Origin of the sequence: Sphingobacterium bambusae (genome assembly GCF_033955345.1) — a bacterium.
Taxonomy (GTDB): Bacteria; Bacteroidota; Bacteroidia; order Sphingobacteriales; family Sphingobacteriaceae; genus Sphingobacterium; species Sphingobacterium bambusae.
Window position 1 is genome coordinate 3574585 of the sequence record NZ_CP138332.1, and the last position, 57671, is coordinate 3632255.

General features: G+C 43.4%; 60 protein-coding genes (2 of these 60 only partly in view). 34 read left to right on the forward strand and 26 right to left on the reverse strand.

Annotated elements, in window-relative coordinates:
• The 14 genes from secY to SCB77_RS14870 all read left to right on the forward strand — a co-directional run.
• On the forward strand, positions 1-757 hold the 3' portion of the coding sequence (gene secY, locus SCB77_RS14805) for a preprotein translocase subunit SecY (RefSeq protein ID WP_320182780.1). 587 nt of this gene lie to the left of the window's left edge; only the last 757 of its 1344 coding nucleotides appear in the window; its start codon lies beyond the left edge, outside the window; its stop codon occupies positions 755-757.
• Between the two features lie 3 nt (positions 758-760).
• Positions 761-1543: a type I methionyl aminopeptidase gene (gene map, locus SCB77_RS14810; RefSeq protein ID WP_320182781.1), complete on the forward strand. Its 783-nt coding sequence runs from the start codon at positions 761-763 to the stop codon at positions 1541-1543.
• 73 nt (positions 1544-1616) lie between these two features.
• A complete protein-coding gene (gene infA, locus SCB77_RS14815; RefSeq protein ID WP_002997456.1) occupies positions 1617-1835 on the forward strand; it encodes a translation initiation factor IF-1 in 219 nt (72 codons plus the stop codon).
• A 47-nt stretch (positions 1836-1882) separates the two neighbouring features.
• Positions 1883-1999: a type B 50S ribosomal protein L36 gene (gene ykgO, locus SCB77_RS14820; protein ID WP_013665024.1), complete on the forward strand. Its 117-nt coding sequence runs from the start codon at positions 1883-1885 to the stop codon at positions 1997-1999.
• A 30-nt stretch (positions 2000-2029) separates the two neighbouring features.
• The gene (rpsM, locus tag SCB77_RS14825; protein WP_320182782.1) at positions 2030-2407 is read left to right on the forward strand and encodes a 30S ribosomal protein S13; all 378 of its coding nucleotides are present in this window, start codon (positions 2030-2032) and stop codon (positions 2405-2407) included.
• A gap of 10 nt (positions 2408-2417) precedes the next feature.
• On the forward strand, positions 2418-2807 hold the full coding sequence (gene rpsK, locus SCB77_RS14830) for a 30S ribosomal protein S11 (RefSeq protein WP_037498983.1): 390 nt from the start codon (positions 2418-2420) through the stop codon (positions 2805-2807).
• A 67-nt stretch (positions 2808-2874) separates the two neighbouring features.
• Positions 2875-3483, forward strand: a complete 609-nt coding sequence (gene rpsD, locus SCB77_RS14835) for a 30S ribosomal protein S4 (RefSeq protein WP_320182783.1) — start codon at positions 2875-2877, stop codon at positions 3481-3483.
• A 91-nt stretch (positions 3484-3574) separates the two neighbouring features.
• Positions 3575-4567: a DNA-directed RNA polymerase subunit alpha gene (locus SCB77_RS14840; RefSeq protein ID WP_320182784.1), complete on the forward strand. Its 993-nt coding sequence runs from the start codon at positions 3575-3577 to the stop codon at positions 4565-4567.
• Between the two features lie 152 nt (positions 4568-4719).
• Positions 4720-5256 (forward strand): 50S ribosomal protein L17, encoded by a 537-nt coding sequence (gene rplQ / locus SCB77_RS14845; RefSeq protein WP_320182785.1) that lies wholly within the window; start codon positions 4720-4722, stop codon positions 5254-5256.
• Between the two features lie 173 nt (positions 5257-5429).
• The gene (locus SCB77_RS14850; protein WP_320182786.1) at positions 5430-6563 is read left to right on the forward strand and encodes an aspartate aminotransferase family protein; all 1134 of its coding nucleotides are present in this window, start codon (positions 5430-5432) and stop codon (positions 6561-6563) included.
• A 12-nt stretch (positions 6564-6575) separates the two neighbouring features.
• On the forward strand, positions 6576-7538 hold the full coding sequence (locus SCB77_RS14855; RefSeq protein WP_320182787.1) for a Rossmann-fold NAD(P)-binding domain-containing protein: 963 nt from the start codon (positions 6576-6578) through the stop codon (positions 7536-7538).
• A 21-nt stretch (positions 7539-7559) separates the two neighbouring features.
• On the forward strand, positions 7560-8354 hold the full coding sequence (gene argB / locus SCB77_RS14860; RefSeq protein WP_320182788.1) for an acetylglutamate kinase: 795 nt from the start codon (positions 7560-7562) through the stop codon (positions 8352-8354).
• Between the two features lie 4 nt (positions 8355-8358).
• Positions 8359-9159, forward strand: coding sequence for a pyrroline-5-carboxylate reductase (gene proC / locus SCB77_RS14865; RefSeq protein WP_320182789.1), 801 nt, complete (start codon positions 8359-8361; stop codon positions 9157-9159).
• A complete protein-coding gene (locus SCB77_RS14870) occupies positions 9152-10222 on the forward strand; it encodes a M20 family metallo-hydrolase (protein WP_320182790.1) in 1071 nt (356 codons plus the stop codon). Before proC ends, SCB77_RS14870 begins: the two co-directional genes overlap by 8 nt.
• A gap of 42 nt (positions 10223-10264) precedes the next feature.
• Here the strand turns inward: SCB77_RS14870 and SCB77_RS14875 are convergent, their stop codons facing one another.
• The gene (locus tag SCB77_RS14875) at positions 10265-10735 is read right to left on the reverse strand and encodes an Lrp/AsnC ligand binding domain-containing protein (protein ID WP_189626685.1); all 471 of its coding nucleotides are present in this window, start codon (positions 10733-10735) and stop codon (positions 10265-10267) included.
• Between the two features lie 477 nt (positions 10736-11212).
• On the opposite strand from SCB77_RS14875, the gene SCB77_RS14880 reads away from it, so the two are divergent.
• A complete protein-coding gene (locus SCB77_RS14880) occupies positions 11213-12256 on the forward strand; it encodes a hypothetical protein (protein ID WP_320182791.1) in 1044 nt (347 codons plus the stop codon).
• Here the strand turns inward: SCB77_RS14880 and ruvC are convergent.
• Positions 12253-12816, reverse strand: coding sequence for a crossover junction endodeoxyribonuclease RuvC (gene ruvC, locus SCB77_RS14885; protein ID WP_320182792.1), 564 nt, complete (start codon positions 12814-12816; stop codon positions 12253-12255). The genes SCB77_RS14880 and ruvC overlap by 4 nt on opposite strands.
• Before the next feature lie 173 nt (positions 12817-12989).
• Between ruvC and SCB77_RS14890 the strand changes: the two genes are divergently transcribed.
• Both SCB77_RS14890 and SCB77_RS14895 read left to right on the forward strand, forming a co-directional pair.
• A complete protein-coding gene (locus SCB77_RS14890; RefSeq protein WP_320182793.1) occupies positions 12990-13940 on the forward strand; it encodes a lysylphosphatidylglycerol synthase domain-containing protein in 951 nt (316 codons plus the stop codon).
• A complete protein-coding gene (locus SCB77_RS14895) occupies positions 13918-15063 on the forward strand; it encodes a glycosyltransferase family 2 protein (protein WP_320182794.1) in 1146 nt (381 codons plus the stop codon). The genes SCB77_RS14890 and SCB77_RS14895 overlap by 23 nt, the downstream gene beginning before the upstream one ends.
• Here SCB77_RS14895 and SCB77_RS14900 read toward each other — a convergent pair whose 3' ends face one another.
• Entirely contained in the window at positions 15064-15801 is a 738-nt protein-coding gene (locus SCB77_RS14900; RefSeq protein ID WP_320182795.1) for a lysophospholipid acyltransferase family protein, read from the reverse strand.
• Between the two features lie 127 nt (positions 15802-15928).
• Here SCB77_RS14900 and SCB77_RS14905 point away from each other — a divergent pair, with 127 nt between their 5' ends.
• Entirely contained in the window at positions 15929-17281 is a 1353-nt protein-coding gene (locus tag SCB77_RS14905) for an alpha/beta hydrolase family protein (RefSeq protein WP_320182796.1), read from the forward strand.
• 17 nt (positions 17282-17298) lie between these two features.
• Here SCB77_RS14905 and SCB77_RS14910 read toward each other — a convergent pair whose 3' ends face one another.
• Genes SCB77_RS14910 through SCB77_RS14920 form a run of 3 tightly spaced genes read right to left on the reverse strand, consistent with a single transcriptional unit; the run spans position 17299 to position 19272 of the window.
• A complete protein-coding gene (locus SCB77_RS14910; RefSeq protein WP_320182797.1) occupies positions 17299-18009 on the reverse strand; it encodes an SDR family NAD(P)-dependent oxidoreductase in 711 nt (236 codons plus the stop codon).
• Positions 18010-18013: 4 nt separating this feature from the next.
• Positions 18014-18928: a lysylphosphatidylglycerol synthase transmembrane domain-containing protein gene (locus tag SCB77_RS14915; RefSeq protein ID WP_320182798.1), complete on the reverse strand. Its 915-nt coding sequence runs from the start codon at positions 18926-18928 to the stop codon at positions 18014-18016.
• A gap of 26 nt (positions 18929-18954) precedes the next feature.
• The gene (locus SCB77_RS14920) at positions 18955-19272 is read right to left on the reverse strand and encodes a hypothetical protein (protein WP_320182799.1); all 318 of its coding nucleotides are present in this window, start codon (positions 19270-19272) and stop codon (positions 18955-18957) included.
• A 58-nt stretch (positions 19273-19330) separates the two neighbouring features.
• Between SCB77_RS14920 and SCB77_RS14925 the strand changes: the two genes are divergently transcribed.
• The 3 genes from SCB77_RS14925 to SCB77_RS14935 all read left to right on the forward strand — a co-directional run bounded on the left by SCB77_RS14925 (position 19331) and on the right by SCB77_RS14935 (position 22219).
• On the forward strand, positions 19331-19894 hold the full coding sequence (locus SCB77_RS14925) for a hypothetical protein (RefSeq protein ID WP_320182800.1): 564 nt from the start codon (positions 19331-19333) through the stop codon (positions 19892-19894).
• 115 nt (positions 19895-20009) lie between these two features.
• Complete coding sequence (gene gmd, locus SCB77_RS14930) at positions 20010-21161, forward strand: GDP-mannose 4,6-dehydratase (RefSeq protein WP_320182801.1); 1152 nt, start codon at positions 20010-20012, stop codon at positions 21159-21161.
• Between the two features lie 101 nt (positions 21162-21262).
• Complete coding sequence (locus tag SCB77_RS14935; RefSeq protein ID WP_320182802.1) at positions 21263-22219, forward strand: hypothetical protein; 957 nt, start codon at positions 21263-21265, stop codon at positions 22217-22219.
• A gap of 304 nt (positions 22220-22523) precedes the next feature.
• On the opposite strand, the gene SCB77_RS14940 is transcribed toward SCB77_RS14935, so the two are convergent.
• From SCB77_RS14940 to SCB77_RS14960, 5 genes are all read right to left on the reverse strand, one after another.
• On the reverse strand, positions 22524-26267 hold the full coding sequence (locus SCB77_RS14940; protein WP_320182803.1) for an ATP-binding protein: 3744 nt from the start codon (positions 26265-26267) through the stop codon (positions 22524-22526).
• 89 nt (positions 26268-26356) lie between these two features.
• Positions 26357-27136, reverse strand: coding sequence for a succinate dehydrogenase/fumarate reductase iron-sulfur subunit (locus tag SCB77_RS14945; protein ID WP_320182804.1), 780 nt, complete (start codon positions 27134-27136; stop codon positions 26357-26359).
• A 53-nt stretch (positions 27137-27189) separates the two neighbouring features.
• Positions 27190-29124, reverse strand: coding sequence for a fumarate reductase/succinate dehydrogenase flavoprotein subunit (locus SCB77_RS14950; protein ID WP_320182805.1), 1935 nt, complete (start codon positions 29122-29124; stop codon positions 27190-27192).
• Between the two features lie 47 nt (positions 29125-29171).
• Positions 29172-29945, reverse strand: coding sequence for a succinate dehydrogenase cytochrome b subunit (locus SCB77_RS14955; RefSeq protein ID WP_320182806.1), 774 nt, complete (start codon positions 29943-29945; stop codon positions 29172-29174).
• 159 nt (positions 29946-30104) lie between these two features.
• Positions 30105-30692 (reverse strand): porin family protein, encoded by a 588-nt coding sequence (locus SCB77_RS14960; protein ID WP_320182807.1) that lies wholly within the window; start codon positions 30690-30692, stop codon positions 30105-30107.
• Between the two features lie 61 nt (positions 30693-30753).
• Between SCB77_RS14960 and SCB77_RS14965 the strand changes: the two genes are divergently transcribed.
• From SCB77_RS14965 to msrA, 5 genes are all read left to right on the forward strand, one after another.
• Complete coding sequence (locus SCB77_RS14965) at positions 30754-30969, forward strand: hypothetical protein (RefSeq protein ID WP_320182808.1); 216 nt, start codon at positions 30754-30756, stop codon at positions 30967-30969.
• Positions 30970-30972: 3 nt separating this feature from the next.
• Positions 30973-31314 (forward strand): tRNA-binding protein, encoded by a 342-nt coding sequence (locus tag SCB77_RS14970; protein WP_320182809.1) that lies wholly within the window; start codon positions 30973-30975, stop codon positions 31312-31314.
• A 2-nt stretch (positions 31315-31316) separates the two neighbouring features.
• Complete coding sequence (locus tag SCB77_RS14975; protein WP_320182810.1) at positions 31317-31787, forward strand: nucleoside deaminase; 471 nt, start codon at positions 31317-31319, stop codon at positions 31785-31787.
• Between the two features lie 96 nt (positions 31788-31883).
• Complete coding sequence (locus tag SCB77_RS14980) at positions 31884-32492, forward strand: superoxide dismutase (protein ID WP_320182811.1); 609 nt, start codon at positions 31884-31886, stop codon at positions 32490-32492.
• 141 nt (positions 32493-32633) lie between these two features.
• Positions 32634-33314 carry a peptide-methionine (S)-S-oxide reductase MsrA gene (gene msrA / locus SCB77_RS14985; protein WP_320182812.1) on the forward strand — a complete coding sequence of 227 codons (681 nt, stop codon included), beginning with the start codon at positions 32634-32636 and terminating at the stop codon, positions 33312-33314.
• A 59-nt stretch (positions 33315-33373) separates the two neighbouring features.
• Here the strand turns inward: msrA and recA are convergent, their stop codons facing one another.
• The 4 genes from recA to SCB77_RS15005 form a co-directional block, all read right to left on the reverse strand.
• Complete coding sequence (gene recA, locus SCB77_RS14990) at positions 33374-34396, reverse strand: recombinase RecA (RefSeq protein WP_320182813.1); 1023 nt, start codon at positions 34394-34396, stop codon at positions 33374-33376.
• Between the two features lie 84 nt (positions 34397-34480).
• Positions 34481-35134, reverse strand: a complete 654-nt coding sequence (nth, locus tag SCB77_RS14995) for an endonuclease III (protein ID WP_320182814.1) — start codon at positions 35132-35134, stop codon at positions 34481-34483.
• 66 nt (positions 35135-35200) lie between these two features.
• Positions 35201-35386 (reverse strand): hypothetical protein, encoded by a 186-nt coding sequence (locus SCB77_RS15000; RefSeq protein ID WP_320182815.1) that lies wholly within the window; start codon positions 35384-35386, stop codon positions 35201-35203.
• A gap of 73 nt (positions 35387-35459) precedes the next feature.
• On the reverse strand, positions 35460-37070 hold the full coding sequence (locus SCB77_RS15005) for a S8 family peptidase (RefSeq protein WP_320182816.1): 1611 nt from the start codon (positions 37068-37070) through the stop codon (positions 35460-35462).
• 123 nt (positions 37071-37193) lie between these two features.
• Here SCB77_RS15005 and SCB77_RS15010 point away from each other — a divergent pair, with 123 nt between their 5' ends.
• The gene (locus SCB77_RS15010; protein WP_320182817.1) at positions 37194-39344 is read left to right on the forward strand and encodes a S9 family peptidase; all 2151 of its coding nucleotides are present in this window, start codon (positions 37194-37196) and stop codon (positions 39342-39344) included.
• A 68-nt stretch (positions 39345-39412) separates the two neighbouring features.
• On the opposite strand, the gene SCB77_RS15015 is transcribed toward SCB77_RS15010, so the two are convergent.
• Positions 39413-39664, reverse strand: a complete 252-nt coding sequence (locus SCB77_RS15015) for a hypothetical protein (protein ID WP_320182818.1) — start codon at positions 39662-39664, stop codon at positions 39413-39415.
• 492 nt (positions 39665-40156) lie between these two features.
• Between SCB77_RS15015 and SCB77_RS15020 the strand changes: the two genes are divergently transcribed.
• From SCB77_RS15020 to argC, 4 genes are all read left to right on the forward strand, one after another.
• Complete coding sequence (locus tag SCB77_RS15020; protein ID WP_320182819.1) at positions 40157-40873, forward strand: GNAT family N-acetyltransferase; 717 nt, start codon at positions 40157-40159, stop codon at positions 40871-40873.
• A gap of 48 nt (positions 40874-40921) precedes the next feature.
• Positions 40922-42106: an argininosuccinate synthase gene (gene argG / locus SCB77_RS15025; protein ID WP_320182820.1), complete on the forward strand. Its 1185-nt coding sequence runs from the start codon at positions 40922-40924 to the stop codon at positions 42104-42106.
• Between the two features lie 2 nt (positions 42107-42108).
• A complete protein-coding gene (locus SCB77_RS15030; RefSeq protein ID WP_320182821.1) occupies positions 42109-42558 on the forward strand; it encodes a GNAT family N-acetyltransferase in 450 nt (149 codons plus the stop codon).
• 83 nt (positions 42559-42641) lie between these two features.
• Positions 42642-43661, forward strand: a complete 1020-nt coding sequence (gene argC, locus SCB77_RS15035) for an N-acetyl-gamma-glutamyl-phosphate reductase (RefSeq protein WP_320186630.1) — start codon at positions 42642-42644, stop codon at positions 43659-43661.
• A gap of 75 nt (positions 43662-43736) precedes the next feature.
• Here the strand turns inward: argC and SCB77_RS15040 are convergent, their stop codons facing one another.
• The 5 genes from SCB77_RS15040 to hemA form a co-directional block, all read right to left on the reverse strand.
• On the reverse strand, positions 43737-44549 hold the full coding sequence (locus SCB77_RS15040; RefSeq protein WP_320182822.1) for a hypothetical protein: 813 nt from the start codon (positions 44547-44549) through the stop codon (positions 43737-43739).
• 74 nt (positions 44550-44623) lie between these two features.
• Positions 44624-45937: a glutamate-1-semialdehyde 2,1-aminomutase gene (hemL, locus tag SCB77_RS15045; protein WP_320182823.1), complete on the reverse strand. Its 1314-nt coding sequence runs from the start codon at positions 45935-45937 to the stop codon at positions 44624-44626.
• 193 nt (positions 45938-46130) lie between these two features.
• Positions 46131-47108, reverse strand: a complete 978-nt coding sequence (hemB, locus tag SCB77_RS15050) for a porphobilinogen synthase (RefSeq protein WP_320186631.1) — start codon at positions 47106-47108, stop codon at positions 46131-46133.
• 54 nt (positions 47109-47162) lie between these two features.
• Entirely contained in the window at positions 47163-48752 is a 1590-nt protein-coding gene (gene hemC, locus SCB77_RS15055; protein WP_320182824.1) for a hydroxymethylbilane synthase, read from the reverse strand.
• 104 nt (positions 48753-48856) lie between these two features.
• Complete coding sequence (gene hemA / locus SCB77_RS15060) at positions 48857-50098, reverse strand: glutamyl-tRNA reductase (protein WP_320182825.1); 1242 nt, start codon at positions 50096-50098, stop codon at positions 48857-48859.
• A gap of 268 nt (positions 50099-50366) precedes the next feature.
• On the opposite strand from hemA, the gene SCB77_RS15065 reads away from it, so the two are divergent.
• Positions 50367-50816, forward strand: coding sequence for a hypothetical protein (locus tag SCB77_RS15065; RefSeq protein WP_320182826.1), 450 nt, complete (start codon positions 50367-50369; stop codon positions 50814-50816).
• 82 nt (positions 50817-50898) lie between these two features.
• Here the strand turns inward: SCB77_RS15065 and SCB77_RS15070 are convergent, their stop codons facing one another.
• The 4 genes from SCB77_RS15070 to rbfA are packed head-to-tail and all read right to left on the reverse strand — an operon-like array spanning position 50899 to position 53693.
• Positions 50899-51549, reverse strand: a complete 651-nt coding sequence (locus SCB77_RS15070; protein ID WP_320182827.1) for a hypothetical protein — start codon at positions 51547-51549, stop codon at positions 50899-50901.
• Between the two features lie 22 nt (positions 51550-51571).
• Positions 51572-52648 carry an aminotransferase class V-fold PLP-dependent enzyme gene (locus SCB77_RS15075; protein ID WP_320182828.1) on the reverse strand — a complete coding sequence of 359 codons (1077 nt, stop codon included), beginning with the start codon at positions 52646-52648 and terminating at the stop codon, positions 51572-51574.
• On the reverse strand, positions 52638-53294 hold the full coding sequence (gene aat, locus SCB77_RS15080; RefSeq protein WP_320182829.1) for a leucyl/phenylalanyl-tRNA--protein transferase: 657 nt from the start codon (positions 53292-53294) through the stop codon (positions 52638-52640). The genes SCB77_RS15075 and aat overlap by 11 nt, the downstream gene beginning before the upstream one ends.
• A 27-nt stretch (positions 53295-53321) precedes the next feature.
• Positions 53322-53693, reverse strand: a complete 372-nt coding sequence (gene rbfA / locus SCB77_RS15085) for a 30S ribosome-binding factor RbfA (RefSeq protein ID WP_320182830.1) — start codon at positions 53691-53693, stop codon at positions 53322-53324.
• A 588-nt stretch (positions 53694-54281) separates the two neighbouring features.
• Here rbfA and argH point away from each other — a divergent pair.
• Positions 54282-55613: an argininosuccinate lyase gene (gene argH / locus SCB77_RS15090; RefSeq protein WP_320182831.1), complete on the forward strand. Its 1332-nt coding sequence runs from the start codon at positions 54282-54284 to the stop codon at positions 55611-55613.
• Between the two features lie 12 nt (positions 55614-55625).
• Here argH and SCB77_RS15095 read toward each other — a convergent pair whose 3' ends face one another.
• Complete coding sequence (locus SCB77_RS15095) at positions 55626-56690, reverse strand: aldose epimerase family protein (protein WP_320182832.1); 1065 nt, start codon at positions 56688-56690, stop codon at positions 55626-55628.
• A gap of 246 nt (positions 56691-56936) precedes the next feature.
• On the opposite strand from SCB77_RS15095, the gene SCB77_RS15100 reads away from it, so the two are divergent.
• On the forward strand, positions 56937-57671 hold the 5' portion of the coding sequence (locus SCB77_RS15100; protein WP_320182833.1) for a deoxyguanosinetriphosphate triphosphohydrolase. The gene runs 612 nt beyond the window's last position; only the first 735 of its 1347 coding nucleotides appear in the window; it begins with the start codon at positions 56937-56939; its stop codon lies off the right edge, out of view.

A 57671-nucleotide genomic window follows, 5' to 3' on the forward strand; every position in this document is an offset into this window, starting at 1 on the left:
CATCGCTGAATGGGCATCTCGTATGAGCCCAAGTGGTGGTGGTCCTATTCCGTTGCTATTGGAGTTTGTGGCGTTGTTCTTCGTCGTGATCTTTGCTATTCTCGTGGTGCAGGGTATCCGTAAGGTGCCAGTACAGTATGCAAAGAAAATCGTTGGAAACAAGCAAGTGGGCGGTGTTCGTCAGTATATCCCTTTAAAGGTGAATGCTGCCGGCGTTATGCCGATCATTTTTGCGCAGGCAATTATGTTCTTGCCAATGGCTTTATCGCAGTTTTTTCCAAATTTACAGTCTGACTTTTTGCTTGCGTTGAGAGATTTCACGTCGGTGGCCTATAACGTTACTTTTGCTTTGTTGATCATCGCATTTACGTTCTTCTACACGGCGATCATGGTCAATCCGCAACAGATGTCGGAAGATATGAAGAAAAATGGTGGTTTCATCCCCGGTATCAAGCCCGGTTTCGACACCAATACATTTATTGACAATGTTATTTCTAGGATTACTTTCCCGGGTGCTATTTTTATCGCGTTGATCGCTATCATGCCTGCATTGGCTGGTAAGTTTGGCGTGAACAATCAGTTTGCCCATTTCTTCGGAGGTACTTCATTGTTGATTTTAGTAGGGGTGGTGTTGGATACCTTGCAGCAGATCGAAAGTCATCTATTGATGCGTCATTACGACGGATTGATGAAGACGGGTCGCGTTAAGGGTCGTTCAACGGCTACAGTGGAAGGGATCGATCAATCAGCAATTTAATAAATGTCTAAAGTTTATTATAAAACAGAAGATCAAATCGAGCAAATACGAGAGTCGGCTAACGTACTCTCGTTATTGCTTGCTGAGATAGCAAAGGAAATCAAACCGGGTATTACCACCTTGTCCTTGGATAAGCTAGCCTATGATTATATCCATGATCATGGCGGTACCCCCGCTTTTCTAAATTACCATGGCTTTCCGTATTCGCTCTGTATTTCCGTGAACGATCAAATCGTGCATGGATTTCCCAGTGATTATGTGATCAAAGATGGCGATTTAGTTTCCGTGGACGGAGGCGTGAATCTGAACGGTTTTATAAGCGATTCGGCCTATACCTTTGGGGTAGGCGAAGTATCTGCTGAAGCGCAGCAACTACTTGATGTAACCAAAGCATCCCTTTTTGCGGGTGTTGAGCAAGCAGTAGTGGGCAAGCGTGTTGGCGATATCTCTGCGGCAGTTCAAGAACATGTTGCTCCATACAATTATGGTATCGTGCGGGAATTGGTGGGACATGGTGTAGGCTTACATTTGCATGAAAAGCCCGAAGTACCAAACTATGGCAAACGTGGTGCTGGTCCGAAATTGGAAGCAGGTTTGGTGATATGTATCGAGCCGATGATCAACCAAGGAAAAGCGGGTGTCAAGTTTTGGGACGACGGATGGACGGTGAGTACGATCGATGGTAAACTTTCTGCACACTTTGAGCAGATGGTAGCCATTCGAAAAGGACAACCCGACGTGCTCCTTACCTTCGAACACGTAGAGAAAGTTTTGGATAAAAAGTAATTGGTTTTCAATATTTTTATTTATCTTTGCACTCCTGTTTGTGCAGGCTAAAATGTAAATTAAGTTAGAGCATATGGCTAAGCAAGCCTCAATAGAACAAGACGGTATAATAAGGGAAGCACTTTCTAACGCGATGTTTCGGGTAGAATTGGAGAATGGGCACGAGATTATCGCGCACATTTCTGGTAAAATGCGTATGCACTATATCAAGATTCTTCCAGGAGACAAAGTGAAATTGGAGATGTCTCCCTACGATTTAACAAAGGGACGAATTACATACCGTTACAAATAGACGGATTGTTTTTTGTCGCTATTTTTAGCTTTTAAAATATTATTACAATGAAAGTAAGAGCATCTATAAAAAAACGCAGCGCGGACTGTAAAATTATCCGTCGCAAAGGAAAAGTTTTTGTAATCAACAAAAAGAACCCTAAGTTCAAGCAACGTCAGGGCTAGTAAAAATCACATAATCGCTTAAAGTATACTATGGCAAGGATATCAGGTATAGATTTACCTAAAAACAAAAGAGGCGTAATAGGCCTTACCTACATCTTCGGTGTTGGTCGTTCTACTGCTGCTTACATCTTGGAAAAAGCAGGTATCAGTGAGGACGTTAAAGTTTCCGAGTGGAACGATGATCAATTAGCAGCTATCCGTACTATCATCAACGATGAAATCAAGGTAGAAGGTGCATTGCGTTCAGAAGTTCAATTGAACATTAAACGCTTAATGGATATTGGTTGTTACCGTGGTCTACGTCACCGTAAACATTTACCAGTCCGTGGTCAACGTACAAAAAACAACTCACGTACACGTAAAGGTAAACGTAAAACAGTTGCAAACAAGAAAAAAGCTACTAAATAATAATTAAGAAATGGCTAAGAGTAAAAAGGTTACTAAAAAGCGTATCGTCGTTATCGAGCCTGTTGGTCAAGCTCATATCAACGCTACCTTTAACAACATCATCATTACGTTAACAAACAATCAGGGACAAACTATTTCATGGTCTTCAGCTGGTAAAATGGGCTTCAGAGGTTCTAAAAAGAACACGCCTTACGCAGCAGGTCAAGCAGCAAACGACTGTGGTAAAGTAGCTCATGATTTGGGTTTGCGCAAAGTAGAGGTTTTCGTAAAAGGTCCGGGTGCTGGACGTGAGTCGGCTATCCGTACATTACAAACTGTTGGGATCGATGTGACTACCATTAAGGATATCACTCCACTTCCGCACAACGGTTGTCGTCCTCCAAAACGCAGAAGAGTTTAATTAGTTGATTGTTTAAGATAAGATTCTCCAGCTATAGGCTGACAGATACTTCAAACAGAAAGAAAAAATGGCAAGATATACAGGACCTAAGTCCAAAATAGCTCGTAAATTCAGAGAACCAATTTTTGGACCTGATAAGGCATTAGAAAAAAAGAATTACCCTCCAGGACAACACGGTCCTTCAAAAAGAAGAGGTAAGCAATCTGAATACGCAATTCAGTTGTTAGAAAAACAAAAAGCGAAATATACTTACGGTGTATTAGAGCGTCAATTCCGCACATTGTTCGGAAAAGCATCTGCAAAACAAGGTATTACCGGTGAGAACTTCCTAAGATTATTGGAAGCTCGTTTGGATAACGTTGTTTACCGTTTAGGTATCGCGCCAACACGTTCAGCAGCACGTCAGTTGGTATCCCACAAGCATATTACCGTTAACGGCGAAGTTGTTAACATTCCATCATATAGCCTACGTCCAGGTGACGTAATCGCTGTTCGCGAACGTTCTAAATCTTTGGAAGCTATTTCTACTTCCGTAGAGGGCAGAAAAATCAACAAATTCAGTTGGTTAGAGTGGAACGCTAACGATTTGCAAGGTACATTTGTATCTTTCCCTGAAAGATCAGATATTCCTGAAAATATCAAAGAGAATTTAATCGTAGAGTTGTACTCTAAATAATAAATAATTGAAGTAAGCGGAATTCTTAACAGAATTGCGCTTACTTCGGTTATATTTTACGTTATTAATAAAAACTTTTAAAAAGAAATAAATGGCAATTTTAGCATTTCAAAGACCGGATAAAGTTATCATGCAAAAATCAACGGATTTTGATGGTACTTTCGAATTTCGTCCATTAGAGCCAGGTTTTGGTGTAACTATTGGTAATGCTTTGCGCCGTATTTTATTGTCCTCCTTAGAAGGATATGCAATTACGTCGGTAAGGTTTTCAGGCGTTTCCCACGAATTCTCTACTATTAAAGGTGTTGTTGAAGATGTTACCGAAATCATTTTGAACTTGAAACAAGTACGTTTCAAGAAATCAGGCGAGCAAGGTGACAACGAGAAGATTTTTGTAGTGATCAATGGTCAGGAACAATTTAAAGCCGGTGACATTACGAAGTTCTCCAATAATTTTACGGTGTTGAATCCTGACTTGGTGATCTGCAACATGGATAGTGCTGTTACTATCGAAGTGGAGCTGTCAGTATCTAAGGGGCGTGGTTATGTAAATGCTGAAGAAAATAAAGTTACTGATGGTCCTGTAGGTTTGATCGCTGTAGATTCAATCTATACACCAATTAAGAATGTAAAATATACGATAGAGAACTACCGTGTAGAACAAAAAACTGACTACGAGAAATTGTTGTTGGATATCTCTACAGATGGTTCTATTCACCCTGAGGAGGCTTTGAAAGAAGCTGCCAAGATCTTGATCCAGCACTTCATGTTGTTCTCTGACGAAAATATGTTGTTGGAATCGCAAACAAAAGAAGAAACTAAAGTTGTTGACGAGGAAATCTTGCACATGCGTAAGATCTTGAAAACAGAATTAGTTGATTTAGATCTTTCTGTACGCGCGTTGAACTGCTTGAAAGCAGCTGATATCCGTACACTAGCTGAGCTGGTTACCTATGATGTAGCGGATATGTTGAAGTTCCGTAACTTCGGTAAGAAATCATTGAGCGAGATTCAGGAACTGGTTAAATCGAAAGGTTTATCATTCGGGATGAATCTGTCTAAATACAAATTGGACGAAGAATAATAAGTAATTAATAAATAAGCGACCTGTTGCGTAATTCCCTAGAGAATTAAAAGTTAAAAATTAAAAATTAGGAAAACTTTATAGGTTTTTTACTTTTTTACTTTTACCTTTTTAATTTCTGCAGACGGTACGCACAAAACAACACAATTAAAATGAGACACGGAAAAAAAGTAAACCACTTAGGCCGCACTGACAGTCACCGTAAGGCGATGTTAGCTAACATGGCGACTTCATTGATCAAGCACAAACGTATCACCACAACTTTGGCTAAAGCTAAAGCATTGCGTACTTACGTAGAGCCATTGATCACTAAATCAAAAAACGATACAACGCATTCACGTCGTACAGTATTCGCTTACTTGAAAGACAAAGAAGCGGTAACTATCTTGTTCCGCGAAATTTCGGAGAAAGTAGCTACGCGTCCGGGTGGATATACACGTATCATCAAGTTGGAAAACCGTTTGGGTGACAACGCTGAAATGGCGTTTGTTGAATTGGTTGACTATAACGAAGTTTACGGTCAAACAGCTAAAGCGGAAAAGAAAACTACACGCCGTCGCGGATCTGCTAAAAAGAAAGCAGCTGAACAAACAGAAGAAGCTCCTGTAGAAGTAGTGGAAGATGTTAAAGCTGAAGAAGCAGCACCTGCTGAGGAAGCTCCTGCAACGGAAGAGAAGAAAGAAGACTAAATCTTCGAAGGAGAAATCCTTCTTCATGTATAGCAAATCCCCAACTGTGTGCAGTTGGGGATTTTGTTGTTTTTGCCCTGCTTAGATTTTCTTGTTTTTTCTTGACTTTTTCCACGGTGTCTTACCTATATTTGCCTACGGGAGTTTTTTCGCCTCCTAATATTTTATCGTAAATGGACTTATTTAATGTTTATCCTATTAATCCCATTAATATTGTAAAAGCTAAAGGCTCTACAATTTGGGATGCCGAAGGTAATGAATACCTCGATCTGTATGGTGGACATGCGGTGATATCGATTGGTCACACGCACCCACACTATGTTGAAACATTGACTACCCAATTGAATCGTATCGGATTCTACTCCAATTCAATTGAAATCCCTATCCAAAAGCAATTGGCCCGACAGTTGGGCGAGCTTTCGGGTAAGGAAGATTATACCTTATTTCTTTGTAATTCTGGTGCTGAGGCCAATGAGAACGCATTGAAATTAGCCTCCTTCCATAATAAGAAAAAGAAGATTATCGCCTTTTCGAAATCGTTTCATGGACGTACTTCCCTAGCGGTGGCTGCTACAGACAACCCTGCTATTGTGGCTCCCGTAAATGAAACAGACAATGTGGTATTCCTGCCTTTTAATGATGAAGAGGCCCTGTCAAATGCTTTTAGCACTTACGGCGACGAGATCTCATCGGTCATTATTGAAGGTATTCAGGGTGTAGGCGGCATACGCGAGGCCTCCATACCTTTTCTGAAGTTGATCCGTAGCTTATGCGATCAGCACGACGCTGTTTTTATTGCCGATTCTGTTCAATGTGGTTATGGCCGTACGGGCGATTTCTTTTCGCATGACTACGCAGGCATTTCCGCCGATATTTACACGATGGCGAAAGGAATGGGCAATGGTTTCCCGATAGGGGCGGTGGCCATAGCGCCTAAGTTTCAGGCTTCTTTTGGTTTGCTGGGCACAACCTTCGGTGGAAACCATTTGGCATGCGCTGCGGCAGTAGCGGTGTTGGACGTGATTAAATCTGAGCAGTTGCTGAATAATGCGCGTACTGTTGGTGATTATTTGATCGATGAGCTGAAGAAATTCGATAAAGTGAAGGAGGTTCGCGGTAGGGGATTAATGATCGGTATCGAACTGCCCGAAGAGCTTAGCCAAGTAAAGAAAGATCTGCTTTTAAAGAACCGTATATTTACCGGCGAGGCAAAACCCAATGTGATCCGGATATTGCCTGCATTAAATATTGATAAGAGTATTGCTGATCGGTTTTTAACGGCTTTCGACGAACGATTGAAAGCGTAATCAAAGATAAAGATGAATAAATTTTTCTCGGTAGCAGACGTTGATGATCTGTCCAAAGTAGTTCAGGATGCATTGGCTTTGAAAGCAAGCCCCTACGACAATAAGGCGTTGGGCGAGAACAGAACCTTAGGCTTGGTATTTTTGAATCCTAGCCTGCGCACGCGCATGAGCACCCAGAAGGCTGCCATGAACTTGGGCATGAACGTCATGGTGATGAATATGGATAAGGACGGTTGGGCGTTGGAAACGCAGGACGGCATTGTTATGAACGGCAACACGGTAGAACATATACGTGAAGCCGCCGCCGTGATGGGGGAATATTGCGATATTCTAGGCTTGCGATCGTTTCCCAGCCTAAAAGATAAAGAAGCCGACTATACGGAAGATCTTTTCAATAAATTCGTGAAGTTCTGTGGCGTGCCGGTGGTATCACTAGAGAGTGCCACTAGACACCCGCTACAGAGTTTGACGGATTTGATTACCATCACAGAACATAAAAAGGTGGAAAAGCCGAAAGTGGTGCTTGCTTGGGCTCCCCACGTGAAAGCATTGCCACAGGCGGTGCCCAACTCCTTTGCGGAGTGGATGTGCAAAGCGCAAGAGCAGGGATTGGTTGATTTTACCATCGCGCACCCCATGGGATATGATCTTTGCGAAGATTTTACCAGAGGAGCCACCATATCGGACGATTTGGAGGAGAGCCTGAAAGGTGCTGATTTTGTTTACGTAAAAAATTGGTCCTCCTACCAAGAGTATGGCGAAGTATATCCCGTCGCACAGAATTGGATGATGGACAATGATAAACTGAAGCTGACGAATGATGCGAAGATTATGCACTGCCTTCCGGTTCGTCGTGATCTGGAATTGTCGTCCGAGATATTAGATGGTCCCAATTCATTGGTGATCAAAGAAGCAAGTAATCGCGTATGGGCAGCACAGGTGGTGCTAAAGCGAATGTTGGAAAATTTGAAATAAAAAAAGATTATATTCGATTAGATGGGTAGTGTGTTGAATGTTATAAAAATAGGGGGGAATGTAATTGACGATGAAGAGCAATTACAGAGCTTTCTAGAGAAATTTGCAGCCTTGCAAGGTAAGAAAATCCTCGTTCATGGAGGTGGTAAAGTAGCAACGCGCACGGCGGCTGGACTCGGTATCGAGGCCAAAATGGTCGACGGTCGCCGTGTTACAGATGCGCCGATGCTCGACATTGTGACTATGGTGTATGCTGGGCTTACCAATAAGAAAATTGTATCCGCGCTCCAAAAATTTGGTTGTGATGCACTTGGACTTAGTGGAGCCGACGGAAATACCATAAAGGCTGTAAAACGCCCGGTCCGTGAGATAGACTATGGTTATGTGGGCGATATTTTGGTCGATAGCGTCAATACTTTGAGTGTAAAGAAGTTTTTGGAAGCGGGCTTTACGCCGGTTTTTTCGGCTATAACGCACAATGGCTTGGGACAGTTGCTGAACACCAATGCGGATACCATTGCTTCTTCACTTGCTGTTTCCCTATCGAAGATCTATGATACTAGGCTGATATACTGTTTTGAAAAAGATGGTGTGCTGAGGGATGTTAACGATGATAAGTCGGTTATCAAAACAATCAAAGCAGACGATTTTGACGAATTGAAATCGGCCGGGATCATCTACGAAGGAATGATTCCTAAGCTCGAGAATGCTTTTCACGCTATTGGTAAAGGGGTGAAAAATGTATATATTGGCAATGCCTTGAACCTCCACTTGTATCAACAAGGGGAATTCGGTACCTGTTTATTAGCAAAATAATATCATGAGTAAGATAACGATAGTTGGCAGTGGGAACATTGGTTTCTCTCTGGCGAAAGGTTTAGTGAAATCGGGGCAGTACCAGGCTGCTGATATCACCTTGACAAGACGAAATATTGCTGCCTTAAAGGAGGAAGCCGAGTTAGGGTTTGGAACCAGCGACCAAAATGCGGAAGCCGTAGCCCAAGCGGATATCGTTGTCCTTGCCATCCTCCCTCAACAATTGAGAAAGGTGATGGAGGAAATTCAACCTGTTGTCAGACCTGATCAGATTATCGTGTCTGTGGTTTCCGGCGTGAGCTGTGCCGATGTGAAAGCCGTTTTGGGTGCGGATTCGGTTGTGGTGCGCGCGATGCCCAACACGGCTATCGCCATAGGCCAGTCCATGACCTGTATTGCGACAGACAATGCGGCGGATCATGCGGTGGCGCAAGTGGAAGCGCTTTTTGAAGCGGTCGGCGCGGTGGTCGTTATTCAAGAAGATTTGATGACATCGGCTACAGCGCTTTGTGCCTGCGGTATTGCCTTCTTCTTACGGGCAATCAGGGCTGCATCCCAAGGTGGGGTAGAAATTGGTTTTCATGCCCATGATGCGCTCAAGATGGCCGTGCAAACCGCTAAGGGCGCTGCCGATCTCTTGTTGCAAACGCAAAATCACCCGGAGGGGGAGATTGATAAAGTTACTTCGCCAAAGGGTTGTACCATCGCTGGGCTTAACGAGATGGAACATAATGGGTTCAGCTCTGCATTTATAAAAGGCATCAAGCTCTCTGCAAAGAAAGCTGGAGGGCTTTATAATGACTAGTCTCTCTACAGCCGTTCTAGCAGCAGAATGTACGACGCTGCTCAAGCAACTTATTGCTATACCTTCCTTTAGTAGGCAAGAAAACGACACAGCAGATCTGCTGTGTCGTTTTCTTGAGGAACATTCCGTTAGCTACGACCGCTTGGGCAACAACCTTTGGGCCTACAACCGTTATTTTGATGAGCAGAAGCCCACTATTTTGCTGAACTCGCATCACGATACCGTAAAACCTAATCCCGGTTATAGCAGAGACCCGTTTACGCCAAGCGTGGAGGATGGAAAATTATTTGGGCTGGGCAGCAATGATGCTGGCGGTTGTTTGGTGTCGCTCATCGCCGCGTTTTTGTATTATTATGAAAGGGACGATCTCCAATACAACCTATGCTTTTTGGCCTCCGCGGAGGAAGAGATATCTGGTAAGGATGGGGTAGAGGCGGCCTATGCACATTTGAAGCCTATTGCCTTCGCTATTGTGGGTGAACCGACGCTGTTGGATTTGGCGGTAGCCGAAAAGGGATTGATGGTGTTGGATTGTGAAGCAACGGGAGTTGCTGGGCACGCTGCACGCGAAGAAGGCGAAAATGCTATTTACAAGGCTATGCAGGCGATAGAATGGTTCCGAACATTTACATTTCCTAAAACCTCGGAACATCTAGGGCCGGTAAAGATGTCGGTCACAATGATTAATGCAGGCTCGCAGCACAATGTGGTGCCCGCTTCCTGTACCTTCGTGGTGGATGTGCGTACCACAGATGTGTATACAAACCAGGACGTGTTGGATATCATTCGGCAGCATGTCGATCTCGATATACGTCCGAGGTCTACCCGATTGAACCCATCAACCATATCCCTTGACCATCCGATTGTTCAGTCTGGCCTGCAGCTGGGATCGGCAACTTATGGTAGCCCAACAATGAGCGACCAAGCGTTGCTCCCTGTTCCTTCGCTGAAAGTAGGCCCTGGAGATTCTGCTCGGTCACATGCAGCTGACGAATTCATATTTACAGATGAAATAGATCGCGGTGTGCAATTTTATATAGATTTACTCGGAAATATCCTTTAAAAAAACAGAAAAGCCGGTCAATCGACCGGCTTTTCTGTTTTTTTAAAGTGAAATCTGCCTTTTGATGCTCTCTTCCAAAGAAATAATGGTTTCTGTACGCTGAATTCCGGTAAGCGCTTGGATGTCCTCGTTCAATACTTTCCGTAAATGAGCTGTATCACGGCATACAATTTTTGCGAACATACTGTATTGCCCCGTACAATAGTGTAGTTCCACAACCTCTTTAATGGATTGAAGCTGTTTTACAGCATCGGAATATTGCGAACCTTTTTCCAAATAGATTCCCAAGAAGGCCGTAATATCAAAACCTACCTTCTGTGGGTTGATTATGAGCTCTGATCCTTTGATTATTCCTAGTTCTTCCATCTTTTTCATCCTCACGTGTATAGTTCCTCCCGAAACTATCAGCTTTTTTGCTATTTCTGTGTATGGAATTGAGGCGTTTTCCATTAAAATAGACAAAATTTGAACATCTAAATTGTCTAAATCGTAATTTGAATACTTTTTATCCATGTAAATGGTGATTTGTTTTAAAATTTTCTAATACTTTTTGTAAAATAAATAAAAATCAAATAAAATTTGCAGAGAAATCGCATATATTTTATATTTGTATTAACAAAACGAGATAAAAAATAGTAGTTTTGTTAAAAAGGTATGTTACTTCCCTCAAAATAACATAGGTTTATAATTGGTTAGCGTAGAAGCTCCTCGCCCGGGGAGCTTCTTCCTTTTTATAAGCTTTTCTATATACACCGATTTTCAATGAAAATTTTATTTTTTTTGTAAAAATAGTAAGTATTTTTGGGATATGATTTTGTTTTTTGTAACAAATCATTCGATTATTGTAAATGTTTCATTTTTATAGCTTTCCTTGCTGCTATCTGCCTCGTACTAGGGTCCAAGCTTTTTCATAAATCGAGCTATCATCGTGCGCGAAAAAAGCGCATCTCTTGTTGCTAGGAATGTTATCTTTACCTAAAATGCTAGGCTATGGAAATGGATGATGTAAAGATATCAAGAAAGAAACCGATGTATCCCGTGGGAACAGGACTTGCAAAGTACCTCCGCATGTATCAGCGAGATGCTAAACTCCCCGTGGCCTATAAAGATCTGTTAAACTTTACGGAAACAGTGCCTGTAATGGATAAATATGGCGAGGATACCTTTTGGGAAACGCCGCTCTATCCGCCTTATCTAGTCGATCAGTTGTATGAAGGACTTAAAGTGGTTTACGCCATCCTGAAAGCATCGGGAAATACACGCATTGTAGAGCATAAGATCATCGATCGTATAGAATATTGTGCTTTTGGCAATACGAGACCTTTTCGGGTAAGGATCATCAATAGACTGAACGATGTGTATGATTACTTTTATATTAAGCAGGCTGATGCTTCGCGCATCTATGGCTTAGAGCTGGAAGAGATTCTTTCCCCCAACCAAGTGAACTATCTCGTTGATCGGGAAACGCTCGTAGAAGAGCATATCGTCGGTATTCCAGGGGATGTTTTTAGTAAAGGCAATATCCTGAACCCAGATTATAACCAAACGCGTATTGCAAAGGAGTTTGTGAAGTTCAACGAACGATGTATCATTTCCCTTTTGGGGGATATGCGCGCTTACAATTTTGTGATGCAAATAACGCCTGATTTCGACGATTTCCAATTTCGCATTCGAGCAATAGACTTTGATCAACAGTTTTACGAGGGAAATCCAAAGGTCTATATGCCGCAGTATTTCAAGGAAAATTTTCCCTACGTCAAGATTGCCATGGAGCACCTTAATGAGAAGACGGTGTTGCAGTATCAACAGGAGGAGCGCTCATCTATCGTTCATCGTGTGCGCAGCGAACGACATCGTATCAAGGATCTGCGTGATGCCTCGCAGACGCAAGAACTGTCTACAGAAGCTAACATCAACCAGCTTCGTGAAGGTTACGCTGCATTTTATGAGAATGATGCCTACTTTAAATGCAAAAGCATGACCGATATAGTAGAGCTAAATGTGAAAAATGTTATCCGGCAGGTCAAGCTCTAGCGTACACGTTTTTCATTGTCTTTCACGAACGCGGCCCATCCGCTGTAACTTTTGCTCTCGCTACTGATATTTTGCTGAAATGCATGGCATACCGCAACAGCTAGGCCATCGGTAGCATCGAGGAACTCTGGAGTTTCATTGAATTTGAGGATGTTTTTTAGCATGGCGGCAACCTGTTCTTTGCTGGCATTGCCGCTGCCTGTAACAGCCTGCTTTATTTTTCGCGGAGAATACTCAAAAATGGGTATGTCAAAATTCAAGGCGGCTGCCATTGCTACCCCTTGTGCGCGACCTAATTTCAGCATCACCTGCACATTTTTTCCATAAAAGGGCGCTTCAAGTGCTACGCAGTCTGGTTTGTACTGTTCTACCAGTGCTGATGTTTTCTTGAAAATACGTTGCAATTTAAGTCCATGGTCGTCAAGGTGTCCCATCTTGATCACGCCCAGCGAGATTAGGCTTATCTGCTGCCCCACCTGCTTGACTAATCCGTAGCCAAGTACCACTGTTCCGGGGTCGATGCCTAAAATTATCCGCTCTTTTGCCTTTTCTCGTTGCATAAGGCAATATTACAATTTTATCCGCAGAAAATTTTTCTATTGTTTTATTTGAGCACCGTTGGCCGTGTTTTTGCTTGCTTCGCCTAATCGATTATGTTAACTTAACATGTCGCTAAAATTTAGTAACATTGTGCTCTTATTTGGGATCGTTGACGAAACAGCATAGAAAATATTTGAACCTGCTCATCAAGCTTGCTATCGTGGCAATGGCTTGTTGGTTTATCGTCACCAAGGTCAACAATCAAAAAAATCTTCGTGAATTTAATGCCCTGCTGGACGGCGTGGGAGATCTGGCCGTGCGTACGACCTTGTCCCTTGTCGTTATCATGATGTTCATGAACTGGGCTATAGAAGTGGTGAAGTGGAAGTACTTGAGCCGGCGTATAGAGCAAATAAGTTGGTGGAAATCTATACAATCCGTTTTTTGTGGCCTTACTTGGGCTATTTTTACCCCGAATAGGATAGGCGAATATGGCGGCCGAATCATGTTGCTGAAAGCGCAAAATAGGGCTACGGGTGCGGTAGCAATGGGGGTTGGTTTGTTTGCGCAGCTGGTGCTTACCAGTGTGTTCGGCGCCTTGAGTATCGCTTGGTTTGTATGTACCTACCTACCGACACCCGATGCTGTGCAGTTTGCGGTATGGCTTCTGGGGATTATTTACGCCTTGGCGTTTTTAGTGCTCTATTTCAATGTGCATTGGGTAGATAAGCTGGTCGGACGTCTTCGTTTTTTACGGAAAATTAAACCGTTCTTTGCGGTTTTAGAGGATTTTAGCACGCGAGAGCTTACTAACGTCCTGCTTTTGTCGCTGGCGAGATTTGTGATTTTTACCTCGCAGTATATTGTATTGATGCTGGTCTTTTTGCCCAGTATGCCCTTTGCTGCAATGGTACTAATGATCTTTATCCTGTTTTTTATCCAAAGCGCCGTCCCTTCCTTAGATATTTTCGATTTTAGTGTACGTAGCTTTGTGGCGAGTAATCTTTACAGCTACATCACTACACAAGAGATTGCAGTGATGGCCATCGTGTCTTGCATTTGGTTTGTCAATTTAATACTTCCGGCCATTTTGGGGTCGGTGTTCGTTTTTAATGTTAATTATGTCAATAACAACAAGTCTTGATGTTTTTTTGGTAGTAATGACCCTTGTGTATACCTTCTTGGTGTTGTATATGCGCTGGGGTTGGGACCGTATCAACTGGTTTTCAGGGCGACAATCCACACAGCCCGGCTTGGCTAAGGTGTCGGTGCTCATTGCGGCGCGCAACGAAGAGGAGAATATTGCGCGCACACTGGATTGCATCGTTGCACAGGATTTTCCAAAAGATAGACTGGAAATTATCGTGGTAGATGACCATTCCACAGATGCTACCGCGGACATTGTTGCGGGCTACGCTGCCCGCGGCGTGAAGTTGATCAAGCTTAACGAAGGTGATAAATTAAATTCCTATAAAAAATTGGCCATTAGCCGTGCTATAGCAGCGGCTACCGGCGATATTATGGTGACTACCGACGCCGATTGCCGCATGGGCGTTCGCTGGCTTTCCACCGTCATTGCCTGTTTCGAACAGTCGGATGCCAAAATGCTTTCTTCGCCGGTGGTTTATTCGGAGGAAAAGAGCTACTTTGAACGTTTACAAACCTTGGAATTCCTATATCTTATCGGTTTGGGCGCCGCCGGGATTGGCAACGGACATCCGACAACATGCAATGGCGCCAACTTAGCCTACCGACGTGATGTCTTCTATGCCATGGGGGGATTCAACGGTATCGACAATCTGGCTTCGGGGGATGATGAGCTTTTCCTGCACAAGGTGGCTGAGCAGCATGCCGACAAAATAGGTTTCTGTAAATCTAAGGATGCTGTTGTTTACACGGATGCGAAGCCTTCTTTAAAAGCTTTCATCAGCCAGCGAAAACGTTGGGCATCCAAAAGTACCAGATATAAGGATAAAAAGGTGGTAGCACTGGGCGTAAGCATATGGCTCTTTAATTTGGCCTTATTGGCTGCTGCTGTACACTTTTTAGTCGATTTGCCTAATCTGCATGGGTTGTTTCTGATTGCTTTCGCACTTAAAGTAGTAGCAGAGTATATTTTTATCTATCCGCTATGTGCGTTCGCCGATCGAAGAAACTTGTTGGTTAATTTACCCTTTTTGTCGCTGATTCATGCGCTGTATCTGCTGTACATTGGTGTGGCAGGAAATGTAGGGAAATATAGTTGGAAAGATAGAAAGGTAAACTAATTACCCTTCCATCTTTTGTTTGATGATCTCTTCTGCTTTTTTTACGATCTCTTCTGCATTTAGGCCTACAGTGTCAATGGGGTCTAATACTTCCCAGCTCATCGATGTAAATGGGCGCAAAGGAAACATGCCATATTCTACCATGCGATAAGATCCGTTGATAGCTACTGGGACAACTAGGGCATCGGGTACTTTTTTCAGTAAAGTGGCGATGCCGCCGATGGAAAATGGCTTCATCTGACCGGTTTTGGTTCGTGTGCCCTCCGGGAAAATAAAGGCTGACCAGCCTTTCGTCTTCATATTCATGGCCAATTTCAATATTTCTGATATAGACTGCTTGGGGTCTTTACGGTCTATGTTTGCAGCGCCTCCGTGCACTAGGTTGAACGATATGCTCGGGATGCCGGCTTGCGCCAATTCTATCTTGGATATAAATTTACCGTGAAACCTGCGCAAAAAGAAGATCAGGGGCGGGATATCGAAGGTGCTTTGGTGGTTTGCCACGAAAATTACCGGCCTGCCTACGGGAATATTTTTGTTGTCAATAAAGCGTGTCCGGTTGAAGAGCGTGTAGTTGCAAGCAACAAGAAAGCCATTTAATATGTCGACACTTTTTTTATGAACCTTGTATCCGCCCAGTTTTAAACAAAGCCATTGGATAGGATGGAATACGATAAGAGACAGCGAAAAACTGAAATAAAAAAGGGGGGTAAGGATAAAACCGATTAACTTTCTCATGTCTGAAATTTTGCAAATATACTATTTATACGATGAAAGTAGATGGACATTTGGTTTGATGACCTATACTTGTACATAAAATTGGACGACATTTTGCTAGTTAGCTAATCGTATAAATAGGTATGGAATGAAGTGTTGTTTACTTTTAGTGCTGTTGTTTCTACAGTCCTGTCTGGGCTTTGGTAGAACCGTGGAAGGGAGTTGGAAAGGAGAGTTGAGCATTCAAGGGGCGACCTTGCCCATTGTTTTTCACTTAAGACAAGATGCGGACGGCCTGTGGGAAGGCGATATGGTTGGTCCGGTGCAATCGATGTCGACGATGCCCTTTGATAAGATCGTCGTTCGCGATGATTCATTGTATCTTGAGGCGGCATCGATCGATTTTTCGTTTCGTGGACGATTTGTGTTTGGTAAACTCGAGGGGCTCGTGCGCCAACATCATGCCTTGCTACCGTTAACTTTGCACGCTTTTCGTATGCCCGCTCAACGGCGTCCTCAACTTCCGCAACCTCCTTACAGTTATGATACCTTGGATGTGTCCTTCCAAAATAATTTTGATGCGGTGAGGCTCGCCGGCACACTGACCATCCCGCGGTCGGAAGGCAAACATCCGGCTGTAGTTTTGATTACGGGAAGTGGCCCGCAAGATCGAAACGAAACGATAGAGGGGCATCAGCCTTTTAAAGTGATAGCGGATTACCTCACTAAACGGGGGATAGTGGTACTACGATACGATGAACGCGGTGTGGGGAAATCGACCGGCAATTATGTACAGAGCACTATCGGCGACTTTAGTAAAGATGCTATTGCAGCAGTTGCATTTTTGCAAAAACAGCAACAGGTAGACCCTACACGGGTGGGTATTATTGGGCACAGTGAAGGGGGGCTCATTGCCGCGCTACTAGCCGGACAGAAGGCTACTAAGCTTAGCTTCATAGCACTGCTTGCCGCTCCGGCAATTCCAATAGATTCGTTGATGGTATTGCAAGCCCATGAACTGGGGCGGGTTCAGGGCATGACGAAAAAAGAACTACAGGAAGCAAGGGAGATAAATAAACGCAACTTTGCCCTTATCAAGGGTAAGTTGCCCGACCAACAGGCTTACACACGAATATTGAATAATGTTACGCCAGTTTTTGGAAAGCTGACGCCTGCGCAGGAAGCGGAGTTTAAGATGATGCTATTGCCTAGTTTCCGTTATTTCATGCGGATAAATCCAGTACCTTTTATCGAAAAGATCGATGTTCCGGTCTTTGCTGCATTTGGTACCAAAGACCTGCAGGTGCCCTTTGCGCCAAATTTGGAAAGCCTGACCGATCACCTGCCACAAAAAAGAGCACATTTTCTACAGGCCTACGAAGGCTTGAATCATTTTTTTCAACGTGCGGATACGGGGGCACCACAAGAATATGCGACAATTGAAGAGACGTTTAACGAGCGTGTGATGCGTGATCTGTCGGATTGGATCAATAAGCAATGATCCAATCCGATAGCCAATTATGGGGTGTTGCTGGATACGGGTAATATTTTCCCGTTATAATATTTATGGCCATTCTGTGCAAATTCTGCAACATATCTCCCCATTTCAAAAGCCAATGTGCTTGCTTCTACGCCGGGGAAGGCTGCTTCAAACATTTCTGTCTGGGCCGAGCCTAAGGCGAGGCAATTTACCTTTATTCCTTGCGGTTTAAACTCTTCAGCCAAGCATTCTGTTAGGATACCCAAAGCACCTTTGCTTGCCGAGTAAGCCGATAGTCCTGGAAATTTGGAAGATCCTTGGTAGCCTCCCATACTCCCGATGTTAACGATGTGTCCTCCTTCACGCATAAGCGGAGCAATATGCTGTATCATGTTGACGTGTCCCAAAAGATTGGTTTGAAAAACTGCTGCAAAGTCCTGTAAACTGGTTTCTAAAAAAGGCTTGTTTACAAGAACTCCAGCATTGTTAATCAATATATCTACTTTGTCAAACTTGGAGGTGATAAAAGGGATGAGCGAATCGGGGTAATTGTCGTAGGCGATGTCAAACTGTGCAGGGTACAGTTTTCCTCCATCCGGATTGAGTGATGTTGCAATCTCATGGAGCTTGCGCAGCTTGTCTGCCGATCGGGCAAGCGCGATAACATTGTTCGCTTTGTTTGCTGTAAGATCTAACACAGCTTCAAACCCGATGCCGCTACTTGCACCGGTAATGACGATGTTTGCCATATGTTTATTCTTCTTTTTCTAATTCTTCTTCTACTTCTTCCGCGCTGGGCAGTTTATCTGCTCCTAGTCGCTGTGGTCTCAAAATATAATAAATCCCCGACGATGCGACCAAAAGGGAGATACTGTAAAAAATCAAACTGATCAATACGGCAAGGTGTCCATCCAGCTGAAAATATTCTGCTCCGAAGGACATCAGCGATTCGCGGAGCCCCACACCACCCAAGATTGAGGGTACAATTGCTACAAGCGATGACAATAGGAATATCAACAGGTACGGAGAGAATTTGCCATCGAAATTTAGTGCGTATAGGATACTAATAGCGCTCAGTGTTTGTAAGCTTTGTACCATTAATGCCTTCAAGTGAGTAATGAAGAACTTTGAGAGGAAAGGCCTAAAAAATAATCGCAAAAAGTAGATGTAGGATGCCGTGCCGATAAGTAGCACACTGATGGTGATGCTATTCGGAATCGCTAACCGGGGCATAAAGATGATCAGGCATCCGGTGATGATGCTTAGCGCCCACAGGCCACTGAGCCGATCAAAGAACACCGCACTCAGCACTTTCCGTCCTTGCACCGCGTAATTCTTTTTCAGAAAATAGATTTTGTAGCCGTCGCCTCCTATTCCGCCCGGAAGGAAGAAGTTATACAATAGTCCTAATTGATAGAGCCTAAAGTTGTACCGTTCGCTGAGTTCCAGTCCGATTACGCCAAGGAAGCTTTTTAGCCGTGAAGAGGCAATAATCTGTGAACAGGTGTAGCATAGCAGTGCCAAGAACAGATAGAGTGGGTTGCAGTCTTTTAGCGCTTCGCCCAAGTCTTGAAAAGATATCTTTTTGGAAACCCAATAAAGTGCAGCTGCCGTGATGATAACTTTTACGACGTTTTTGAGAATAGGCCAATATTTATTTTTCGTCATGAAAATTCCGTTTTTTAAAGAGGGCTCTATTGCAATATCTGGAGAACCCGAGTGTAAAATAGGAAGAGATAAAGGCACACGAAGATACCTGATAGTATAAGCAGCCAGTTGTACTCCATTTTACTGTATTTGTTGCGTAAAACAACGATCAGGAGCGCGAGGAAGCTCATCAGTAGTAACACCGGTGCTACTATAGACCAAGGGTTCGGAAAGGAAACCTGCGAAGCCATGGCTTCGGGCCTGGTGAAATAAAGGATAATGGGAAGCGCGATAAGGATTACCGTAACACGAACGATCGCTTTAGCGGCAATTTTGCTTATGGTATGATTTTTGGATGAAGTCATCAGCGCAATTTTTTATATTTGCGAATATACTCAAAAATAGAAAACTAAATTTTACATTATGCGAAAACATATCTTATCTGTATTCACCTTGATGGCTATGGTATTGGTATTGAGCTCCTGCGGAGCGCAAAGAAAGTCAACCTCTGGAACTGCTGCACCTTCCACTTCGGTGGGCGATAGCGGCCCTTCGGCCAGCCAGTGGCGTAGTGGTCTAAAAGGGAAGTGGGTGTTGAATACTGTGGACAGAGAAGATATTCCCGCAGCATACACCATTAAGAATATATTTGATGAGGCGCCGGTAGACTGCTTCATCGGTAGTGTGTGGAACTTGCCAGGTGGAAACTATCGCGGTAGTATAACCTTTAATGCCTCTGGGACGCTTTGTGCTGATGGAGCTGTACGCACGATCGTATGGTCGGTATACGATGGGAAAACCGAAAACCAACATCCGCAATTCCAGTTCAAAAAGATTTACTCTGGCGAGAAGGCAACGAACGTAACGTCAGGATACCGCTTGAACCTTTCGTATTCGGATGGGCAATCTTTAGTGATGCGTATGCCTATTCCTTTGGATAATGGTACTGGCTATTTGGTGCTCAATTTCACGAAGGTACAAGACTAAAAATATATAACAATATAAGAAGCCACGCCTAGGTGTGGCTTTTTTATTTTGCTTATTTTGAAGATAAATAAGGTAAAAAGGCAAATGTTATTAAATTTGCGTATTATTTGATAATATGGATACGAATAAACCGAAAGTAGCTTTCGTTACAGGGATTACCGGGCAGGATGGTGCTTACTTAGCAGAATTTCTTCTGAAAAAAGGATATATCGTTCACGGCTTAAAAAGACGCTCTTCATCTTTCAATACCGATAGGATAGACCATCTTTACCAAGATCCACATCTAAGTGCCCGGAATTTCATTTTGCACTATGGAGATCTTACTGATTCGACGAATTTGATACGTATCATTCAAGAGATCAAACCCGATGAAATATACAACCTCGCGGCACAGTCTCATGTGAAGGTGAGTTTCGATACGCCGGAGTATACGGCTAACGCCGATGGAATAGGTACATTACGTATTCTGGATGCGGTGCGTTTGCTCGGCTTGAGTGACAAAACACGGATCTACCAAGCGTCTACTTCGGAGCTATATGGCCTCGTCCAAGCCGTGCCGCAAAGCGAAGCCACCCCGTTTTATCCACGAAGCCCCTACGCTGTTGCTAAATTGTATGGCTACTGGATCACGGTAAATTATCGGGAAGCCTATAATATGTATGCTTGTAATGGCATTCTTTTTAATCATGAAAGTCCTGTACGCGGGGAAACCTTCGTAACACGTAAAATTACCCGTGCGGTAGCAAAAATAGCATTGGGCTTGCAGGATCGTCTATATTTGGGCAATCTATCGGCGCAACGCGACTGGGGGCATGCGAAAGATTATGTGGAAGCTATGTGGTTAATCTTACAGCAAGAGAATCCTGAAGATTTTGTTATCGCAACCGGTGTCACCACGACGGTTCGTGATTTTGTTCGTATGGCTTTTGCCGAATTGGGCATTGAGGTGGAGTTTAGCGGTAAAGATGCGCAGGAAAAAGGCGTCATTATAGATCGCGACGAAGCGGTGCTCGAGCGGTTGGGGATTCCCGTAGAAAATATTAAATTAGGACAAACCGTTGTGAAGGTCGATGCGCAGTATTTTAGGCCTACTGAGGTCGATTTGTTGATCGGCGATCCGAGCAAAGCTAAAAATCAGCTAGGTTGGGAGCCTAAGTTTACCTTGCCTATGCTTGTTAAAGATATGGTAAGCAGTGATCTACAACTCATGCGAAAAGAAGAATATCTTCGCAAAGGTGGATTCAATAGTATGAACTACTTCGAGTAAAATGTTAAATTTAATGTTACAACTCGAATTGGAACAATTTTTGCTATTTTAATTTGTTGATAATAATTAAGTTACTTCGCTCCACATACGTCTAGGTAAAAATGCACAAGAACGCGGATATTGAGAAGGTAGGGACAGTTAGTTCAGAGAAGAAATTTCATGAGGAACCCATCAAAAAAGGTAATTCGAAGATTTATTTTTTCATCATTGCTATTGCTGCATTGTTTGCAACCAACGTATATTTTTATGTGAAATTTAAGTCGTCTGGAGAGAAACTCTATACGATGGCTATTCAAAAGCAGGATCTGCAGATAGAAATCGATCGTATTGAGGCCGAATTGGATAATTTAATTACGCTGAAAAGTGCCGAGGCCTTGGATCCCAATTTGGAAGAATCCGAAGCTCGGGCTCGTAAAGCAATTGCTGAACTGCGTGTTAAATTAGAGGAACAAACGATAACGGAAGAGGATATCTCGCAAGCGAAGCAGGAAGTGACAAGGTTGAAAGGCGACGTTTCCGACTTACGTGTAAGCTTGAACGAACTGAAGGTGAGAAATGAGCTACTGCAGCGCGAGAATCAAGATCTTTCTGACAAAGTCGTCGCAACGGATAAAAAGATTAATGTACTTTCCAAGGAAAATACGCAACTAAGAGATAAAGTAACAGTAGCATCGGGTCTTAAGGTATCTAATGTCCATGTAAATGGTGTTTCTATATCCAAAAAAGGTAGCGTGGAAATCGAAAGTCGCGCAAGACGGGTGGACCAGCTACAGATCCTATTTTCTGTGGCAGATAATGCATTGGCAAAGGGCGGCAACAAAGAAATATTTGTGCGCGTGGTAGATCCAGCAGGCAATCTTTTTGGCGACGCCAATAATTTTTTCTACGTTCATGGCGAGAAACTACAGTACACCTTTAAAGACGTCATCAACTTCACCAATAATGGTGAAGAATACCAGTTCATGTGGTCGTTGGATAAATTTAAAAAGGGAGCCTACACGGTGCTACTTTACAACGACAACGCAATCATGGGGCGTGCTGGAATTGTGCTAAAGTAAGCCTCAGCGTTTCTTAGCGAAAATCTCCTCAATTCTATATTATTCTTCCAACCGTTTTCAATACCCTTACTGAAAGATTAAAGTAGGGGATTTCTGTTTTTATGTAGGGCATGTTCTTTGTGGCTCGAGCGTTGTATGGAGCGACAAACGATCAAGATACCGTGGACTGCAGGAAGTTTAACTTTTTGTACTCCTTTCCTTTGCGTTATAAAAGCGTGTCGCCTAAAGTCTTTCTAATCTTCTTTATAATGCATTCGATAGGAGAGAAAACCTGTGCTACAAGTGTAAGCGTCAGGGGTGATACCTAGCCTCTGTAGATAGGTAATGTAATGATAAACGTTGTTCCGCTATTAGCCTTCGTTACAAATTCGATTTTACCACCTATACCCGTTACCGTTTGTTTTACAAATGCCAATCCCAAACCTGTTCCAGAGCTCTTAGTTGTAAAGTTTGGTTTAAAGATATTTGGAATCGCTTCATCGGATATCCCATAACCATAGTCTTGGATCAAAATCTGTACATGCTGCTGATCCGAATAGCTCACCTCTACATTAATCTTGGTCTTTTTGCGGCCCACACTGGCTTCGATAGCATTCTTGAAGAGATTGTTGAACGATCGAAGCATTTGATCCCGGTCGCCAAGGATGTAGATAGCACGATCCGCTGTCTCATTATTGAGCACAATCAGTGTACTGGTCGTGCTGTTGAAGAAGTTCATCACTTTCAGGATCTTCTCGATGAGGTTGATCTTTACCAAGTTGGTCTCCGGCAATTTCGCAAATGCAGAGAACTCGGTAGCAATCTTCGACAGGCTATCGATCTGTTCAATAACAGAATTTGATATCCTCAAAAAGCGCTCAGAAAATCGTTCGTCGTTTTCATGATAAGATCGCATCAACTGTTGTATACCCAACTTCATTGGAGTCAGTGGGTTTTTTATTTCGTGAGCCACCTGTTTGGCCATTTCACGCCAAGCTTTTTCGCGCTCGGCATCACGTAGTTGCTTCGCACTCTCTTCGAGCTTGATCAACATATAGTTGTACTCCTTAATCAGCATGCCTATTTCATCATTTCGTTCCCAATAGAGCGGTTCATTGATCTTATTCGACAACTGCGTTTCTGCCAGTTTCTGTCGTACAATATCCAATGGCTTCGTGATCTTACTGGATACCGCTACAGCGATAAACCCGAAGAGGATAATGATAAAGGTATAGATGTTCAGTATGGTATTCAACAATAGATTTTTGTTGGCTATGGCATCCTTCTCCGTTGTGTAATAGGGGATGTTGAGGTAGGCGACCGTTTTATACTCTTCGTTTTTGATAGCAGCATAGGCCGCGGCAAACTTAAAGATAGAAATCTGTTCTTGCTCATAGGCCTCTGACTTGCGCAACACGGCCAGTTTGCTCAAGGCGTCGGGGTTAATATACTCGGAGATAAGTTTGAGATCGAATATCCGCGGCTGCGATGTGTACAGGAGCTTCCCATTTTTATCATAGAGGTTAAAGTTTGTCATCGTCGACGGAGCCATGTCCCTTAACATCTTGATGATAACTTGTCGCACATCATCCTTGCTGCCAGCGATACTATTTTCTATTTTCTTGGTAATTTCTGCAATTTCTTTGAGTCGATTAGCCGATGTTGTTTCCTCCAACTGCTTATTGATGCTGATAAACGCGATACCTCCTGAAATCAGGATCCCCAATAATACGGACATGATAACCAATGTCTGTATGCGTGTGCTATACTGTATGTTGTTGAACAGTTGTCTGAAATGATAACGTATTCTATTCCATCGGAACGATTTGTCGCTGATGGTCTTGAAGATGTAGTTCGTGAAGTTGAAAAAACCAAAGAAAATCAACAACAATATGAAAACTATCGAACCCAAGGCCAAATATTCCCAGGCGGTGGTCTTTTGTTTACTGAGAATGATCGTTGTATATTGATCGGGCTTGTAGGCTAGGTGCAGGAAGTTGTCCTGCTCCTTTATTTCAAGAAACTCACGTAGCTTATTGGGGATATTAAAGTCGTTTTCGGCGTAATTGTAGGTGCCATATTGCGTGACTAGGTTATGACCCTTATAGAGCGCATAGGAGTTGTTCTCGAATGCGTCAAACTGCCAAGCAGAAGATTTGTTGTCTGATAAGATTTCTGGATAGGGAAGCAACGTGCTATAGGCCAGATTTTTCAGGTTGATGTAAATATGGTAAAACTTATCAGGATCGTTCTCGTAAGGAATGGTCAGGTGCGTAAAATATTCGTGCGTGCCGAGTTCACTTTTTAATCGATAAAAGTTCGTGGTGAATGGAATCTTAATGGCACTTTTAATAACCTTTTCTCGGTAGGCGGCCGCGACATTGGAGGCATATTTTTCCAAAGGTTGACCTTCGTTGTTATAAAAGAATGCCTGAAACTCGAACTTCGACAGATAGCCGCTCAGGTAGCGTGTTTTGATATAGTCTGCTATGTAAGGAATATCAGTCGCCGTATCATTCAAGCTGAGTAGTTTTTCGAGCTTATAATCGTTATTGATGTTTTTTTCGATATCTACAAAAAGAGAAACAGCATTGACATCATCTTCGGCGAGCAAATGAGCGATGGATTGTTTCATCACATCTTTTTTCTTTATCCTATTGTAGTGGTTATAGGAAATTACCGATACGCCTGAGAGCAATAATATTGTAGATATGAATATGGACAGGCGATAAGGCGCTGTAAATCCATAGGCTTTGTATGTGCGCAGAAAAACGAGGCAGCCAAAGAACAAGGAAAAGTATAGACTCTGACCTATTAATGAGGTTAGAAACAAAGCAATAATCAGGCAGCCCAGCGCGATGTTCAGCATAGCTGTGATATCCCTTAGGAAGTACTTTACCATCTGGATAATCTCGTCGATATATAAGATGATCGTGGTAACGTTGAAACAGAAAAGTAAGATACAGAGCCAGCCATAAAAACCAAGGTTCAATATCTTCGTGAAATCATTTTCGTATAATGGCGAGTGGGTTAGTAGGGTGCCCAGAAAGTAAAACATGATCTGCGCGATCACATAGATGGAAATGATGCCGATAAAAGAAAAGGTTGTAGCCGATTTTCGCTGCAATAAGCGCTTCGGTACGGGGAGATAACGCTGTATATATTTAACGAAGCATATAAACCAAAATATACTTCCCGTGGTCATCAGGTAGGCCCACACATTGGGAAGAAACTGATTGTAGGCGTAGAATTTTGGATCAAATAGCTCTAGACTGGAATGTACAGAGAGCCAGTTTGAACGGAGATCGATATAACGGATGATGACTAATACCGAAAAGAATAGCAAAACAGCAAGCCACGCTCGTCCGTTTTTCGCAAGATGCAAACACACGCTATTCGTGAGAATAATCAGGCAAATAATCGCCGCTACCCAACAGATAAATTGTAGATCAATGTAGATATTGTCCTTCTTTCCGTCGATCAGCTTGATGGAAAATAGGTAGTTGTTATCTTTACTGTAGATGTTTCGGATATTCTTGTTGTCATTGTACTGTGCAATTTCGATATTTTTAACACCAATGATGCTCAAGAAGTTGTTGGTTAGGTAATTATTGGGATTTTCGAAATTTCGTTTGATAGGCACTAAGGCCAAGACCGATATACCGTGCTGCAGATCCTTTTTCTTAACCAGAAATGACCTATTTTCCGATTGCATGTAGGAAGTTCGGCTACGGAGGCCAACATCGGTAACCGGTACATAGATATTGGTTGACCAATGCACAATCTGGTTATCACGATACACATAGAAAAAGATGAACTCTTTACTTATTTCATCGGTAATTTGAGCGAGTTGAATGGGGTATTTATCAACATTCTGGAATGTCTTAACAATAAGGCTATCGCCTAATATTTCATCAATTCTATCTTCAAATCTATGAATGTTACTCGTTAGTTTGCGCTCGTCCAACTGCAACATCTCTTCATCCGTGATGGTAAAATGTATAGTGATGGCGGTACCTAATAAAGATAACGTTAAGATCAAAAGTAAGAATCGAATCTTTGTCAACATTTAAGTCCCTTTTCGTGAAATGTAAATATATAAAAAGTCCTCGTTATTAGTTGTAACGAGGACTTTTTATGCGCGAATTATACGGTCGACTAGTTGTGCGTATGTACATCTTCCTCACGGAAGAACTTCGCTGTAAAATATTCGCGGTTCATGCGCGCAATATTTGTCAATTTAATACCTTTCGGACACTCTGCTTCACAAGCACCTGTATTCGTACAGTTACCAAAGCCTTCCGCATCCATTTGGTCTACCATCGCCTGTGCACGTTCGTAACGCTCTGTTTGTCCTTGAGGGAGTAAAGCGAATTGCGAGATCTTAGCAGAAACGAATAACATCGCTGATGCATTCTTACATGCGGCTACACAAGCACCGCAACCAATACATGTTGCTGCTTCGAAAGCTTCGTCAGCAATACGCTTAGGGATAGGAATTGTGTTGGCATCAGGTACACCGCCGGTGTTGATGTTCACATAACCGCCAGCTTGTTGTATACGGTCGAACGATGTGCGGTCTACAGCAAGATCCTTCAATACTGGGAAAGCGGCTGCACGCCAAGGCTCGATAACGATGGTTTGTCCGTCGTGAAACGTACGCATGTGTAACTGGCAGGTGGTGATGCCATATTTTGGTCCGTGAGGACGGCCGTTAATCACCAGCGAGCACATGCCGCAGATACCTTCGCGACAGTCGTGATCGAAGTAGATTGGGTCTTCCCCTAAACGGGTAAGGTCTTCATTGACAACGTCAAGCATTTCAAGAAAAGACATATCATCAGCAATGTCTTTCGCTTGAATAGTGACGAACTGACCTTTGGATTTATCATTTTTTTGACGCCAAACTTTCAGCGTTAAATTCATATGTTGTGCCATGATAGTATGGTTATGTAATAGGATTGAGCAAGCAAGCTTGCTCACCCAATATACTATTTATAACTTCTTTGTGTTAATTTAACATTCTCGAAGACTAACTCTTCCTTGTGTAGAACCTCAGGTTGATTTTCACCTGCAAACGCCCAAGCAGCAACATAGGTGAAGTTTTCATCGTCACGCATTGCCTCGCCCTCTTCAGTTTGCGACTCCAAACGGAAGTGGCCACCACAAGATTCGCTACGGTTTAATGCATCATCAACCATAAGTTCGCCCAATTCGATGAAATCCGCCACACGTCCTGCTTTCTCCAAAGACATATTGAGCTCTTCGTTCTCACCCAATACCTTCACGTCTGTCCAGAATTCTTTCTTCAACGCTTGGATCAATCCTTTCGCTTTTGTTAATCCTTCTGCCGTACGTGCCATACCGCAATATTCCCACATGATTTTACCCAATTCCTTATGAATGTCATCAATGGTTTTAGAACCTTTAAGACTTAATAAGGTATTGATTTTATCTTCCACTTCTTTGCGTGTCTCTTCAAAAGCCGGGTGGTTTTTGTCAACAGGAGCAAAGCTTCCAAGTTTAGCAAGGTAATCACCAACAGTGAACGGAATAACGAAATAACCATCGGATAGACCTTGCATCAACGCTGACGCACCTAAACGGTTTGCACCGTGGTCAGAGAAGTTACATTCTCCTAAAGCGTAAAGTCCAGGTACCGTAGTCATCAAGTTATAGTCAACCCAAACACCACCCATAGTATAGTGAACAGCAGGGTAGATACGCATCGGTTGCTCATAGGGGTTCTCGTCTGTGATCTGATAATACATATCAAACAAGTTTCCATATTTAGCCTCTACGGTATCTTTACCCAAACGTTTGATTGCATCGGCGAAGTCCAAGAATACAGCAACACCCGATTTTCCAACTCCACGGCCGTCATCGACCATTTCTTTGGCATTACGGGAAGCAACGTCACGAGGTACAAGGTTACCAAATGAAGGGTATTTTCTTTCCAAGAAGTAATCGCGATCATCTTCTTTAATCTCTGCCGGTTTCAAAGCGCCAGTACGTAGTTTTTCGGAAAGTTCTTTCGTTTTTGGTACCCAAACGCGGCCGTCGTTACGCAATGATTCAGACATCAAGGTCAACTTCGATTGGTGATCGCCAGTTACCGGAATACAGGTAGGGTGAATCTGTGTGTAGCAAGGGTTTGCGAAGTAAGCACCTCTTTTGTGTGCTCTCCAAGCAGCAGTAACGTTACAGCCCATTGCATTGGTGGAAAGGAAGAACACGTTACCATAGCCACCTGTACACAATAGTACAGCATGTCCTTCGTGCGACTCGATTTTACCGGTGATCATATCGCGGGTAATGATACCACGTGCATGGCCATCGATCTTCACCAAGTCCAACATCTCGTGGCGGGTGTACGATTTTACTTTTCCTTTTTTGATTTGGCGGTTTAATGCCGAGTAGGCACCCAACAACAATTGTTGTCCTGTTTGACCACGGGCATAAAATGTACGTGAAACCTGCGCTCCACCAAATGAACGGTTATCCAATAGACCGCCATATTCGCGAGCGAAAGGAACACCTTGAGCCACACATTGGTCGATGATGTTTACCGATACTTCGGCCAAACGATAAACGTTCGCCTCACGTGCACGGTAGTCACCCCCTTTGATGGTATCGTAAAATAAACGGAAAACAGAGTCACCGTCGTTTTGATAGTTTTTAGCAGCATTGATACCACCCTGTGCAGCGATAGAGTGTGCACGACGTGGCGAATCTTGGTAACAAAATGTTTTAACGTTGTAACCCAATTCTGCTAATGAAGCTGCTGCCGACGCCCCAGCCAAACCTGTACCCACAACCAAGATTGTGAACTTACGTTTGTTCGCTGGGTTAACCAACTTCATCTCAAATTTATGTTTTGACCATTTCTCGGCCAATGGGCCGGCAGGTACTTTTGAATCTAACATATTTAAATATTTTATATTTAGCAGATACGAATAGTATATCTAAAATATTATTTAACGAAATAGAAATATAATGGCATCAAAGCAAATCCGATTGGGATGAGGACACCAAAGAACCAAACACCAAGAAAGCGGATGATCGGTACGTATTTTTTATGTGAAAATCCGACCGTTTGGAATGCAGACTGAAATCCATGGATAAGGTGAAACGAAAGTGCTGCCATAGCCAATACGTAAAGACCTACCAAAAAAGGATTCTCAAAAGCAAAATCTACTTGTTTGTAAAGATCACGTGCTTTAACTGTCTCAATACCGTTGTTTTCCGTTTTTACGTAATCCGTAAACTCGCTTGCTTCTAGTGTTTTAGCTATTGTTTTGCCCGTTGCTAGATCCGTTTGGTACTCAATGTAAGGCACTTGATCATTGTGGTATTTCCACCAGAAATTCTGCATGTGCGTAGCGATGAATACCAAAAGAACGGTTCCTAGGATACCCATGTTGCGGGAGTTCCAAGTACTGTTTGCTTTTCCATCGTACTGTGCATAGTTTACAGGGCGAGCGGCTTTGTTCTTCATCGTTAAAACCAAAGCATAAACAGCGTGAATGATGATCGAGGCATAAAGTAAATAAGATACTACCTTGATCGGAGGGAAATGCGTCATGAAGTACGCGTAGTTGTTGAAGGCATAGCCCCCGTCGTCTTTAAATAGGCTCAAGTTACCAATCAGGTGAACTATCAGGAACGTACATAGAAAAATTCCCGTTAAGCTCATGATCAGTTTTCTTCCCAGCGAAGAACTTAAAACTGGCTTTGAATTACTCATTATCCTTGATTTTTTATATTGATTCGCAAATCTATTTATTTGTTAACAGAAATCTGACAATCGTCAATAAAATCGAACAATTTAGAACAATTCTAATCAAAAAAGGGCTATGTCTTTTTTGTCGACATAGCCCTTTTTATTTTGTATTTTATTCGTTTTCTATAAGAATGCAAATCCTAAACCGATTGTCCACATTCTGATTTTTTGATTATAGTCTGGACTTTCGTTTAGGTCGGTTAAGCCATGCTCATAGCGAAGGTCTACGGTAAATTTGCTAATATCTGCTCCAATACCACCAATAACACCTGTTGATGTTTTTTTGTAGCGATCCCAATCTGTTGCAGTCGTGAAATTTACTTTTCCGTCTTGAGCAAAAGAGAACACTGGACCTGCTTGAATTCTAACACCTACGGGGCCTAATCCGATTCTAGTTCCCAATAATACTGGGACATCGAAACTTTGGAAAGTTGCTTCACCACTCTCACCAGTGGTTTCAAACTGAGCACCGACCTTTTTGCTGGCATAATATGCTTCGGGTTGTACGTGGAATCCGGCAATGCCTACACGCCCCCAAGCGCCAAGCTGAAATCCTGTTTTCGTGTCGGAATTAAAAAATCGGCCTTCAGAGCTTAGGCTAGAAAAGCCTAAGGCGCCCTTAATACCTAGTTTGAACGTAGGCAACAACTGCGCTTGCGTCATGCTTACCGCAAAAATCAAACAAATTAAAGTGAGTAGAGATTTTTTCATGTGAAAAATATTTGTTTATTTTATTACTTTACAATAATAACGTATTTTTTTAAGAATAGTTATGGCAACTTTAAAAATATCTGATCCCGAATGGAACATACTCAAGGTTAAATTGAGTAGAAAATACAATCATTTAACAGAGGAAGACCTAGCCTACAGCGCTGGTGAGGAAGATTTGCTACTTAGTAAATTGGCGACACGCTTGCGCCGCAATAAAGATTACGTGCTGTTTACCTTGGCCAAGGAGTTGTCCAATTTAGAGTCGAATCGCCTGTAGTTTATGGAGGGATTGATTTCGTGGGGCGATTTTGAGCAAGTGGATCTGCGGGTGGGCACCGTGATGGAGGTGGCTGATTTTGAGAAAGCGCGCCGGCCGGCCTATAAGTTGTGGATTGATTTCGGTAAAGAGATTGGCGTGTTGAAGTCTAGCGCGCAGGTTACCGTGCATTATAAAAAGGAGGAGCTCGTCGGTCGTCAGGTTGTTGCGGTAGTTAATTTTCCAAAAAAACAAATTGCCGACTTCATGTCCGAATGTTTGGTGACTGGTTTTGCCGATGAGCAGGGCAATATTGTGTTGACGGCAGTGGAACGCCCATTGCCCAACGGTTCTAAATTGATATAAATATGCGGGTGTTTCATTTTGATGGTGCAGCGGAAGAAGATGTTCATTTGGATGAACTATATATGCAGGAAGCACTAAGGTTAGCAGAGACAGCTTTTAAGGAAGATGAGGTGCCAATCGGTGCTATTATTGTCAGTCAAGGAAAGATCATCGGCAAAGGGTATAATCTTACAGAACGATTGCATGACGTCACCGCACATGCAGAGATGCAAGCTTTTACGGCTGCATCAAATTTTATGGGGGGAAAGTATCTGAAGGATTGCACCCTTTATGTGACGGTGGAACCTTGCGTGATGTGCGCGGGAGCCTCCTATTGGACGCAAATTTCTCGTATTGTCTATGGCGCTAAAGATGAGAAAAGAGGTGCTTCTAAACATGGACACCTTTACCATCCCAAGACGGAGATCGTCTCTGGCGTATTGGAAGAAAAGTGCGCTGATCTTATTCGATCATTTTTTCGTAATAAAAGGTAGCTAAGCGCATAAATTCACACTTTCTTAAAACGGAACCTAGCACGAATTTGTTATATTCGTGCTATTAATTGTATAATAATTAAAAACAGAAATATTATGGCATTTGAATTAGAAGCATTACCATACGCAACTGACGCGTTGGAACCACACATCGATAAAGACACCATGGAAATTCACCATGACCGTCACCACCAAGCTTATGTAGACAACTTGAACAAAGCTATCGCTGGTACTGATGCTGAAAGTTTATCATTGGAAGATATCAATAAAAACATTTCTAAATACCCTGCAGCTGTTCGCAATAACGGTGGCGGACATTTCAACCACAAGTTGTTTTGGTCTATCTTAGGTCCTAACGCTGGTGGCGAGCCTACAGGCGAATTGGCAGATGCTATCAATTCCACTTTCGGCTCTTTTGCGGAGTTGAAAACGCAATTGCAAAATGCGGGAGCAACTCGTTTTGGTTCTGGATGGGCTTGGTTAGTGGTGAAAGCGGATGGTCAGTTAGCCGTTAGCTCTACGCCAAACCAAGACAACCCGTTGATGGATGTTGCAGAAGTACAAGGTACACCGATCTTGGGTATTGACGTATGGGAGCATGCTTACTACTTAAAGTATCAGAACAAGCGCCCGGCCTACCTTGATGCCGTTTTTAACGTAATTAATTGGGACGCCGTTGCACAACGTTTCCAAGAGGCAAAATAAATAGAATAGAAGGTCAAAGGATGATCTTCTGTTAATTTCGCGTCATTACTTAGCATCAGTCTACGCAGCGTTTAAACTAAAAATAGCTGTGTAGGTCTACCGTTAGGTGATGACGCGTTTTTTATATATAAACTTTTGAAGATGAAAAGTAAACTACGTAAGTTTTTGACGATCATGTTGGGCTTGGCTGTATTGTCTGCCTGTGCCCAATCTAAAGCAAAGCGAAATGAAACGGCTGATGTTGCAGACGGCATTACCCGTTTGCCGAAGGGCAATACGTCGGCTATCGATACCGCTATTTTTGGAGCAGGCTGTTTTTGGTGTGTAGAAGCGCAATTCGCAACCCTGAACGGTGTTACTTCTGTCCTGTCTGGATATTCGGGAGGGAAGAAGGCAAACCCTACCTATAGTCAGGTCTCTTCTGGGCGGAGTGGACATGCGGAAGTTATTGAGGTGCTGTTTGATACGACCGCGATCTCTTATGACGAGCTCTTGGAAGCGTTTTTTCTATCGCACGATCCGACACAGTTGGATAGACAGGGCAATGACGTAGGCCCGCAATATCGATCTGTAATTTTTGCGCGCACGCAAGATCAGTATAACAAGAGTATGTACTACATCGACAAGCTCAATCAAGCAGCAGTCTATAAAAGCCCGATCGTCACGGCTGTCGAGCCCTTTGTTGCTTTTTATAAAGCGGAAGACTATCATCAGGAGTATTATGCCAAGAATGGGGGCGAGGCCTATTGTGTTTATGTAATTAAGCCTAAGATGGAAAAGTTTCGTAAAGTGTTTAAAGATAGGCTGAAGCCCGGGAAATAATAAAAAAGGGCTGCCGAAAAATATCGGCAACCCTTTTACAGCATATGTAAACCTTAATATTAGTCTTCTAGTGCAGCATGCTGATCTAGGTCAACACCGCTTACCTCTGCACGTATTTTTGCCTCTAGCTCATCGCTTAAATCAGGGTTGTCTAACAGTAATGATTTAACCGCGTCACGACCTTGCCCTAGCTTGGTGTCACCGTAGCTAAACCATGAGCCAGATTTTTTAACAATGCCGTATTCTACACCTAAGTCGATGATCTCACCCACTTTAGAGATGCCTTCCCCAAACATGATGTCAAATTCAGCAATACGGAAAGGTGGCGCTACTTTGTTTTTTACAATCTTAACCTTCACGCGGTTACCTGATACTTCATCCGAATCTTTGATCTGCGATGTACGGCGTATATCTAAACGTACAGAAGCGTAGAATTTAAGCGCGTTACCACCAGTTGTAGTTTCAGGATTGCCAAACATAACGCCAATTTTCTCGCGCAATTGGTTGATGAAGATACAGCAACAGTTTGTTTTGGAGATGGTTCCCGTCAACTTACGTAGTGCTTGAGACATCAAGCGGGCCTGTAATCCCATTTTTGACTCGCCCATTTCGCCTTCAATCTCTCCCTTAGGAACCAAGGCCGCAACAGAGTCGATAACGATCACATCGATGGCGCCCGAACGGATTAGATTGTCCGCAATCTCCAGCGCCTGCTCTCCATTATCCGGTTGTGAGATCAATAGATTCTCTACGTCAACACCTAATTTTTGGGCATAGTACTTATCGAAAGCATGTTCCGCATCGATCACGGCTGCAATGCCTCCTTTTTTCTGTGCTTCAGCAACGATGTGCGTTGCCAATGTAGTCTTACCCGATGATTCAGGACCATAGATTTCGATGATACGACCTTTCGGAACGCCGCCGATGCCCAAGGCGATATCTAGTCCTAAAGAGCCTGTGGAGATAGCTTCGATTGGCTCTACCGCCGAATCACCTAGCTTCATAATGGTACCCTTACCATATGATTTTTCCAATTTATCTAAAGTAAGCTGTAGAGCTTTTAATTTATCTGCGTTACTCATATTTTTAGTATTTACACCTCAAAAGTACAATAAAAATTTCAAATCAAAAATTTATTTTACTAATAATGTTAGTTTTATTTTTTTCTATCCTGCTTTTTGTTGATAGGTCTTCTCAAAATATTTGCAAAAATAGGTGATCGGGCATATCTCGCATTTTGGCTTTCGTGCCAAGCAAATGTATCGGCCATGCAAGATGAGCCAATGATGGGCAATAGCGATGGTTTCTTTCGGTAGAAATTTGACCAGTTGCTTTTCCACGGCAAGGGGAGTTGTGGCTCGGCTTGTTAAACCCAGTCTATTGCTGACCCGGAAAACATGGGTGTCCACAGCCATGGCGGGCTTGTTAAACACCACCGAAGAGATTACGTTGGCCGTTTTTCGCCCCACGCCGGGCAGCTTCACCAAGTCCTCGACTTTCTCGGGAACCTCTCCCTGAAATTCCGCAATCAGTTTTTGGGCCATACCCAACAAGTGCTTCGCTTTGTTGTTGGGATAACTCACCGATCTAATGTAGGAAAATATCTCTTCGACGCTACTCGCCGCTAAGGCATCCACTTCGGGAAAACGATCAAAAAGGGCAGGTGTTATTTGGTTGATGCGCTTGTCCGTGCATTGCGCAGAAAGAATAACGGCCACCAGTAGTTCGTAGGGATTGCTATAGTTTAACTCGGTTTGTGCCTCGGGGTTGTGCGTGGAAAAATATTCGACAAACTCCCGGTATCGCTCTTTCTTTAACATGAACAAAGATATTCAAAACTCTCCAAAAAAAACAAAGTCTCTAATGTTGTTAGAGACTTTGCCATGTTACTTTTTTAAGCTTTTCGAGTAATTTAAAATTTGCTCGATCGTTCGTGCGCTAGGTGATTTCTCCAGTTTTGTAAGACTGGATCTTAAATTTTCTTCAAAGATTTCATCGACCTTTTCCACCATAGCCACCTTCGCTTCGCTTAATTTAGTATCATGCTCATCTTGTGTAAAGTATTCTACCATAAGCGTTTTATTTTAATTAAGTACTTATAAAACGCAAGATAGAAATATATATTATATTCGATTTAACATTTTTTTACTTTTTTCTCTGAAGGTATTTATCAGCCTCTTCAATGGCTTTTTTTGCGTTTACAATTCCTCCAGACACGCTGATTTCCGCCAAGTATACCTTTTTCGATGATCCATCCACTTCTACTTTGACCTTTTCATCTACTTTGGTCACGGATTTTATGATAATATCCTTCACCTCCTTGGCGGATAGCTCGGGGTAGTAGGAGCGTAATAGAGCGGCTAGTCCAGCAACAACTGGTGCAGCCATACTCGTGCCATCCTGTTCCTTATAGGTAGACTCGGGCATCGTCGAGTTGATCTTGACGCCCGGTGCGAATACATCCACCGATTTGTAGCCGTAATTAGAGAAACTGGCTAATAGGTCGTCATCAAGACCAGATGATGTGGCGCCAACCGTAATCCAATTGCTTGCTTCTCCCAAGATAGCGCCCAAACTATCGGTATAGTATTTCATCGGGTAGTTCTTCACGATGTCATTGTCTTTCGAGTCATTTCCGGCAGCGTGTACCAACAATACATCATGCTCTTCCGCATATTTCACAGCATCGTCTACGGTCTTTTTATTGTAGGCATATCCTTTTCCAAAGCTCATATTAATCACCTTCGCACCATTTGCCACGGCATAGCGAATCCCGTTAGCTACATCCTTGTCACGCTCGTCACCGTCAGGAACCAAGCGAACGCCCATAATCTGTACATTGTCGGCTACGCCGTTGATACCGACACCATTGTCACGTTTTGCGCCGATGATACCTGCAACGTGTGTTCCGTGGTCGGCGTCCGGTCCTTTGATATCGGCATTGCCATAGTTTCGTTCGCTAGCGTCGTCGTAATTGTCGCCCACGATGCTCCGCGAATCATAAGCCTTGTTTAGGTGATATTCGGTCTGTGCACTGAAATACTTGACACCCTCTTCCAGATCTTTGTAGAATTTGTCAAAGCTGGTGTTGGCCAGTTCACGCTTGGCCATGCGCAGTGCCATCTTTTGCCGATCGGAGGTGGCGTTATACTGATCAAAATCTGCTTTGGTCACATCTTTCACATCTTTGCCCATTTTTTTGATCATCGCATCGACTTCTTCTTTCAAACGGCCGTAGTTGACGTTTCCAAAATTGGCTTGATCCAATTTACTGGTATAGTCTCCCACCATCTTCTGATAGGCTACAAATTCACGACGCTCTGCTTCGCCGAGCACTGTCGATGGTAATACGGAAATGTATTTTGGTTCGTAGATGCGGATTAGTCGTGTTACTTCTAAGTTGTCGTAATGTACGTTCTCACCATTGGCGTTACCAATGAAATTCCATCCGTGGACATCGTCGATATAGCCGTTGCCATCGTCATCCTTGCCGTTGCCCGCAGTCTCCTTGGGATTGGTCCACATCACCTCTTTCAGGTCTTCATGCTTGTAATCAACGCCTCCGTCCAAAACACCGACAACAACCGGCGTAGATTTACGGCCTTTCAGTAACTCATACGCTTTCTCCGTGCTGATGCCACGCACGCCATCTGCTTGGTAATCCAAATTGTACCAGTTGGGCGGATTTGTATTTTTTGATTGTGCATTGCCCAAAATAGGGAGTAGGCTCATACCTAGGAAGGCACAAATTTTCATTGTTTCAATCATTTGTTTTTGTTTCGTCAATAACAAATATAATGCAAGTACCGTGCAGATGTTGTTAAAAAAAGATAAATCCATATTCTTTTTACATTAACTTTAAAGGTAAAATCGATTGTTATGTATAAAAAGTGGAACTATATGATTATTATTGGCGCTATGGCAATAGCATGTTCCGATAAGAAAATAGCGCATTTGGCGAGTTGGCCTGATGCTTCTGCGCCTGTCGCAGAAAAGAAAAACCATGAACGCGTAATACATGGGGATACCGTGCAGGATGATTATTACTGGATGAACGATTATTTTAAGAAAGGTCCGGACTCGAGCAAGGTTCTAGCATATTTAACCGCAGAAAACGAGTATACTGCCACTATGATGAAGGATACGGAGGGACTTCAAGAACGCTTGTTTCAAGAGATGAAGGGCCGCGTAAAGGAGAAAGATGAATCCGTTCCTTATTTGAAAAACGGTTACTACTATTATACGCGTACCGATGAAGGTAAGCAGTACTATAAGTTTTGTCGCAAGAAAGGTAGCTTAGATGGTAAAGAGGAAGTTTTGTTGGATATTGATGCCTTAGCCGAAGGACACCCATACTATGCCGCCACTGGTTTTTCTGTAAGCCCAGATAACAAACTGCTTGCCTTTGGGGTGGATACGGTATCGCGCAGAGAATACACGATATATGTCAAAAATCTGGAGACTGGCGCCCTGCTAGCCGATAGAATCGACCGCACGGAGGGAGAAGCTACTTGGGCGAACGATAGCAAAACATTGTTTTATACCTCGAAAAATGCGGTCACTTTACTTAGTGAAAAGATTAAGCGCCATTTGTTGGGCACATCCAGCAAGGTAGATCCTGTTGTGTATGACGAACAGGATAATACCAATTATATCGGTGTCGAAAAGTCCAAAAACGGACGCTACATTATGATCTATTCAGGAGGGACGCTTTCTTCCGAGGTGTTCATACTGAACGCTGATACCCCGGATGCAGCCTTTACATCTTTTCAGCCTCGCCGGAAAGACGTCTTGTATTCCGTTACGCCACTGGCCGATCGTTTTTTGGTATTGACAAATGATGGAGCCAAGAATTTTAAAGTGGTGGAATGTCCATTGGACAAAACGACCAAAGAGAACTGGAAAGATGTTATCCCACATCGGGCAGATGTTTTGGTGGCTGGATTGGATGAATTCAAGGACTTTGTTGTAGTGTCCGAACGCAAAAACGGACTCACACAGATGGCCGTACGATCGTTGAAAGACAATAAGCAGCATTACTTAGATTTCGGTGAGGCTGCATATACGGTCTACCCCAGCATAAATGAAGAATATGACAGTCAAGTGCTGCGCTATGGCTACACGTCCTTGGTTACCCCCTCCTCAACCTTCGACTACAATATGCAGACCAAAGAGAAGACGCTCAAGAAACAGCAGGAGGTTCTTGGTGGATATCATGCAGAAGACTATGTTACCGAGCGTCTGTTTGCCACGACGGCCGGCGGAACAAAAATTCCCGTATCATTGGTCTACAAAAAAGGCTTTGAAAAAAATGGAAAGGCTCCTTTGCTACTCTACGCCTATGGTTCCTACGGAATGTCGATGGATCCAACCTTCAGTTCTGCTCGGTTGAGCTTGTTGGATAGAGGTTTTGTCTATGCGATAGCACATATTCGCGGTGGCGAGGAAATGGGAAGGCAGTGGTATGAGGATGGTAAAATGATGCACAAGAAAAATACCTTTACCGATTTTGTGGATTGTGCGCAGTTCTTGATACAAGAAAATTTTACAAGTTCGTCGCATCTATATGCTCAAGGTGGAAGTGCAGGGGGCTTGCTTATGGGAGCGATAATCAACCTCTCGCCATCATTATGGAATGGCGTCATCGCCCAGGTTCCTTTTGTTGATGTCGTCAATACGATGTTGGATGAAACCATTCCGTTGACAACAAACGAATATGACGAATGGGGAAATCCGAATGAAAAGCAGGCATACGACTATATGAAATCCTATTCTCCCTACGAGAATATTGAGGCTAAGGAGTACCCGAACCTGTTGGTGACGACGGGTCTGCACGATAGTCAGGTGCAGTATTTTGAACCCGCAAAATGGGTGGCAAAACTTCGGGCTACCAAAAAGGGTAACCATGTGATCTTATTGAAAACGGATATGGATTATGGACACGGTGGCGCTTCGGGACGTTTTGATTATCTAAAAGATGTTGCGCTCAACTACGCCTTTCTATTCAAATTGGAAGGGATTTCCGATTAGGTAAAAAAAGCCATGTGGCCTTTGTTTCATAGTATGTCATAAACAAAGGCCACATGGTTTTAGCCTCTTTATTTGTTCTTTTGGAGCGAATCCAGTCTGTTCTCTTCTTCTATCTCTCGCGCATCGATTTGGTGTTGTTGGTAGTTTTGCATAGCCACCTTACTAGCCTTTTGCGAGACGATAATCCCGATGATGGCAATAACGGTCACGACCGATAATCCCCAAACGTACTTTTTCTTGTCCTGTTTGACCAACCAATACATAACGAAGATGTAAGGGACAGCAAAGAAAATATAAAAGATAATACTTGGACCAACCATGTTTTTGTGCTTAAAATGTGACGCAAAATTACATAAATTGATAGACTTATAAAACTACGCCGCATTCCTGACAACAAGTTGACATCTTTTGAACCTTTCAGCCGATAAAGCGTCTTATTATTATATTGGCGATAGGAGTGAAAGGTTAATGTTTTTTTAATAAAAAAACTACATGCTGATTGCATAAAAGAAAAAAATATTTTTTTACTTTTGCGCAGTCTAGAGATTGAAAGACAGATAAATGAAATACGTAAACGCATATATGGATTGTCCGGTGCAGCTTCACAAGAAGCGTGTCATGGAATTTCTATATGGTAAGCACGCATTCAACTGTCCGGTTTTAAGGCTACGACGACCTATTCTGCCTCGAGCTTGATCCCGAGGCAGGCGACTTCCACTATGACAATCACCCAGCGTGGTGATTTCTCAATCGTTAAATAATAAGCTTTTATTGATGCACTACGGTGCAAAATTAATAGGTCAACATTTCAGATGACACTTTCAGATTTTTTAATCATTCCAGCCACAGCTGCACACACAGGGTATGCAGAGGCAATTTGCGACGAAATGTTTGAGTCGGCAAAGGCTCGTGGCACAGGAATAGCACGTCGTAAACCCGAATACGTAGCGCGCAAAATGGAAGATGGCAAAGCGGTAATTGCCTTGCATAAGGATGGTCGTTGGGCCGGATTCTGCTATATCGAAACGTGGAGCCATGGCGATTATGTAGCCAACTCGGGCCTCATTGTCAATCCGGAATTCCGTAAAGTAGGCTTAGCGAAGGCTATCAAAAAGCGGGTGTTTGAACTGTCTCGCGAGAAATATCCGCATTCCAAGATCTTCGGCCTAACAACCGGATTGGCTGTTATGAAGATAAATTCAGATCTAGGCTATGAACCGGTTACCTATTCGGAACTCACGCAAGATGAGGAGTTTTGGAAGGGGTGCCAATCCTGCGTCAATTACGATATCCTCATCAGTAAGGAACGTAAAAACTGTATGTGCACGGCCATGCTTTGGGATCCTGTGGAAAAAGAGCGTGAACTGAAAGAGAAGATTCAGCGACGTGCGGAAGCCAAAGAAAGATTGGACCGTATCGTGAAAAAACAGTCGTTGCTTAAACGTATCGAAGCGAAGCTATGGAAGTCGTCCAAGAAAATCGTTGCTGCGGTATTTCCGGTAGGAACGGGGGCCATTAAAGGAATATAATTTGTAAATTTGAAGCTATACATTTAGCTTTCATAATTAATATATAAAATGAAAAAAGTAGTATTGGCGTTTAGTGGTGGTTTGGATACCTCTTTTTGTTGTATCTATCTCACCAAAGATCTAGGTCTTGAAGTACACTCGGTGGTGGTCAACACTGGTGGTTTTTCCGATGATGAATTGCAGGCTATAGAAAAGCGTGCCTACGATCTAGGGGTAAAATCCCACCAGGTTATTGATGAAACCGAAGACTATTACCGCGATACGATTAAATATTTGATTTTTGGGAACGTGCTGAAAAATGCAACCTATCCGTTGTCGGTTTCTGCCGAGCGGGTTTGTCAGGCAACAGCCATTGCCAATTATGCTAAGAAGATTGGTGCCGCTTGTGTGGCACATGGTTCTACGGGAGCAGGTAACGATCAAGTGCGTTTCGATATGATTTTCAATATCTTGATTCCTGGGGTGGAGATCATCACACCAATCCGTGATCTTAAGCTTTCCCGCGAAGAGGAGATCGAATACCTAGCCAAACATGGTGTAGAGGTCAACGCCGAAAAAGCGAAGTACTCCATCAATAAAGGGCTATGGGGAACATCTGTAGGCGGAGCAGAGACGCTTACATCCAACCAATATCTGCCGGAATCGGCATGGCCAACGCAAATTTCTGCTACCGAGCCACAGCGCGTTACAATCGATTTTGTGCAAGGAGAACCTATTGCCCTCAATGGCAGGGAAATTGGTGCCGTGAAAGTTATCCAGCAATTGCAAGATCTGGCGCAACCTTATGGTATCGGACGGGATATCCACGTTGGTGACACCATCATTGGTATAAAGGGACGTGTGGGATTTGAGGCTGCTGGTCCATTGATTCTGATCAAAGCGCACCATACCTTGGAAAAACATACCTTGACCAAGTGGCAGTTGTCTTGGAAAGACCAGATCGCTGCTTTCTATGGTAACTACATGCACGAAGGGCAGATGCACGATCCCGTCATGCGCGATATCGAAGCGTTCCTTAGTTCTTCACAAGAAGCCGTAACAGGGCGTGTTATCGTCGAATTGCACCCTTACCGTTTCATCGTTATCGGTATCGAATCAGATCACGATCTGATGTCCAATAAGTTTGGAAGTTACGGCGAAATGAACAAAGGATATACCGGTGATGATGTTAAAGGCTTTGCGAAGATTTTCGGTAACCAAACGATCATTTGGCATAAAGTCAACGAAAAATAAAGATGATCATTCGTATCTCCTTGGATCGTTTGGCCGATGTGGTTCCTCTTTTTGATGCCTATCGTGTGTTTTACAAGCAGGTATCTGATATGGATCGTGCCCGGCAATTTTTGGAAGCTCGACTGAGCGGAAATGAATCGGTTATTTTCGTTGCTTACCATGAGGATGTAGCTGTCGGATTTACACAGCTTTATCCGGTATTATCTTCGATGAGGACGAGTAAAAATTGGGTCTTAAATGATTTATATGTGGATGCTAAGGCGCGTGGCCAAGGTGTTGGTGAAGGCTTGATAAAAAAGGCGCTAGCGTTTGCCAAACAGGAAGGGGCTACTTTTGTGCGCCTTTCCACACAGGTCGAAAATGTAACCGCCCAACGCCTCTACAGGAAAATGGGATTTCAGATCGAGGATCCTGATACGGAATTTTTAACGTTTACAAAAACAGTATTATAGTAGGCCCTGTGGGCAACAAGGAGAGAGGTCTATAACAGGGTTTCTCTCTTTGTTTTCTAGGGGCTGCATAACATGATTTAATGATGAGCAAAATTAAAGTAGGTATAATTGGTTCGGCGGGATACACCGGAGGGGAGTTACTTCGTGTACTGATCTATCATCCCCATGTCGAGATCGTTTTTGCAAACTCTGCATCAAACGCTGGGAACAAAGTGTATGATGTTCACAACGACCTTTTCGGGGATACGGAACTTACGTTTTCTGCAGAATTTCATTCGGATATCGACGTCTTGTTTTTATGTGTAGGACATGGCGATGCACGTAAATTCTTAGAAACTAATCCCATAGCGGAAAGCGTGAAAATTATCGACCTATCGCAGGATTATCGCTTGAAAGCAAATACAGCATATCAAGGTGGAGAATTTGTTTATGGTCTTCCAGAATTGAATAAAGAGCGTATACGATCGGCGCAATATATTGCAAATCCCGGATGTTTTGCAACCAATATTCAACTAGCCTTGCTTCCTTTAGCACAGCAGGGGCTGTTGCCTGATGCGGTACACATCAATGCGACAACGGGTTCTACAGGTGCAGGGCAAAAGCCCGGTGCAACGACGCATTTCTCTTGGCGCAACAACAACTTGTCGGCTTACAAGTCTTTTGAACACCAACATCTACAGGAGATATCGGAATCGTTGGATCAGCTACAAGCTGGTTTCTTACCATCGTCTGAAAAATCGCTCTTGGCTCGCGCGGCAGAGAAGATTCATTTCGTGCCGCAGCGAGGTGACTTTGCTCGCGGCATCTTTTCAGCCATCTATGTAGAATCTGCATTAAGTGAAGCGGAGGCTTACCAATTGTATGAACGTTACTACGGGGAGCATCCGTTTATCTGGGTTAGTAAAGCGAATATTGATCTGAAGCAGGTTGTGAATACCAATAAAAGTATTATTCATCTCGAGAAACACGGTAATCAACTACTGATTTTAAATGCGACAGATAATCTCCTAAAAGGTGCTTCTGGACAAGCTGTGCAGAATATGAACCTGCTATTCGGCCTAGACGAGCGTACGGGCTTGAATTTGAAAAGTGTGGGTTTTTAAATCTAGTAGATACCTGTAAAAAAACAAAAATCTCCGCACCTAGGTGCGGAGATTTTTGTTTTGAGCCTATCAATATTACTCTGCGGAGAGATTGATTTTACGTTCCACTGAAACGTTATCGCCGGTAACGGCATTTCCATCCTTATCCACAAGCGTTAATTTAACCGTCGTTTCACCCATTGGAAGATTTAAAATCTCGTAAGGCACCCATTGATCGAGTGTAAAGTCTTGCCCATTAATAGAAGCTTTAACGTGATGTCCATCAGCAGCTAACGTACCATTCGCAATAAAGAAGTCCAAAAGTAGAGCTTTCGTATCTTCACCCTTATAATCGCCTTTCGGACGGCTATAAAATAGCGCAATATCTTTCGGTGCTGCTTCTTCGGTCAGCTTACCTTCGGCATCGATCTTAAATTTGACCAATTTATGTGCCTCTGGCGTTTTGATAGACTCGTGGTAGGAGCGAGACAGGAATGACATCAGGTAATGCTCGGAATTCAACGGTACAGTCACACTATGTTCCGGCTTGTAAAGCGCTGCATAAGGGGTGTTATCCAATATAAAATGGATGTGCTGTCCTTCATGCGAATTGGCCATATGATGTTCATGTTCCGTCTGTTCGGTAAGCTTGAAGTTACTCACGTCATACTTTACCGTAATCTTTGCAGAATCCGTTCCTACCTTTTCGGAAGTGATTGAAGCAATCTTTAACGTCGCTCCGGGAAATTCTTTCGAATGCTGTAAAGGATTTACCGCGATAGCGCCAACAGAGTCTGCTAACGCTGTGGAATCTTGGGTTTGGCCTTCACTGTTCTTTGTTGTCGAATTACAGGATACAATACTTGCGGATACCGCGAGAACAGCTAAAGCAGTTGTCAATGTCTTCATTTTCATATCTTTTGATTTGAATGATTTTATATATTAACCTGCTATTTAACAATCCTGCCTCTAAAAAGTTTTCTTTATTGAAAAACGATGTCCAAAGCGTTTTTTATCGCCTGAATACTCGTTGCGAGATCTTCCTCGGTATGTGCACTGGAAATAAAGCCTACTTCATATCCGGAAGGGCCAAAATATATTCCCTGATTTAAGAGTTCGCGATGCATAATTTTGTATTTCTCCATAGACTGGGGATCTATTTGCTCCGCGCGGCTTATCCGTTGCTGCGCAGTAAAAGCAAACCAGAAAATAGAGCCTACAGTAAAGATTTGTACTTCATAATTTTTATCGGCAATGTAGTTGCGTAGTGTCTCAACAAAGTCTTTCGTAGTTTGCTCTTGCTTATCGTAAAACCCTGAAGCCGCGAGTTGTGTCAGGGTGGCTATACCGGCTACCATAGCAATGGGGTTACCGGATAAAGTACCTGCCTGGTACACGCCTCCATCAGGAGAGATATGGGACATAATTTCTTTTGACGCACCATAAGCTCCAACAGGCATACCACCGCCAATGATCTTTCCATAGGTGATGATATCGGGCTGTACAGCATAGTGATGCGCGGCACCTTGAAAGCCCAATCTAAAACCGGTGATAACCTCATCAAAGATTAGCAGCGAACCGTGTTCTTTGGTAATCGCCCGTAAGAAATGGATGTATTCCTGATCTTGAAGAAGCAACCCATTATTAGCCGGAATGCCTTCTATAATAACGGCTGCGATTTGATCTGGAAAACGAATGAAAACCTCTTCCAAAGCCTTTTTGTCATCGAGTGCAATCACAATCGTTTCCTCGGCAAACGATTTGGGAACACCCGCGGAGGATGTTTCGCCAAAGGTGACCAATCCAGAGCCCGCTTTTACCAACAACGAGTCCGAGTGTCCGTGATAGCATCCTTCGAATTTAACAATCTTGTCCCGTTTGGTATAGCCCCTAGCCAACCGTATGGCCGACATGACGGCTTCGGTTCCGGAGCTCACAAAACGAAGCTTTTCAATATAGCTGTTATTACTAAGAATCAATTCAGCGAGTTCATTCTCCAGGCGCGTTGGAGCGCCGAAGCTTAAGCCCTTGTCCAGTTGTGCCGCTACAGCCTCACGTATCTGGGCATTATTGTGCCCTAAAATAAGTGGACCCCAAGAACAACAAAAATCGATGAACTTATTGCCATCAGCATCCCAAACGTAGGCTTCGTCGCCACGCTCGATGAATAGCGGTGTTCCATATACAGACTTAAAAGCCCGTACCGGTGAATTGACACCTCCTGGGAAAAAGTTTTTTGCCTTCTCAAATAACTCGGCCGATTTTGCTCTTGATATATCTTGGTGCTGTGTTGCCATAATCGAAAATTTAAGCCGCTAAGTTATCCAATTTTCGTAAATAGAACTTCATTTTTGGGTCAGTATTTCATGCAAATTAGGGGTTAATCCGCACTTGCCTCACGAAGGCGCGCGTGTCTACGCTTAGCGATTTATCCCGCTGGGCAACAAAAAAGGGGCACAACATGTACCCCTCCTATAATTTATCGTTTCTTTATGCTTTCAACCAGCCTTTTTCCAAAACTTCTTTGGCATGGTAGGTTAAGATGGAAGTAGCTCCAGCACGCTTGAAGCTCAATAGGGTTTCCATGATAGCTCGTTCTTCCTGCAACCATCCATTCTTTATGGCTGCTTTCAACATCGCATACTCGCCCGAAACATTGTAAACCGCAATCGGCAGATCAAAATTATCATGTAGTAATTTCACGATATCTAGGTAGGGAAGGCCAGGTTTAACCATCAGAAAGTCGGCTCCCTCTTCCATATCGAGCTGTGCTTCGATCAAGGCTTCCCTCGAATTTGCAGGATTCATCTGATAGCTCTTTTTATCCCCCGCTTTTGGCGCGGAGTTCAATGCATCGCGGAAAGGACCATAGAATGCTGAAGCATACTTCGCCGTATAAGACATCAACGAAACATGTTTAAAGCCGTTTGCGTCCAAAAGCGACCTGATATAGCCTATGCGTCCGTCCATCATATCGGATGGTGCAATAATATCGGCACCTGCCTGAGCATGTGCCAAGGACATTTTTCCCAATACTTCTAACGTTTCATCATTCAATATCTCTCCGTTCTTGACGATACCATCATGCCCGTCGGAGCTGTAGGGATCCATCGCAACGTCGGTCACTATGCAGGCTTCTGGGAAATTTTTCTTTACAGCCTCAATAGCCCGGAGGTATAGGTTTCCTTCCTTATAGCTTACCGTTGCATACTTGTCTTTCAAAGAATCCTCGATATTCGGGAACAGATCGAAGGCACGTAAGCCAAGGTTCAAGCAGCTCTCCACTTCCCGTAAAAGATTGTCGATCGAATAACGGAAAATTCCAGGCATGGAGGATACTTCGGTTTTCTGTTGCTGTCCTTCCACAATAAATAGCGGAAAGATCAAGTTTGATGCCGAGAGGTGATGCTCCTGAACCATATCGCGGATAACGGCTGATTTTCTATTTCTTCGGGGACGTTGTAACATCATATGATAACATGTATAAGTAAAAAGAGAGCTTGTAGGGCTCTCTCGGTAAAATTAATAGTTTAATCCAAAAATAGCTTCGGAAAGACCGATTTCGTCCGGTGTGAATGGAAGCGTATAGCGTAGACCCATAGCTTCTATACTCTTGGCTGTGGAATGACCAATGCAGATGATCTGCTGCCCAGGGTCAACAAGGTTATCCCTAAAGTAGGCCTCCACATTGCTTGGACTGGTAAAGATCAATACATCGGCGTTGGATTTATCGACGTTTTCTTCAAGTACCGTTTCATAGATCGGCATGTCGATCACTTTGGTTTCCGGTGTTAGCTCCTGCTGTATGGACATAAGGGAATCTTTTGCACGGGGAATAAACACCGTTTGACCATCTACCAGCTTGGCAAACTCTTTTGCTATGTCGGTTGTTTTTATACCTAGGTTGTCTCCGGAAAAATCTGCCACACGGTCATACTTCCGTAAAGCATCTTCCGAACCTCTGCCCAATACGGCAAGCTTTGTGCGCTTAAGGATCAATGGATCTAGTTTGAAGAAGTGATCGATCGCATTTTTGCTGTTGAAGAATATCCAATCTGCACGCTTCAAAATAAAAGAATCCAGTTTGTTGATTGTTGGGTAGATCTTAATCAGCGAACGTGCGTCCACTTGAACCTGATGTTTAGCAAGATATCGACCTAAGTAAGAATTGTTGTCCAAATCCCGCGTGATAAAAACGCTGGAAGGCATCTTTCTTCCTTTTTGGAACTTTGAAAAGATCAAGTCAGCCATGCCCTCCGTGCTATCAGCCTGCACATATAGCCTATCGGGAAAATCTTCGTTATCCTCCGCAATGGATGTCCAAGCTTCGTATCCACCTTGGTCTGCTTTGCGGCAATAGCAGCCTAGTGGAGCGTGACAACCAGCATCGAACATATTCAATACTTTGCGTTCCACAGCGATCGTACCTGCTACATCCTCGTCATTGATTCCTTGTAAGATTTGGAACAATGCTTCGTCTGATTCGCGGATCTGAATGGCAAGTACACCTTGAGCAGGAGCAGGTACCACTTCAATAGGTGCTATCTCCTCAATATGGAAATCTGATAGATCCATATCGATACGGGCTACACCTGCTTTAGCCAAAACAATGGCATCGTACTGCTCGTCGCGCAATTTTTGGATGCGTGTCTGCAAATTTCCGCGTAGATCGGTAAATTCCAAATCCGGACGTAACGATAGCAATTGCGCTTTACGGCGGTTTGAAGAGGTGCCCACAGACGCGTTATGCTTAAGGGACAACCGTTTCTTAATGTCTACACAGTCTTTATGGATGATAATAAGCTCTGCTGGATCTTCCCGCTCCGATACTGCGGCAATGATTAAACCGGGAGGATTCACGGTAGGTAGATCTTTATGTGAATGAACAGCCAAATCGATTTGGGCCGATAGCAACTCTTCTTCGAGCTCCTTGGTGAAAAATCCTTTCCCTTCGAGTTTATCCAAGCGCAGATGTTGAATAATATCTCCCTGTGTCTTGATTATTTTTAGTTCGGATTCCACCCCAATTTCTGCGAGACGCGCTTTGACATGATTGGCTTGCCATAGTGCGAGCTGACTACCTCGGGTTCCAATGATAAGTTTTCTGTTCACTCTTAATACTTTTGTGTTGAAAATGCGTACAAATTTAACCAAATAGTCATACAATCCCGACTATCATTGTCAGAATTAGGCTACAATTTGAACGACGAAAGCAATTAGTTGATTTCCGATTGGGAATTTTTTACGAGAATTTCTTTAGCCATCACCATCGGAACTTTGATATATTTCTTTTCCATATAGTTGATAACCTTCTCTAAAACCGCTCGTGCTTGGGGATCTAGCTTTTGCACGTCTTCCGCAAATACCTCGTTAAGGGCGAAAGAGCGAATCTCTTTAATCATCTCGGGCACTTCGCGCATCGCTACTTCTACGCGGCGTTGCTTGATGATGGGAAGGAATTCTTGAATATTTTGTTGGATGATGGCATCTGCACTTTCCAACTCGTTGTAACGGTCCTGCTTGTTCTTTTCGGCGATGGCCTGCAAGCTACTCACTTCAATGTAATGAATAGGAAAGTTTGCCACAACATCGGCATCGACATCGTTCGGGATTGCTAAGTCTACAACCACTTTACGGTCAGTCTCTCCATTCAACAACATTTCATAAAGGTTGCTGTCGATAATGGCCTCGGGAGATCCGGTACAAACAATCATCACATCAAATCCTTTTTTATAGCTTCCCAATGCTGAAAGCGGGAAAGCTTCCGCATTAAGCTCTGCTGCCAACTTTTGTGCATTGGCCAACGTGCGGTTGAACACCGTAAAGTTGGAATGTTGATGTTTCTTTAGATATTTCGCCAAATTTTGGTTGGTCTCTCCAGAGCCTATAACCAAAATACGAGCGTTTTGGGGAAGTTTCGTTTCTTTGAGCTTACGGTAAGCTAAGGAAACCACCGAGATCGGATTGCGTGCGATGTTGGTATAGGTATACACCTCCTTCGCTGTCTTAACCAAGCGATCCATCACCAAGCGCAGATAGTCACCGGTGAATCCTGCTTCGCGACAACGCTCGTAAGCGCGGCGTACCTGTGCAAGAATTTCCTTCTCGCCCACAACTAGACTTTCTAGGGAGCAGGACATACGGAAGAGATGGGTTAAAGCATCCATGCCGGAGTATCGCGTCACTTGACCCAAATAACATTGCAAGCGCTCGCTGGGAACACAAAAGTTCATCCGGTGCATGAAGTTAGCAATGAATTCATCATTGAGTTCATGGGCGCCAGAAAAAACAAACTCCACACGGTTACACGTAGCGATGTAAAAAATCTCCGGAATATCTAAGCTATTCTTTAGGTTAATTAAGCGTTCTTCCAACTCCTCGTTGCAGATGACCAAATTGCCCAAGTCTTTTAATTCGACGTGCTTGTGGGTAAATGCTATAACTTTTAAATTCTTCAAAGCCTATCTTGCTCTATAATTTCTCCCTGCAAATGTAGATGAAAGCAAAGGCTTTTCTGTCAAAAATCTGTCAATACGAAGAATTTAGAATGATTTTAAATAATGTTAAATTTTTGTTAAAGTGTTGATTTTTAGTACTTAGTGTTTGTGTCTCTCCATTGTTGTGATATCAATCACATCGTGGCTGATGAATATGTGATCTAGGCAACTTATTTTTCTCTTGTTTTTTTAACAAACTATTATAAAATGGACAAAGAATTCTAAATCTTTGCATAGAAAATTTAGTATCAATATGTACATCCTTCGAAAACCCATGGCCCTAGTAGGCATCTTTGTTTCCGCATTGGCACCACTATTTCTCCCTTTTCTCAAAGTACCTATAAAAGGGAATTGGAATCTATATCAAACGGATGCCAGTTTGTTTTTCATCACCTACGGCCTGCTGGCGCTGTGTGTACTTGCGTTCTTCTTGCGAAAAGTAAGTTTCTACCGCCTTTGCACCAAGATTTATCTAGGCTGGTGCGTTTTGGGATTCGTCGCCGTCTACTTCAAGATCAATAATTATTTTGGGATGAAGTTTGTTGATAATCTGCTGTCGTCCACCTTGCATCTGAGATGGGGTTGGTTTTTCCTCTTTTTTGGTGCGCTGGTTATGCTGGTATCGGTAAAGAAGACGGTCGTCGCCCAAGCGGAGCCGGAGAAGACAGCGGAAGCCTAGCTCGTTTGCTATCAGCAGATACAAAATGCCCGTCGAGAACATAGTCTTGACGGGCATTTTGTATCTAATGGAAACACCAACACTAGCGTTTGTTGGGCCGGTGGCTGATGAAATGATCTTTCAACTTATCCAACCCGATATTTTCTTCCGGCTTGTCCAGCTCGAACCGCCATATTTTCGTATCCATAATAGGGTCCTGCTCCTTCGATAAGATTAAATCCATCGGTTTCACGCGAAACTCCTTTCTTATCGGTGCTGTCGAAAGACGCGGCTGTCCGCTATGGCGCAAGATTTGAATATCAAAAGTAGGCCATTTGCCCACACTGTTGAAATTCGCGGTGTAGAACTGTACAAAATCTTGTTGCGGTATTTTTTCTGCAAATACACCGGTTGTTTTATTTCCGCTGATTTCAGCAATGCTCACCAGTAATTCGAAGGAGCTGTGGTTAACAATAAAAAATTTAGCCAGTCCGTCACGTTGCTCGCCATCAACACCCAAATAGATACCCCGTTCCACAAAGGGTTGGTTGCTTGTTGCCGAACTGCGCGGCGCTTCCTCATCGTCGGCGCGACGCATGTTGCCGTGTACAAGGGTTATCTTGCTGACCAAGACCGGTATCTCAAAGCCCGATTCGTCCGTCACACCAACAATGTCGTTCTTTTGAAAAGAGGTAATGTGCCCCTCGATCGGTTCGTCAACGAAGCGAACCAAGTCGCCAATTTTATATTTCATATATCGTATTTTCTTTTATGTATTAAAGACGATCGATGATCTGCAATAAGCGATCCAAGTCATCTTCTGTGTTGTACAGGTGTATACCTATTCGAATGCCGCTACCACGCGGGAAGCACTTCACCCCAGATTCCATAAGCGTAGTATAGTGCGCTGGTGAAATCTGTATGTTGATCAAGCTCGATCTGGTCGTGCGAGCCGCTATTTCGGGTAACAGCAATTGCCGCTTGTTCAGCTCCTCATGAGCCAGTTGCGATAAATCACGGATGTGTTTTCCTACAGCCTCCAATCCCAAGCTATTCAAGAATGCCAAGGACTGCCCTAAAGTGCCATGGCTCAATGTATCTTGGTGCCCTGGCTCAAAAAATGTTTGCAGCATGGATTTTCCTGCCCACATGGCCTCCTTGGGGCGCGCTATTGCGCCAATCACCCGCTGTAAAAATTCTATAAATTGATCGCTGAGCATTAAAAAGCCGTTGCCAAATCCAGATAAAAGCCATTTATAGCCGCTACCACCCACAGCATCGAACCCCGATTCGATAAACGAAAACGGTTCGGTCCCAAAATACTGTGTTCCGTCACCGATGATGAGCAGTTGTGGGAAGTCATGCTTCAGTTCTTTGATAAAGTTTAGGTCTATTTTGATGCCATTGATATACTGGATCATGCTCAAAACTAGTACGTCCGGTTTATGCTGCGTTACCGCTTCCCGTATGTTCATCTCCAGTTGGGCGTTCAACGGAATACGCTGATAGGAAAAATTACGGCTGATGATCGGATAATTTAAGGATGGATAGTCCTCGTCCAAAAGTAGGAAGGTAGTCTCCTTGGGTAGCAAGTCGAGTAAGGTACTATAGCCAAAGGAAAAGTTTGGCGTGCAGAATACCTGTTGTGCTTGCGCTCCAAAAGTATTTCCGAGACTGTCTCGAACGCTATTGATTAGGTCGGCCTGTTGATCCCTGAGCAGGCTGTTCAAGTCAAAAAACGACTGTTCTCGAGCAGATCTCCACTGATGCACTTGACGAGGCAATACGCCATTGCCCGGTGTGTTTAGGTAGGTTATGTCCGTTGGGATATCAAAATGTTCTTTAAAAGGCATGAGGGTTTAGGTTTTGTTGTTGTAAAAGGTCATAATAAACATCGCCAGAGATCATCTTTGCGCCAAGTGAGGCTAGATGATCGGTGTACACTTGGCAATCTATTAATTGGAGGTCAGCATGCTGGCAAAGATGTATAAAGGCGAGTTTGGAAGCATTGGCGACATGCGAAAACATGCTCTCCCCACAAAATACGCCCCCGACCTGTATGCCATATAGGCCGCCGACAAGGTGTCCGTTTTCATCATAGGTTTCAACGCTGTGCGCAAAGCCTAGTTCGTGTAGCTTGATGTAGGCATTTTGCATGTCTTCTGTGATCCAAGTGCCATCCTGACCCACACGAGCCTTGCTGGCGCAAGCTGCGATAACCTCCTGAAAGCATTGGTCTACCTGAACCGTAAGCCTGCTGTGGCGCATAAACTGCCGCATACTTTTGCTGATCTTTATTTCATCGGGATAGAGCACAAACCGTTCTGTTGGCGCATACCATAAAATAGGTGTCTCATCCGAATACCAAGGAAATATGCCATGCTCATAGGCAAGTAACAGGCGCTCGGAAGACAGGTCGCCACCAACGGCCAAAAGACCATCTTCATCAGCAAGGGATGGATGCGGAAAAGTCAATCGTTCGTCCAGTCGGTAGGGCATAGGAGCATAAAAGCAAAAAACCAGATGTTAATCTGGTTGTCTTGGTTCTTTACTGATTTCGTCAAAGAGTTTATCCATATGTTCGACGTACTCGTTGGTATCATCCAAAAAGAATTCCAGCTGCGGTACGATCCGTGCCTGATTCTTGATGCGTGTTCCTAATTTGTAGCGAATTTCATTGGTCTTGCTTTGTATGTTTCCGAGATCGTCCTTGGCTGTTTTGGTGTTCAGGAAACTCAGGTATACCCGTGCTATAGCCAAATCCGGAGTCATCCGAACGCGTGTAACCGTAATAAATGCACCGGGAGCCCATGCATTACCCTCACGTTGGAAAAGCTCTGCAAGATCCTGTTGTATCACACCCGCAAACCGTTGTTGTCGCTTACTTTCTGTTCCCATAGCTTTTTTGTTTTTATTTACGCTTTAAAAATGAATAAAGTGTTCTGCTACCAAATACAAAGATATAAATTAATGCCGGACTACACATCAAAAGAAAAAGCGTATCACAGGTCGAGATACGCTTTCAGAACAAAATTAGTTTATAAATGGTTAGCTGTATTTTTTCAAGATTTAAGACCTTCGTCTATCACATTTTAGTTTGTCTAGCCTTGGCAAATAAAGTGTGAGTATAAACTCACTGTCTTTATTTTCTTTCTTCCATTTTCCCCTTACTTCTACAAACATAGGTATATAATATATTCACGCAAAGACTTTTTTTAAAAAAAAGTGAGTGGTTACTTTTTTATTGTGTTTTTGGCGTTTTGAGACACTTTATTGAATTCTGCCATTTTTTTTAGGAATGTGTCACGGCGAGTTTTTTCAGTAAATTGTGCATTTTTTCTGTGAAGTACCTAGAGCCCTGTTGCTGGAAAAATATGATAATGCATAAAACAGCTAGACGATTATTTGCTAAAGAATAGTAAATTTGAGCCTCGGAAAGTTCGCTTAACAAGACATTTCCTTTTTTTAGCATAAAACCATACAGCAATGAAGATTTGGCAAAAGAACATCAATGTAGACAAGTTTGTGGAAACATTTACCGTAGGCAACGATCGTGCTATGGATTTGCAGCTTGCCGCAGCTGATGTGTTGGGATCGCTCGCGCATACAAAGATGTTGAACACAATAGGGCTTTTGCCTACAGATGACTTGCTAGCTGTGCAGCGAGAGCTTAAAAATATCTACGCAGACATCACGGCCGGTAATTTCATCATCGATGATTCGGTGGAGGACGTACATTCGCAGGTGGAGATGCTCTTGACGGAGCGCATTGGCGAAGCGGGCAAGAAAATTCATTCCGGCCGTTCTCGGAACGATCAGGTACTTGTCGACCTCAAACTCTACTTTCGTTCAGAAATTGAGAATCTCGTGCTGCTTGTTGAGTCTCTTTTCAATAAGTTGATCGCGTTGAGTGAAGAACATAAATCAGTGCTTATTCCTGGCTATACGCATTTGCAAATTGCGATGCCCTCTTCTTTTGGATTGTGGTTTGGCGCTTATGCGGAAAGCTTGGTGGATGACCTCGAGTTGTTGAAAGCAGCTTGGAAGATATGTAATAAAAATCCGCTGGGTTCAGCGGCAGGTTATGGTTCCTCCTTTCCATTAAACCGCAGTATGACTACGGAGCTCTTGGGTTTTGATGACCTTAACTATAATGTGGTGTACGCGCAGATGGGGCGTGGAAAAACCGAACGTATCCTTGCCCAAGCCATGAGCGCCGTGGCGGCCACATTAGCTAAATTTGCGATGGATGTCTGCATGTTTATCAACCAAAATTTTGGATTTATATCGTTCCCAGCGCACCTAACTACGGGATCCAGTATTATGCCGCATAAGAAAAATCCGGACGTTTTTGAGCTGATACGCTCCAGATGCAATAAAATTCAGGCGCTGCCCAATGAAATTGCGCTGATGACAACAAACTTGCCCTCAGGATATCACCGCGATCTACAGTTGCTGAAGGAAAATCTGTTTCCGTCGTTTCAATCGTTAAGCGAGTGTTTGGAAATCGCTACCTTCATGCTGGAGCATATTGCAGTTAAAGATAATATCTTAGACGATCCAAAGTACGATTACCTTTTTAGCGTCGAGGTTGTCAACAATGAAGTGTTGCAGGGCATTCCTTTCCGGGAGGCCTACCGTAACATCGGCTTGGCCATTGAAAATGGAACTTTCCAGCCCGCAAAAGAGGTGCATCATACACACGAAGGTAGTATCGGTAACTTATGCAACGAACAGATCGTGCGTATGTTCAATGAGGTAAAGGCTTCTTTTGGCTTCGATAAGGTCAAGAACGCACTCGATACACTGGTTCAATAAAAAAGGAGATTTTTAAATCTCCTTTTTTATTGAAAACCTGTAGATCGTTTGCGATTCAAATACTTCTCCAGGTTGTAGGATCGTGGATGGGAAAAGCGCTTGGTTTGGACTGTCTGGATAATGTTGTGTCTCAAAACAAAAAGCGTTGCGCGAAAAATAGGTGCCCCCCGATTTTCCCTTGTCGTTGCCTGTCAAAAAGTTTCCTGTATAAAGCTGTACACCCGGTTCTGTCGTTAGTACGTCGAGCTTGATGCCCGATAGCTCCGAATAGGCCGACGCCGCTGCTGTGGAAAAGGTTTGCTTATTCACAAAAGTATGGTCGTAGCCATTGCCCATTCGTAGCTGTTCTTCCTCCTTGTTCAGGTCGTCTACAATTTTTTTCGGTGTACGGAAATCGAATGCACTTTCATCAACTGCTGTTTCGGTGCCCAAAGGAACCTGATGTTCGTCGATGGCGATAAAATGTGTTGACGGTATATGTAATATATGTTGCAACACATCGCTGTGGCCCTCACCATTGAGGTTGAAGTAAGCGTGGTTGGTCAGGTTTACGGGCGTAGCCTTGTCCGTTTCCGCCTTGTATTGAATCCTGATCTCGTTGTTATCTGTCAGTTCATAGGACACGCAGACCTTTAATGTTCCTGGGAAGCCCTCTTCACCGTCGGCGGATACATAGTAAAAATCGACCTTCTTTTCCATGGATACCTGTCTGTCCCACACCTTTGTATGAAATCCCGTAGGTCCGCCATGTAGGCAGTTTCTGCCATTGTTCTGTTGTAGCACGTGGTTTTTGCCGTCCAACTCAAATTGACCATGGGCAATGCGGTTTGCGTAGCGCCCAATCGTTGCGCCGTGGTATTGTTCATCCGCGCTTAGGTATTCTTGGATGCTGTTGAAGCCTAATACGACATCGCGGAGTTCGCCGAATTTGTCGGGAACTAAAATGCTCACAATCCGAGCACCATAATCGGTAAAAGCAACCTGCATACCCGATCGGTTTTTAAGGACAATCAGGTGGGTGTTTTTGCCATCAATTTTATGTTCGAAATCTGCCGGGTGCGGAAGTTTATATGTCATGGTATTTGTGTGTAGATATTTTTTAAAAATACGCAATACAGCCGAGAAGGAAAAGCAAAGTGACAAAAGTCTTTTTTGGAAGTGCTACAGCTCTTGTTTCTTGTTCGCTATCAGTTTGTTCTATGCGGATGGGGACATTACGGTATGCTGTCTTCTGCAAGGGAAAGTAACCCTTTGCAAAAATGCTTGCCGCACCTCCAGTTTAGAAATGGTATATTTGCTAGCACACAAAAATCTATAGTTTACATGAATTGGAAACAATTGCTGTCCGCAAAGCGGTGGGGGTATGAGCATAGGGAGGTAAATGATCATCTCGATGCCCGTTCGGAATTTCAGCGCGATTACGATCGACTGATCTTTTCCTCTCCGTTTCGAAGACTACAAAATAAAACGCAGGTTTTTCCTTTGCCGGGAGCTGTTTTTGTGCACAATCGACTCACCCATAGTTTAGAAGTGGCCAGCGTGGGACGTTCTTTGGGCAGGCTTTTCTACAACCTCATGAAAAAGGATAACCCAGCTATCGATACGGAATGTCCATTTCTGCAGGAGGTGGGTAACATAATTTCCGCGGCTTGTCTTTCACACGATCTAGGAAATCCTGCATTTGGACATTCCGGAGAGGCGGCAATATCTTCCTACTTTACTGAAGGCGCGGGACGAAAATATCAAGAGCATGTGACGTCAAAGGAATGGGCAGATTTGACACATTTCGAAGGCAATGCCAATGCGTTACGCATCTTGACACATCCTTTTAATGGAAAGGATAAAAAGGGATATGCCTTAACGTATTCAACCTTGGCTTCTATTGTCAAATATCCCTGTGCGGCAAGCGATGGTCACATCAAGGGAAACCATCACCGTAAGAAATATGGTTTCTTTGAATGCGAAGCAGCAAGTTTTGTGCAGATCGCGGAAGAACTGGGGCTTGAGAAGGATCCGACGAATCCAAACGGTTACCTGCGCCATCCACTGGTTTATCTT

Excerpts from the sequence above, each read along its gene's own strand:
- map (WP_320182781.1), top strand. The coding sequence starts at position 761 with ATGTCTAAAGTTTATTATAAAACAGAAGATCAAATCGAGCAAATACGA.
- infA (WP_002997456.1), top strand. The coding sequence starts at position 1,617 with ATGGCTAAGCAAGCCTCAATAGAACAAGACGGTATAATAAGGGAAGCA.
- ykgO (WP_013665024.1), top strand. The coding sequence starts at position 1,883 with ATGAAAGTAAGAGCATCTATAAAAAAACGCAGCGCGGACTGTAAAATT.
- rpsM (WP_320182782.1), top strand. The coding sequence starts at position 2,030 with ATGGCAAGGATATCAGGTATAGATTTACCTAAAAACAAAAGAGGCGTA.
- rpsK (WP_037498983.1), top strand. The coding sequence starts at position 2,418 with ATGGCTAAGAGTAAAAAGGTTACTAAAAAGCGTATCGTCGTTATCGAG.
- rpsD (WP_320182783.1), top strand. The coding sequence starts at position 2,875 with ATGGCAAGATATACAGGACCTAAGTCCAAAATAGCTCGTAAATTCAGA.
- SCB77_RS14840 (WP_320182784.1), top strand. The coding sequence starts at position 3,575 with ATGGCAATTTTAGCATTTCAAAGACCGGATAAAGTTATCATGCAAAAA.
- rplQ (WP_320182785.1), top strand. The coding sequence starts at position 4,720 with ATGAGACACGGAAAAAAAGTAAACCACTTAGGCCGCACTGACAGTCAC.
- SCB77_RS14850 (WP_320182786.1), top strand. The coding sequence starts at position 5,430 with ATGGACTTATTTAATGTTTATCCTATTAATCCCATTAATATTGTAAAA.
- SCB77_RS14855 (WP_320182787.1), top strand. The coding sequence starts at position 6,576 with ATGAATAAATTTTTCTCGGTAGCAGACGTTGATGATCTGTCCAAAGTA.
- argB (WP_320182788.1), top strand. The coding sequence starts at position 7,560 with ATGGGTAGTGTGTTGAATGTTATAAAAATAGGGGGGAATGTAATTGAC.
- proC (WP_320182789.1), top strand. The coding sequence starts at position 8,359 with ATGAGTAAGATAACGATAGTTGGCAGTGGGAACATTGGTTTCTCTCTG.
- SCB77_RS14870 (WP_320182790.1), top strand. The coding sequence starts at position 9,152 with ATGACTAGTCTCTCTACAGCCGTTCTAGCAGCAGAATGTACGACGCTG.
- SCB77_RS14875 (WP_189626685.1), bottom strand. The coding sequence starts at position 10,735 with ATGGATAAAAAGTATTCAAATTACGATTTAGACAATTTAGATGTTCAA.
- SCB77_RS14880 (WP_320182791.1), top strand. The coding sequence starts at position 11,213 with ATGGAAATGGATGATGTAAAGATATCAAGAAAGAAACCGATGTATCCC.
- ruvC (WP_320182792.1), bottom strand. The coding sequence starts at position 12,816 with ATGCAACGAGAAAAGGCAAAAGAGCGGATAATTTTAGGCATCGACCCC.
- SCB77_RS14895 (WP_320182794.1), top strand. The coding sequence starts at position 13,918 with ATGTCAATAACAACAAGTCTTGATGTTTTTTTGGTAGTAATGACCCTT.
- SCB77_RS14900 (WP_320182795.1), bottom strand. The coding sequence starts at position 15,801 with ATGAGAAAGTTAATCGGTTTTATCCTTACCCCCCTTTTTTATTTCAGT.
- SCB77_RS14905 (WP_320182796.1), top strand. The coding sequence starts at position 15,929 with ATGAAGTGTTGTTTACTTTTAGTGCTGTTGTTTCTACAGTCCTGTCTG.
- SCB77_RS14910 (WP_320182797.1), bottom strand. The coding sequence starts at position 18,009 with ATGGCAAACATCGTCATTACCGGTGCAAGTAGCGGCATCGGGTTTGAA.
- SCB77_RS14915 (WP_320182798.1), bottom strand. The coding sequence starts at position 18,928 with ATGACGAAAAATAAATATTGGCCTATTCTCAAAAACGTCGTAAAAGTT.
- SCB77_RS14920 (WP_320182799.1), bottom strand. The coding sequence starts at position 19,272 with ATGACTTCATCCAAAAATCATACCATAAGCAAAATTGCCGCTAAAGCG.
- SCB77_RS14925 (WP_320182800.1), top strand. The coding sequence starts at position 19,331 with ATGCGAAAACATATCTTATCTGTATTCACCTTGATGGCTATGGTATTG.
- gmd (WP_320182801.1), top strand. The coding sequence starts at position 20,010 with ATGGATACGAATAAACCGAAAGTAGCTTTCGTTACAGGGATTACCGGG.
- SCB77_RS14935 (WP_320182802.1), top strand. The coding sequence starts at position 21,263 with ATGCACAAGAACGCGGATATTGAGAAGGTAGGGACAGTTAGTTCAGAG.
- SCB77_RS14940 (WP_320182803.1), bottom strand. The coding sequence starts at position 26,267 with ATGTTGACAAAGATTCGATTCTTACTTTTGATCTTAACGTTATCTTTA.
- SCB77_RS14945 (WP_320182804.1), bottom strand. The coding sequence starts at position 27,136 with ATGGCACAACATATGAATTTAACGCTGAAAGTTTGGCGTCAAAAAAAT.
- SCB77_RS14950 (WP_320182805.1), bottom strand. The coding sequence starts at position 29,124 with ATGTTAGATTCAAAAGTACCTGCCGGCCCATTGGCCGAGAAATGGTCA.
- SCB77_RS14955 (WP_320182806.1), bottom strand. The coding sequence starts at position 29,945 with ATGAGTAATTCAAAGCCAGTTTTAAGTTCTTCGCTGGGAAGAAAACTG.
- SCB77_RS14960 (WP_320182807.1), bottom strand. The coding sequence starts at position 30,692 with ATGAAAAAATCTCTACTCACTTTAATTTGTTTGATTTTTGCGGTAAGC.
- SCB77_RS14965 (WP_320182808.1), top strand. The coding sequence starts at position 30,754 with ATGGCAACTTTAAAAATATCTGATCCCGAATGGAACATACTCAAGGTT.
- SCB77_RS14970 (WP_320182809.1), top strand. The coding sequence starts at position 30,973 with ATGGAGGGATTGATTTCGTGGGGCGATTTTGAGCAAGTGGATCTGCGG.
- SCB77_RS14975 (WP_320182810.1), top strand. The coding sequence starts at position 31,317 with ATGCGGGTGTTTCATTTTGATGGTGCAGCGGAAGAAGATGTTCATTTG.
- SCB77_RS14980 (WP_320182811.1), top strand. The coding sequence starts at position 31,884 with ATGGCATTTGAATTAGAAGCATTACCATACGCAACTGACGCGTTGGAA.
- msrA (WP_320182812.1), top strand. The coding sequence starts at position 32,634 with ATGAAAAGTAAACTACGTAAGTTTTTGACGATCATGTTGGGCTTGGCT.
- recA (WP_320182813.1), bottom strand. The coding sequence starts at position 34,396 with ATGAGTAACGCAGATAAATTAAAAGCTCTACAGCTTACTTTAGATAAA.
- nth (WP_320182814.1), bottom strand. The coding sequence starts at position 35,134 with ATGTTAAAGAAAGAGCGATACCGGGAGTTTGTCGAATATTTTTCCACG.
- SCB77_RS15000 (WP_320182815.1), bottom strand. The coding sequence starts at position 35,386 with ATGGTAGAATACTTTACACAAGATGAGCATGATACTAAATTAAGCGAA.
- SCB77_RS15005 (WP_320182816.1), bottom strand. The coding sequence starts at position 37,070 with ATGAAAATTTGTGCCTTCCTAGGTATGAGCCTACTCCCTATTTTGGGC.
- SCB77_RS15010 (WP_320182817.1), top strand. The coding sequence starts at position 37,194 with ATGTATAAAAAGTGGAACTATATGATTATTATTGGCGCTATGGCAATA.
- SCB77_RS15015 (WP_320182818.1), bottom strand. The coding sequence starts at position 39,664 with ATGGTTGGTCCAAGTATTATCTTTTATATTTTCTTTGCTGTCCCTTAC.
- SCB77_RS15020 (WP_320182819.1), top strand. The coding sequence starts at position 40,157 with ATGACACTTTCAGATTTTTTAATCATTCCAGCCACAGCTGCACACACA.
- argG (WP_320182820.1), top strand. The coding sequence starts at position 40,922 with ATGAAAAAAGTAGTATTGGCGTTTAGTGGTGGTTTGGATACCTCTTTT.
- SCB77_RS15030 (WP_320182821.1), top strand. The coding sequence starts at position 42,109 with ATGATCATTCGTATCTCCTTGGATCGTTTGGCCGATGTGGTTCCTCTT.
- argC (WP_320186630.1), top strand. The coding sequence starts at position 42,642 with ATGAGCAAAATTAAAGTAGGTATAATTGGTTCGGCGGGATACACCGGA.
- SCB77_RS15040 (WP_320182822.1), bottom strand. The coding sequence starts at position 44,549 with ATGAAGACATTGACAACTGCTTTAGCTGTTCTCGCGGTATCCGCAAGT.
- hemL (WP_320182823.1), bottom strand. The coding sequence starts at position 45,937 with ATGGCAACACAGCACCAAGATATATCAAGAGCAAAATCGGCCGAGTTA.
- hemB (WP_320186631.1), bottom strand. The coding sequence starts at position 47,108 with ATGTTACAACGTCCCCGAAGAAATAGAAAATCAGCCGTTATCCGCGAT.
- SCB77_RS15070 (WP_320182827.1), bottom strand. The coding sequence starts at position 51,549 with ATGAAATATAAAATTGGCGACTTGGTTCGCTTCGTTGACGAACCGATC.
- SCB77_RS15075 (WP_320182828.1), bottom strand. The coding sequence starts at position 52,648 with ATGCCTTTTAAAGAACATTTTGATATCCCAACGGACATAACCTACCTA.
- aat (WP_320182829.1), bottom strand. The coding sequence starts at position 53,294 with ATGCCCTACCGACTGGACGAACGATTGACTTTTCCGCATCCATCCCTT.
- rbfA (WP_320182830.1), bottom strand. The coding sequence starts at position 53,693 with ATGGGAACAGAAAGTAAGCGACAACAACGGTTTGCGGGTGTGATACAA.
- argH (WP_320182831.1), top strand. The coding sequence starts at position 54,282 with ATGAAGATTTGGCAAAAGAACATCAATGTAGACAAGTTTGTGGAAACA.
- SCB77_RS15095 (WP_320182832.1), bottom strand. The coding sequence starts at position 56,690 with ATGACATATAAACTTCCGCACCCGGCAGATTTCGAACATAAAATTGAT.